Origin of the sequence: Shewanella waksmanii, from assembly GCF_043643685.1 — a bacterium.
Taxonomy (GTDB): Bacteria; Pseudomonadota; Gammaproteobacteria; order Enterobacterales; family Shewanellaceae; genus Shewanella; species Shewanella waksmanii_A.
Genome location: NZ_JBHZSN010000020.1, coordinates 1 through 55,819, shown reverse-complemented (window position 1 = coordinate 55,819; position 55,819 = coordinate 1). Strand labels below are relative to the sequence as shown.

46 protein-coding genes, 1 tRNA gene and 1 riboswitch are annotated in these 55,819 nt (G+C 44.1%); of the genes, 32 read left to right on the top strand and 15 right to left on the bottom strand.

Annotation, left to right across the window (positions count from 1 at the left end; genetic code table 11):
* Nucleotides 1–878: 878 nt before the first annotated feature.
* Nucleotides 879–1,316 carry a DUF4124 domain-containing protein gene (locus ACHUFW_RS20735; RefSeq protein WP_394205792.1) on the top strand — a complete coding sequence of 146 codons (438 nt, stop codon included), beginning with the start codon at nt 879–881 and terminating at the stop codon, nt 1,314–1,316.
* Nucleotides 1,317–1,394: 78 nt separating this feature from the next.
* Here the strand turns inward: ACHUFW_RS20735 and ACHUFW_RS20730 are convergent, their stop codons facing one another.
* The 4 genes from ACHUFW_RS20730 to rluD all read right to left on the bottom strand — a co-directional run bounded on the left by ACHUFW_RS20730 (nt 1,395) and on the right by rluD (nt 6,204).
* A complete protein-coding gene (locus ACHUFW_RS20730) occupies nt 1,395–1,706 on the bottom strand; it encodes a hypothetical protein (RefSeq protein WP_394205791.1) in 312 nt (103 codons plus the stop codon).
* Nucleotides 1,707–1,821: 115 nt separating this feature from the next.
* On the bottom strand, nt 1,822–4,395 hold the full coding sequence (gene clpB, locus ACHUFW_RS20725) for an ATP-dependent chaperone ClpB (RefSeq protein ID WP_394205790.1): 2,574 nt from the start codon (nt 4,393–4,395) through the stop codon (nt 1,822–1,824).
* Nucleotides 4,396–4,516: 121 nt separating this feature from the next.
* A complete protein-coding gene (gene pgeF, locus ACHUFW_RS20720) occupies nt 4,517–5,233 on the bottom strand; it encodes a peptidoglycan editing factor PgeF (RefSeq protein ID WP_394205789.1) in 717 nt (238 codons plus the stop codon).
* Nucleotides 5,233–6,204 (bottom strand): 23S rRNA pseudouridine(1911/1915/1917) synthase RluD, encoded by a 972-nt coding sequence (gene rluD, locus ACHUFW_RS20715; protein ID WP_394205788.1) that lies wholly within the window; start codon nt 6,202–6,204, stop codon nt 5,233–5,235. Before rluD ends, pgeF begins: the two co-directional genes overlap by 1 nt.
* 122 nt (nt 6,205–6,326) lie before the next feature.
* Between rluD and ACHUFW_RS20710 the strand changes: the two genes are divergently transcribed.
* From ACHUFW_RS20710 to ACHUFW_RS20700, 3 genes are all read left to right on the top strand, one after another.
* The gene (locus tag ACHUFW_RS20710; protein ID WP_394205787.1) at nt 6,327–7,088 is read left to right on the top strand and encodes an outer membrane protein assembly factor BamD; all 762 of its coding nucleotides are present in this window, start codon (nt 6,327–6,329) and stop codon (nt 7,086–7,088) included.
* Nucleotides 7,089–7,554: 466 nt separating this feature from the next.
* A tRNA-Phe gene (locus ACHUFW_RS20705) sits at nt 7,555–7,630 on the top strand.
* Nucleotides 7,631–7,853: 223 nt separating this feature from the next.
* A complete protein-coding gene (locus ACHUFW_RS20700; protein WP_394205786.1) occupies nt 7,854–9,479 on the top strand; it encodes a methyl-accepting chemotaxis protein in 1,626 nt (541 codons plus the stop codon).
* A 134-nt stretch (nt 9,480–9,613) separates the two neighbouring features.
* Here ACHUFW_RS20700 and ACHUFW_RS20695 read toward each other — a convergent pair whose 3' ends face one another.
* Nucleotides 9,614–11,476 (bottom strand): methyl-accepting chemotaxis protein, encoded by a 1,863-nt coding sequence (locus ACHUFW_RS20695; protein WP_394205785.1) that lies wholly within the window; start codon nt 11,474–11,476, stop codon nt 9,614–9,616.
* Between the two features lie 278 nt (nt 11,477–11,754).
* On the opposite strand from ACHUFW_RS20695, the gene lhpI reads away from it, so the two are divergent.
* The 4 genes from lhpI to ACHUFW_RS20675 all read left to right on the top strand — a co-directional run bounded on the left by lhpI (nt 11,755) and on the right by ACHUFW_RS20675 (nt 14,820).
* Nucleotides 11,755–12,699: a bifunctional Delta(1)-pyrroline-2-carboxylate/Delta(1)-piperideine-2-carboxylate reductase gene (lhpI, locus tag ACHUFW_RS20690; protein WP_394205784.1), complete on the top strand. Its 945-nt coding sequence runs from the start codon at nt 11,755–11,757 to the stop codon at nt 12,697–12,699.
* A gap of 146 nt (nt 12,700–12,845) precedes the next feature.
* Nucleotides 12,846–13,385: an RNA polymerase sigma factor gene (locus ACHUFW_RS20685; protein ID WP_394205783.1), complete on the top strand. Its 540-nt coding sequence runs from the start codon at nt 12,846–12,848 to the stop codon at nt 13,383–13,385.
* Nucleotides 13,382–13,882: a hypothetical protein gene (locus tag ACHUFW_RS20680; RefSeq protein ID WP_394205782.1), complete on the top strand. Its 501-nt coding sequence runs from the start codon at nt 13,382–13,384 to the stop codon at nt 13,880–13,882. Before ACHUFW_RS20685 ends, ACHUFW_RS20680 begins: the two co-directional genes overlap by 4 nt.
* Nucleotides 13,879–14,820, top strand: coding sequence for a DUF4097 family beta strand repeat-containing protein (locus ACHUFW_RS20675; protein WP_394205781.1), 942 nt, complete (start codon nt 13,879–13,881; stop codon nt 14,818–14,820). The genes ACHUFW_RS20680 and ACHUFW_RS20675 overlap by 4 nt, the downstream gene beginning before the upstream one ends.
* A 29-nt stretch (nt 14,821–14,849) precedes the next feature.
* Here ACHUFW_RS20675 and rsuA read toward each other — a convergent pair whose 3' ends face one another.
* Nucleotides 14,850–15,539 (bottom strand): 16S rRNA pseudouridine(516) synthase RsuA, encoded by a 690-nt coding sequence (gene rsuA / locus ACHUFW_RS20670; RefSeq protein WP_394205780.1) that lies wholly within the window; start codon nt 15,537–15,539, stop codon nt 14,850–14,852.
* A 344-nt stretch (nt 15,540–15,883) separates the two neighbouring features.
* Between rsuA and ACHUFW_RS20665 the strand changes: the two genes are divergently transcribed.
* The 4 genes from ACHUFW_RS20665 (at nt 15,884) to ACHUFW_RS20650 (ending at nt 19,949) form a co-directional block, all read left to right on the top strand.
* Nucleotides 15,884–17,962 carry a M13 family metallopeptidase gene (locus ACHUFW_RS20665; protein WP_394205779.1) on the top strand — a complete coding sequence of 693 codons (2,079 nt, stop codon included), beginning with the start codon at nt 15,884–15,886 and terminating at the stop codon, nt 17,960–17,962.
* Nucleotides 17,963–18,113: 151 nt separating this feature from the next.
* On the top strand, nt 18,114–18,899 hold the full coding sequence (locus ACHUFW_RS20660; RefSeq protein ID WP_394205778.1) for a RelA/SpoT domain-containing protein: 786 nt from the start codon (nt 18,114–18,116) through the stop codon (nt 18,897–18,899).
* Between the two features lie 89 nt (nt 18,900–18,988).
* Nucleotides 18,989–19,390 carry an SMI1/KNR4 family protein gene (locus tag ACHUFW_RS20655; RefSeq protein ID WP_394205777.1) on the top strand — a complete coding sequence of 134 codons (402 nt, stop codon included), beginning with the start codon at nt 18,989–18,991 and terminating at the stop codon, nt 19,388–19,390.
* Nucleotides 19,391–19,448: 58 nt separating this feature from the next.
* Nucleotides 19,449–19,949, top strand: a complete 501-nt coding sequence (locus ACHUFW_RS20650; RefSeq protein ID WP_394205776.1) for a DUF4447 family protein — start codon at nt 19,449–19,451, stop codon at nt 19,947–19,949.
* A 54-nt stretch (nt 19,950–20,003) separates the two neighbouring features.
* Here ACHUFW_RS20650 and ACHUFW_RS20645 read toward each other — a convergent pair whose 3' ends face one another.
* Both ACHUFW_RS20645 and ACHUFW_RS20640 read right to left on the bottom strand, forming a co-directional pair.
* A complete protein-coding gene (locus ACHUFW_RS20645) occupies nt 20,004–20,627 on the bottom strand; it encodes a glutathione S-transferase family protein (protein WP_394205775.1) in 624 nt (207 codons plus the stop codon).
* A gap of 147 nt (nt 20,628–20,774) precedes the next feature.
* A complete protein-coding gene (locus ACHUFW_RS20640) occupies nt 20,775–23,387 on the bottom strand; it encodes a TonB-dependent receptor plug domain-containing protein (protein ID WP_394205774.1) in 2,613 nt (870 codons plus the stop codon).
* Between the two features lie 309 nt (nt 23,388–23,696).
* Between ACHUFW_RS20640 and ACHUFW_RS20635 the strand changes: the two genes are divergently transcribed.
* The 5 genes from ACHUFW_RS20635 to ACHUFW_RS20615 all read left to right on the top strand — a co-directional run bounded on the left by ACHUFW_RS20635 (nt 23,697) and on the right by ACHUFW_RS20615 (nt 29,094).
* Nucleotides 23,697–24,065, top strand: coding sequence for a response regulator (locus tag ACHUFW_RS20635; protein WP_394205773.1), 369 nt, complete (start codon nt 23,697–23,699; stop codon nt 24,063–24,065).
* Between the two features lie 176 nt (nt 24,066–24,241).
* Nucleotides 24,242–25,498: an Nramp family divalent metal transporter gene (locus tag ACHUFW_RS20630; protein WP_394205772.1), complete on the top strand. Its 1,257-nt coding sequence runs from the start codon at nt 24,242–24,244 to the stop codon at nt 25,496–25,498.
* Nucleotides 25,499–25,567: 69 nt separating this feature from the next.
* Nucleotides 25,568–26,635 carry a serine hydrolase domain-containing protein gene (locus ACHUFW_RS20625; RefSeq protein WP_394205771.1) on the top strand — a complete coding sequence of 356 codons (1,068 nt, stop codon included), beginning with the start codon at nt 25,568–25,570 and terminating at the stop codon, nt 26,633–26,635.
* An 81-nt stretch (nt 26,636–26,716) separates the two neighbouring features.
* Nucleotides 26,717–27,181: a YehS family protein gene (locus ACHUFW_RS20620; protein ID WP_394205770.1), complete on the top strand. Its 465-nt coding sequence runs from the start codon at nt 26,717–26,719 to the stop codon at nt 27,179–27,181.
* A gap of 224 nt (nt 27,182–27,405) precedes the next feature.
* Entirely contained in the window at nt 27,406–29,094 is a 1,689-nt protein-coding gene (locus ACHUFW_RS20615; RefSeq protein ID WP_394205769.1) for an NAD-dependent malic enzyme, read from the top strand.
* A gap of 97 nt (nt 29,095–29,191) precedes the next feature.
* On the opposite strand, the gene ACHUFW_RS20610 is transcribed toward ACHUFW_RS20615, so the two are convergent.
* Nucleotides 29,192–29,620, bottom strand: coding sequence for a DUF3069 domain-containing protein (locus ACHUFW_RS20610; RefSeq protein WP_394205768.1), 429 nt, complete (start codon nt 29,618–29,620; stop codon nt 29,192–29,194).
* Nucleotides 29,621–29,640: 20 nt separating this feature from the next.
* Nucleotides 29,641–30,135 (bottom strand): phosphatase PAP2 family protein, encoded by a 495-nt coding sequence (locus ACHUFW_RS20605; RefSeq protein WP_394205793.1) that lies wholly within the window; start codon nt 30,133–30,135, stop codon nt 29,641–29,643.
* Nucleotides 30,136–30,398: 263 nt separating this feature from the next.
* Here ACHUFW_RS20605 and ACHUFW_RS20600 point away from each other — a divergent pair, with 263 nt between their 5' ends.
* Nucleotides 30,399–32,315 carry a tetratricopeptide repeat-containing diguanylate cyclase gene (locus tag ACHUFW_RS20600; RefSeq protein ID WP_394205767.1) on the top strand — a complete coding sequence of 639 codons (1,917 nt, stop codon included), beginning with the start codon at nt 30,399–30,401 and terminating at the stop codon, nt 32,313–32,315.
* A 4-nt stretch (nt 32,316–32,319) separates the two neighbouring features.
* On the opposite strand, the gene ACHUFW_RS20595 is transcribed toward ACHUFW_RS20600, so the two are convergent.
* Nucleotides 32,320–33,105, bottom strand: a complete 786-nt coding sequence (locus ACHUFW_RS20595) for a substrate-binding periplasmic protein (RefSeq protein ID WP_394205766.1) — start codon at nt 33,103–33,105, stop codon at nt 32,320–32,322.
* A 130-nt stretch (nt 33,106–33,235) separates the two neighbouring features.
* Nucleotides 33,236–34,858, bottom strand: coding sequence for a methyl-accepting chemotaxis protein (locus ACHUFW_RS20590; protein ID WP_394205765.1), 1,623 nt, complete (start codon nt 34,856–34,858; stop codon nt 33,236–33,238).
* 356 nt (nt 34,859–35,214) lie between these two features.
* On the opposite strand from ACHUFW_RS20590, the gene queG reads away from it, so the two are divergent.
* The gene (gene queG, locus ACHUFW_RS20585) at nt 35,215–36,387 is read left to right on the top strand and encodes a tRNA epoxyqueuosine(34) reductase QueG (protein ID WP_394205764.1); all 1,173 of its coding nucleotides are present in this window, start codon (nt 35,215–35,217) and stop codon (nt 36,385–36,387) included.
* A gap of 86 nt (nt 36,388–36,473) precedes the next feature.
* Nucleotides 36,474–36,573, top strand: a riboswitch (purine riboswitch).
* Nucleotides 36,574–36,674: 101 nt separating this feature from the next.
* Entirely contained in the window at nt 36,675–37,670 is a 996-nt protein-coding gene (add, locus tag ACHUFW_RS20580) for an adenosine deaminase (protein ID WP_394205763.1), read from the top strand.
* Nucleotides 37,671–37,743: 73 nt separating this feature from the next.
* On the opposite strand, the gene ACHUFW_RS20575 is transcribed toward add, so the two are convergent.
* On the bottom strand, nt 37,744–37,956 hold the full coding sequence (locus ACHUFW_RS20575) for a dodecin (RefSeq protein ID WP_394205762.1): 213 nt from the start codon (nt 37,954–37,956) through the stop codon (nt 37,744–37,746).
* 165 nt (nt 37,957–38,121) lie between these two features.
* Between ACHUFW_RS20575 and ACHUFW_RS20570 the strand changes: the two genes are divergently transcribed.
* From ACHUFW_RS20570 to ACHUFW_RS20560, 3 genes are all read left to right on the top strand, one after another.
* A complete protein-coding gene (locus ACHUFW_RS20570; protein WP_394205761.1) occupies nt 38,122–39,075 on the top strand; it encodes an extracellular catalytic domain type 1 short-chain-length polyhydroxyalkanoate depolymerase in 954 nt (317 codons plus the stop codon).
* Nucleotides 39,076–39,262: 187 nt separating this feature from the next.
* Nucleotides 39,263–41,533, top strand: coding sequence for a TonB-dependent receptor (locus ACHUFW_RS20565; RefSeq protein ID WP_394205760.1), 2,271 nt, complete (start codon nt 39,263–39,265; stop codon nt 41,531–41,533).
* Nucleotides 41,534–41,641: 108 nt separating this feature from the next.
* Nucleotides 41,642–42,313: a response regulator transcription factor gene (locus ACHUFW_RS20560; RefSeq protein WP_394205759.1), complete on the top strand. Its 672-nt coding sequence runs from the start codon at nt 41,642–41,644 to the stop codon at nt 42,311–42,313.
* 79 nt (nt 42,314–42,392) lie between these two features.
* On the opposite strand, the gene bluB is transcribed toward ACHUFW_RS20560, so the two are convergent.
* Both bluB and ACHUFW_RS20550 read right to left on the bottom strand, forming a co-directional pair.
* The gene (bluB, locus tag ACHUFW_RS20555; RefSeq protein ID WP_394205758.1) at nt 42,393–43,043 is read right to left on the bottom strand and encodes a 5,6-dimethylbenzimidazole synthase; all 651 of its coding nucleotides are present in this window, start codon (nt 43,041–43,043) and stop codon (nt 42,393–42,395) included.
* A gap of 176 nt (nt 43,044–43,219) precedes the next feature.
* Nucleotides 43,220–46,678: a hybrid sensor histidine kinase/response regulator gene (locus ACHUFW_RS20550; protein ID WP_394205757.1), complete on the bottom strand. Its 3,459-nt coding sequence runs from the start codon at nt 46,676–46,678 to the stop codon at nt 43,220–43,222.
* A gap of 185 nt (nt 46,679–46,863) precedes the next feature.
* Between ACHUFW_RS20550 and ACHUFW_RS20545 the strand changes: the two genes are divergently transcribed.
* From ACHUFW_RS20545 to ACHUFW_RS20505, 9 genes are all read left to right on the top strand, one after another.
* Nucleotides 46,864–48,117, top strand: coding sequence for an MFS transporter (locus ACHUFW_RS20545; protein ID WP_394205756.1), 1,254 nt, complete (start codon nt 46,864–46,866; stop codon nt 48,115–48,117).
* On the top strand, nt 48,105–49,052 hold the full coding sequence (locus tag ACHUFW_RS20540; RefSeq protein WP_394205755.1) for an alpha/beta hydrolase: 948 nt from the start codon (nt 48,105–48,107) through the stop codon (nt 49,050–49,052). Before ACHUFW_RS20545 ends, ACHUFW_RS20540 begins: the two co-directional genes overlap by 13 nt.
* A gap of 199 nt (nt 49,053–49,251) precedes the next feature.
* Entirely contained in the window at nt 49,252–49,455 is a 204-nt protein-coding gene (locus ACHUFW_RS20535) for a hypothetical protein (protein WP_394205754.1), read from the top strand.
* Between the two features lie 1,195 nt (nt 49,456–50,650).
* The gene (locus ACHUFW_RS20530) at nt 50,651–51,601 is read left to right on the top strand and encodes a hypothetical protein (protein ID WP_394205753.1); all 951 of its coding nucleotides are present in this window, start codon (nt 50,651–50,653) and stop codon (nt 51,599–51,601) included.
* On the top strand, nt 51,591–52,079 hold the full coding sequence (locus ACHUFW_RS20525) for a hypothetical protein (RefSeq protein ID WP_394205752.1): 489 nt from the start codon (nt 51,591–51,593) through the stop codon (nt 52,077–52,079). The genes ACHUFW_RS20530 and ACHUFW_RS20525 overlap by 11 nt, the downstream gene beginning before the upstream one ends.
* A gap of 859 nt (nt 52,080–52,938) precedes the next feature.
* Nucleotides 52,939–53,853 (top strand): restriction endonuclease, encoded by a 915-nt coding sequence (locus ACHUFW_RS20520; RefSeq protein ID WP_394205751.1) that lies wholly within the window; start codon nt 52,939–52,941, stop codon nt 53,851–53,853.
* A 149-nt stretch (nt 53,854–54,002) separates the two neighbouring features.
* A complete protein-coding gene (locus ACHUFW_RS20515; protein WP_394205750.1) occupies nt 54,003–54,404 on the top strand; it encodes a hypothetical protein in 402 nt (133 codons plus the stop codon).
* Nucleotides 54,391–54,900: a hypothetical protein gene (locus ACHUFW_RS20510; RefSeq protein WP_394205749.1), complete on the top strand. Its 510-nt coding sequence runs from the start codon at nt 54,391–54,393 to the stop codon at nt 54,898–54,900. The genes ACHUFW_RS20515 and ACHUFW_RS20510 overlap by 14 nt, the downstream gene beginning before the upstream one ends.
* A 598-nt stretch (nt 54,901–55,498) precedes the next feature.
* Entirely contained in the window at nt 55,499–55,720 is a 222-nt protein-coding gene (locus tag ACHUFW_RS20505; protein WP_394205748.1) for a hypothetical protein, read from the top strand.
* Nucleotides 55,721–55,819: the final 99 nt, after the last annotated feature.

Sequence of the window (55,819 nt, the reverse complement as noted above, 5' to 3'; positions counted from 1 at the left end):
GCGTCAAGTGATTTTTTAAAAAGTTTTTTAAGTGGTTACTTAGTGCACATCAGTGCGTTAAGTCACAGCTAAAAAACCGTATAGCTTGCTGCCCTGACTAGTCTGTACATCGCTATGTAGCGCTGCTTGCCGTGTCAGTGGGAGCGCATTATAGGGAGCTGAAGTTTTTGTGCAAGCGCTTTTTACAAAAAAACACTCAAGCGAACAAAAAACAGTCAACTCGACATCAAAATAAAGACTAACACTGATATCTAATGCACTAACAACGTGTTCTACGCTAATTCAGTCAAAGCCTTTAACCCATGTAGATACCGCAAAAGGCTTTAGTCTTAAGCTCATTCACCAAGTGACGCTGTATAAATTTGCCATTAGATGAACTTGCCGTTAGATGAATTTGTCACTAAGACAATTTTCCAACCGGAAAATAAGTTTGGCACAGGATATATGTTCTTGCAGAATTTATTTTCCCGGTCCTGCCACCAACCGAAATAACTGACACCCTACCAATAACTGACACCGGAATAGTCAAACTAAGTATACGAGCCACTGAGTAAGATAGGCAGTTGCTAATTACTTATACTTATACTTACTTAGCGGTCAGTTTTTGCAATCAGCCCAAAGCCCAGTATATTAAAAGATATACCATTAAGGCGTGTTGAATTTTCAAGATAGTACTTAGGGCAGAAAGCAAAACTAGTCGAAATCGATTTAAGTGCGATGACAAGCATGTCGCTTTAGCTATGCTAGAGATAAGCTTGTCAACTAATAAACGGTTTAACTACGCCCTTTGTCAGTCTCTTTGGCAGCATGAACGAGAAAAATATCCTCGTTGCCACACGTTTTTATATAATTAGCGACACATTATCTAGGTAGGCCCTATGAGATACATTATTAGCGTGCTAATCAGTTTACCCCTGTTAACTAGCCTATCGGCTAACGCAACCACCATTTATAAATGGGTAGATAAAAACGGTGTCACTCATTATAGCCAGCAACAACCACAACAAGGCGAAGCAGAAAAACTCTATAGTGAAGATATAGAGCAAGCACCCATTGGTTTTGAGTCCCCAAAAGTCCCTGAAGAAGTCACACAGCAAGATGAGTTGACTGTCGCTGCAGAAACAATCACTCGCCAAGATCAAGCACAGGCCAAAGCAATCTGTGATAGTGCTAAGCACCAACTCAATCTACTACAAACCAGTGCTAGGTTACGTAAAAAAGATCCTGAAACTGGTGAAATAGAAATGATGACAGATGAACAAAAGCAGGCAGAAATCGCTAATCAACAAAAACGCATTAAACTATTCTGCCAATAACAATGACTGATATAGCAAAAAGCCGAAGTGATTTTCATACTTCGGCTTTTTGTTTAGGCAACATCGTCAATCTGAATGCTATTTAGATTGAACCGTATACATCGAACGAGTGACACCATCACTGCATGATTGGACGCCAGAGTCCCAACCACTATCAAATTGGTCAAGACCATCGAGCACTTCGTCTTTCATGCTATTTACATCACCAGTGTATGTTCCTTCACTTTTCGCAACGGCACTTCGACAACCGATGTTATAACCATAATGGTATAAGCTGGTGTACTCGGTATTACCAACACCGATCACGTCAGACGATGGTGTAGGTGAAGAGCTGCATCCACCTACAGTTAATCCAAACAGTACAACTAGTGCAACTTTTGCTTTCTGCATACGTATATCCTTATTCAACCAACTGGTTTTATTAAACAGCGTTACTATCAAGCTAGCTGAAGTTAAGCAATTGAGCAATCATTAATCACCAAGTTGGTTGTGTTCACCGCAGCAGCTATTGCTCAAACGCTAACTCACCGCCATGACAACTCACCACAATAGGCTTACCCGGCACAAATTGACCACTAAGCAGTTTTTGCGCCAGTGGGTTTTCCACCTCTTGCTGCAGCGCACGTTTCAATGGACGTGCACCATAGACAGGATCGAAACCTACACGGGCAATCTGAGCTAATGCTTCTTTGCTGACCTCGATTTCATAGTCTTTTTCCGCTAGACGCGATTTAAGATTATTCAATTGAATCTCCGCGATATGGGCAATATGCTCAGCCTCCAATGGATGGAACACAACAGTTTCATCGACACGATTTAAAAACTCAGGCCTAAAGCTCTGGGTAACAACCCCCATTACTTGCGCCTTCATTTCGCTGTAGCTCAAACTACCAAACTGCTCTTGAATAACATCAGAGCCCAAATTAGAAGTCATGATGACCACAGTATTTCGAAAATCAACCGTGCGGCCTTGACCATCTGTTAGACGTCCATCATCTAACACCTGTAAAAGGATGTTAAACACATCTGGATGGGCCTTTTCCACCTCATCGAGCAAAATCACAGAATACGGTTTACGTCGCACTGCTTCTGTTAGGTACCCACCCTCTTCATAACCTACATAACCTGGAGGTGCCCCCACTAATCGTGATACCGAATGCTTCTCCATAAACTCAGACATGTCGATACGCACCATTGCAGATTCAGTATCAAACAAGAATTTAGCCAAAGATTTACACAGTTCAGTTTTACCCACACCGGTAGGGCCTAAAAATAGGAAAGAACCGATCGGGCGATTAGGATCTGCTAATCCAGCTCGGCTACGTCGAATCGCATTAGCCACAGCATCGACCGCTTCACTTTGTCCAATCACGCGCTGGTGTAGAGCTTGCTCCATTTTCAATAGCTTCTCTTTTTCACCTTCCAGCATTTTAGCCACCGGAATACCTGTGGCTTTCGACAATACTTCAGCAATTTCAATATCAGTGACTTTATTGCGCAATAAGGTCATATCTTGCATTTCAGCCTGTGATGCCAGATCTAACTGCTTTTCAAGTTCAGGGATTCGTCCGTATTGCAGCTCTGACATACGAGTAAGATCGCTGGCCCGTCTTGCAACCTCAAGATCCATACGAGCTTGCTCTAAATCAGCTTTAATATGCTGTGTACCCGCAAGAGCCGCCTTCTCAGTATGCCAAATTTCATTTAATTCAGCTGCCTTGGCATCCACGTCTTTTAATTCTGTACGCAAAGTATCTAAACGACGCATACTTGCTTCGTCAGTCTCTTTACTCAATGCTTGCTCTTCAAGCTTTAACTGAATAGCACGACGTTCTAACTTATCTAATGGTTCAGGTTTAGAATCGATTTGAATTCGAATGCTCGAAGCCGCTTCATCAATGAGATCAATGGCCTTATCCGGCAACTTTCTGTCTGAAACATATCGATGCGACATACTCGCTGCTGCCACAATCGCAGGATCGGTGATCTCCACATGATGATGAAGTTCATAGCGCTCTTTAAGACCACGTAAAATTGCAATGGTATCTTCAACGTTTGGTTCTTCAACCAACACCTTTTGAAAACGACGTTCTAGAGCAGCGTCTTTTTCAATATATTGACGATATTCATCTAAGGTTGTAGCACCGACACAGTGTAAATCACCGCGAGCTAAAGCAGGTTTTAGCATGTTACCTGCATCCATAGCGCCATCGCCCTTACCGGCTCCGACCATAGTATGCAACTCATCAATGAACAGAATCACCTGGCCTTCTTCTTGTGAAAGCTCATTTAAAACCGCTTTAAGTCGCTCTTCGAATTCACCACGGTATTTTGCGCCAGCGACTAGCGCCCCCATATCTAATGATAATACCCGCTTATTTTTAATCCCTTCGGGTACCTCGCCGTTAATAATTCGCTGTGCAAGCCCCTCAACAATTGCGGTCTTACCTACACCCGGTTCACCAATTAATACTGGGTTGTTCTTACTTCGGCGTTGCAATACCTGCACAGTGCGCCTAATTTCATCGTCGCGACCAATAACCGGATCAAGTTTTCCTTGCTCTGCACGTTCAGTCAGATCAACGGTAAACTTCTTCAGTGCTTGACGCTGATCTTCTGCATTAGGGTCATCAATGTTCTTACCTGAACGTACGCTTTGAATAGTTTGCTCTAACAACTCTTTGGTTGCGCCGGACTTTTTCAAACTCTGAGCAAGTACATCGTTGCCTTCTAATGCAGCTAACACAAATAGCTCACTGGAAATAAACTTGTCTTTGCGCTTTTGCGCTAACTTGTCACATAGGTTTAGTAATCGAATTAATGCTTGTGATAGTTGAACATCCCCACCCGTGCCTTCCACTTTGGGTAGTCGTTCCAACTCTTGGCTTAATAACGAGCGTAAACTACTTACTTGAATACCAGCTTGGGTTAATAATGGATGAATAGAACCGCCATCTTGATTTAACAGCGCCATCATTAGATGAGTCGGTTCAATGAACTGGTGATCGCGCCCCAAAGCTAATGATTGTGCATCGGAGATAGCGATTTGAAATTTGTTGGTCATACGATCGAGTCGCATATACTGCCTCCTAATCTACAAATAAAACAGCACTCTAGTCTGATTAATAATATAGATGGGGTTGAGTTGATTTTTTTCAAGTCAACCGACGGCGTGTTTGATACAAGCGTGAGGTAGATGCTTACTCACGCCAAATCAGCGATGCCATACGACCAGTCGTCGTCTCTCGCCGATAGGAAAAGTAATCCGATGCATTTTGATAGGTGCAGTGCCCAAGCGTATAGACTTGCTCTACACCACTTAAATTAAGTCGCCTAGCTGCTAGGCCTTGAAGATCTGCTAAGTATTTGTCACCAAAAGAGCGAAAATACTGCTGACTTGCAGCGTCAACCGCGGTAAACGCCGCCCTCACTTCAGGGCCAACCTCGAACGACTGTTGGCCGATAGCGGGACCAAGATAGGCTATAATATCTCGGCTGTCCCCCGTAAACTGCGTTAATGCTGACTCAATAACACCATCACATAAACCTCGCCAACCAGCATGAACCGCTGCTAGCTGTTTTCCTCCTCTGTCACACAACAACACAGGTAAACAATCAGCCGTCATAACCACGCAAACCTGATGTTGACTGGTAGTAAAACTGCCATCAGCGGTACGATTATTGTCATTATCAAGATTAACGACACAGGTTCCATGCACCTGCTCAAGCCAAGGCAAACAGGTATCTAGCCCATAAATTTGTTGCAGCCGCTTTCGGTTTTCAGCCACAGCCTCAGGCGAATCACCAACATGATCGCCTAAGTTTAAACTGTCATATGGCGCACCACTCACTCCACCAGCTCTTGTAGTGAATACCAGCTTGACACCATTGGGAATGAACCAGTTTGCAGGAATCATTAGTACGCCGCTGGATGTTCTTGGGTGTCTTGGCGCAATGCTTTAGTTAAGGTTTGCATATCTTCAGGAATAGGCGCCTGCCAACTCATGATTTCACATGTATATGGGTGGGCTAACTCTAATCGAACTGCGTGCAGTGCCTGACGCTTAAAACCTTGAAGCACTTCCATTAACTCTGCAGATGCCGCCTTAGGTGGACGAGGTCGTCCGCCGTATACAGGATCGCCAGCAAGCACGTGACCAATGTGCTCCATGTGCACACGAATTTGGTGAGTACGACCAGTTTCCAGTCGTAATCTTAGCCGTGTATGCGCACGGAACTTCTCTGCAACACGGTAATGTGTCACCGATGGACGGCCGGCATGATGTACTGTCATATGGGTACGTTTAGTGGCATGTCGATCGATAGGCGCATCGACCGTACCACCTGCTGTCATAGTACCTGTGACAATCGCCTCATATTCACGCACGATCTCACGGGCTTGCAGCGCCGCAACTAAATGAGTTTGGGCCTCAACCGTTTTCGCTACCACCATAAGCCCGGTGGTATCTTTATCTAATCGGTGCACAATTCCTGCGCGAGGAACCAAGTCGATGCCTGGACAATGATGTAATAATGCATTCATTAGCGTGCCATCGGTATTTCCAGCGCCAGGATGAACCACTAACCCCGCTTGTTTATTGATCACCAAAATATGGTCATCTTCATAAACGATATCGAGATCTATCGCTTGTGCTTCAGCTTTGGTTTCTTCTTCAAGCTTTGCTTCAATGGCAACTACCTGCCCTTCTAAAACTTTTTCACGTGGCTTGGTTGCCACTACACCATCAATGTAAACAGCACCAGTCTGAATCCACTCTTTGATACGTGTACGCGAATAATCGGGGAACAATTCGGCCAAAGTTTGGTCCAATCTCTGCCCTGTTTGAGTTGCTGCGATCTCGCTTTTTAGATTAATCTCTTGTGTCATAGGAACCGTACCCGCGTTTTGGGGTCCAAAAAAATGTGCTATCTGTTACAATCGGATTGTTTCTATTTTATAGTGAAATGGAAAAATTCTTAACTACAACTTTAAAAGAATCGAATTCAAGTATGCATAACATTGCCAAATTAGCTTCTATCGCCTTGATATCATTAGGCTTAACAGCCTGCAGTAGTAGCCCAGAAGATGACATGGAATTTAGCAAATCTTCTCCAGAAGTGCTCTATTCTCAAGCGCGCAACTCAATGGAGCTCGGAAATTACTCTAAAGCGGTTCGCTCATTGGAAGCTTTAGATTCAAGATATCCATTTGGACCACATAAGACTCAAGTCCAACTTGATTTGATTTATGCTTACTACAAATTAGATGATCCAGCCTCTGGTATCGCTAATATCGACCGCTTTATTCGTCTCAATCCGACCCATAAAGATATCGACTATGTCTATTACATGCGTGGGCTAGTCAACATGCAGTCTGATAGCTACTTGTTCCACGACATGTTAAATATTGATCGTACTGACCGTGACCCTAAAGTCGCCCAAGACGCGTTTAAAGACTTTGACCGATTGATTAAACAATATCCAAACAGCAAGTATGCTGCTGATGCACAAAAGCGTATGCAGTATTTGAAAAACCGCTTAGCCAAATATTCTATTGCAGTCGCTGAATACTATATGAAAATGAATGCATGGAGTGCGGCAGCAGTGCGAGCTCAATCGGTGATGGAAGGCTATCCAGGAACACCTTCGACCGAACGTGCACTAGAAATTATGGCATCAGCTTACGGTGAACTTGGTCAAGATAAACTAAAAGACAACGTACTGACGGTGATGCAAGCTAACTTTCCAAACAATAGCATGCTTAACAACTAGTCTAGCTTAACGCTTAATACCCGATAAAAGCCCCATCATAGGGGCTTTTTTATTTTTGGCACTGAGTAGCTGCCAACACTGAGCTCTTAGCGATCTGGTTTTAGTCGATGCCAAATTAGATACATGGTGAATCATGTTGTGAAATCGGCATGCGTGCTCATGATACGCACCTAAGTGAAACCTGCTGGTCCAAAGAAGCTATTAAACTTAACAGCACTCACTCCCATCGTCCATGCTCAAAATCTACCCTCATCAACAGTGCCTATTGTTTATATAAGCGACAAGTGACATTTTAAGCTGGCATCAGACTGTCTGCTCTTGTTTACTCCCCCTTACTAGCTAAACATGCCAATGTGAACACATTAGCAACAATTGGCACAAAAGATGTGCAAACAAGCTATTTCAGGCAATAAAATTCAGAAAACAGTTGACTCAAAACCACAAAAGCTTTTTAATGCACCCCGTCGCCCGAATAGCTCAGTTGGTAGAGCAGAGGATTGAAAATCCTCGTGTCCCTGGTTCGATTCCGGGTTCGGGCACCATATTTAGATTAGGTGCTGCGGCATCTAAACAAGAAAACCTCGCATTGCGAGGTTTTTTTTTGCCTACGATTTTCTTCCTAGCCAACCTGCAACTTCAGCCTTGGTCATCGTAATTATTTATCTGCTAACCCATGCAATATCAGCAGGTTTTGCTATACCTAATAAATACGACTAACGCCTGACAAACTATACGAAAGACCTAGGACCAAGGAGCTTGTTGGCCATGAACAATATCCAACTCAAACATAAAATGGCTTTTGGCATTTTGTTGCCACTTACCTTACTGGTTTTAATCTGCATTCTCGCATTGAATATGATGAGCCAGATCGAAAAAGGGGTGAACTCTATCTATGAGGATCGTGTGGTTCCCTTAGAGGATTTGAAAATCATCGCTGATGATTATGCGGTATCTGTTATCGATGCCATTAACAAAGCCAATGCCGGTGGGTTCACCGCCCAAGAGGCCACCAAGGCCCTACAAGAAGCCAAGCAAAATATCACCATGGTGTGGGGCAAATACATGCAAACTACCCTGACGCGCGAAGAAGCACGGCTTGTAGATGAAGCCAAGTCACTCTTTATACCAGCCAACGAAAGTATTAACGCGTTAGTCAACAAGCTGTCGAGGTTACAAGGCGATATCTCTGGTCAGCTTTCAACTGAGATCATGCCGTTATACCAAGTCATTGATCCAATCAGCGGCAAGATATCCGATTTGATAGCACTGCAATTGGATATTGCTGAACAAGAGAAGAATAAAGTCAGTGCTATTTATGACACATCAGTGTTGCTATTTATCACCTTAACGATCATCACCGCCGTCGCGGGTATATTGATTGGCCTTTGGGTTAATCGTAGTGTGATGCGCCCAGTTGAATCAATACAAACCCAGCTTGGTAACATCAAGCGCAACTCCGATCTCACCATTGAAATCAAACAATACAACAATGATGAATTAGGGCAAATTACTCAAGATATCAATGGTGTTATCGAGCACCTCAGGCATATCTTGCAAGATATTCTAGAAGCCGCTAATACCGTGACCACATCAGCTCAGGAGCTCAACGGCTTTACTCAAGCCTCAAATGAGCGCATGCATATGCAGCAAAGCGAAACGGAGCAAACTGCTACCGCCATGAATCAAATGGCTGCAACCGTTGCAGAAGTCGCCCAAAGCACCACCGCAGCGGCTGATTCTGCAAAAGATGCCGATAACCATGCTTCTCAAGGTAATAGCATTGTCCAACAATCTATGACCACTATGGTTGAACTATCCGCGCAAATCCAAAGTACCGCACAAGTGATCACCGATCTGGCCGCTGAAAGCCAAAACATCGGCAGTGTGTTAGATGTCATTAAGGGCATCGCTGAACAAACTAACCTACTGGCATTGAATGCCGCCATCGAAGCGGCACGAGCAGGTGAACAAGGCCGCGGTTTCGCCGTTGTTGCCGATGAAGTAAGAACCTTGGCACAAAGAACTCAAGAAGCAACACAAGAGATTGAAACCATGATCGAAGGCTTACAGCGAGGGGTAAAAGAAGCCGTTAATGCCATGGATGTCGGCATCACTCAAGTCGATAATGCCAATCAACAAACCAATACAGCAGGACAAGCATTACAAGACATCGTCACATCAGTGGATAACATCACAGCAATGAATACTCATATCGCGACTGCGGCTGAAGAGCAAAGCAGCGTCGCCGAAAGCATTAATCGCAGCATCATTACCATTAGTGATATCGCTTCAGAATCTAGCCGCTCCGCAGAAGAGATTAGCCACTCAGTCTCATCTCTTACTGATTTGGCTGAGAGAATGCGCCTACAAATTAGTAGCTTTAAACTATAGGTACTTCACTGAGTATTAATTCGATACGTACTCGCAGTATGCAATAGCGAATAAAAAAGCCGCCATCTCGTCGATGGCGGCTTTTTTCTATAATTACCGATTAGATCTTAAACATACTTAGATCTTAAACATATTTAGATCTTAAACATAGATACCGCATTTTGTAGTGATTCAGCTCTAGCACGAACCTCATCAGAAGAGGCGGCATTGGCATCTGCAGCAACCGATGACTCCTGTGCAATATCTCGAATAATCACCACGTTTTTGTTCACTTCAGAGGCCACCATACTTTGCTCTTCAATCGCCGCAGCGATCTGAGTACTCATGTCCATGATATTAGTGACATCTGTGTTGATTTGCTGCAACAAGGTGCCCGCACTTGCCGCTTGCTCAGCACTTTCACCACCCTGTTTCTGGGTCGCTTCCATCAATTGCACAATTGAACGAGTTCGACTTTGCAATGTCTGAATAATACCAGCAATCTCTTCGGTAGACTCTTGAGTTCGCATCGCAAGGCTACGCACTTCATCCGCAACGACCGCGAAACCTCGACCTTGCTCACCCGCGCGGGCCGCCTCAATTGCAGCATTTAGCGCTAATAGGTTGGTTTGTTCAGCAATACCACGAATCACATCCAACACGCTACCAATGGTTTCACTGTCTTTTTCTAGATCGCTTACCACCTGGGCTGAGCCATCAAGCCTTTCAGCGAGTGCTTGAATCTTCTCAATGGTCTGCTCTACCCCCTCTTGACCTTTCTGCGCATTGTCATGGGTATTGCTAGCTCTATCAGCTGCAAGTTCGGTATTTTTAGCAATTTCATCGATAGTAGCCCCCATCTCAGTGATGGCCGTAGCTACCATATCGGTTTCATTTAATTGACGACTCACACCTTCAGAGGCTTGCATCGCATTATGAGATAATTCTTGGCAAGAGTTGGTTACCGTTTCTACCGATGCCAACACCTCTTCAATCAATTCTTGGAAACTGTTCACCATACTGTTGAAGTGAGTGGCTATCATACCCAGTTCATCTTGAGCATCGTAATCGCAGCGTAAAGTGAGATCTTTGCTCTCTTCTATTTTAGTGATGGTATCGGTTAATCGCTGCACTGGATCCATAATGCTGCGTAAAATCACCACAGTAATTGCAATCACCGCAGCAGCAATAATGAAGAAGATAATCAAACTCCACATAGTTGCAGAGCTTTCCGCATCGGCAATCAACTTTAATGCCACTTCTTCTAGGCGCTTGGCATCATCCTCTGCCCGGAAAATACCTTCACGCAAAATTTTCATCTGACCTGATTCTTCATCTAGCCCTAATGCCTGATGTTTGGAGACCAACAACTTAAAGTCATTTTCATAGGCACGCATCAAACTGCTGATATCTTGCACCACGCTGTAAGAGAGATCTGACTGCTCAAGTTTTTCTAGAAAAACAACAACGTTACCTTCAAAACGGGACAAATATTTCACATCTCGACGAAGCATGAAATCTTTTTCATTGCGCCTTAATTGCAGCATAGATACCATCAAATCAGGTTGATCATATTGCTTAACCAGAGTCTCAACGTTATGAACCGCTTTGCGTAAGGTGCCATATAAGCCCGATGTTGGCGTCAGCCCTATCTCTTGTTGCATGGCAACAACGGTCTCAAAGTTACTACTGTATTGCGCTAACCCCTGGCGGAACTTAGTTAAATCATCCACCGGGATATCATAGTCAACCAACACATCATTTAACGTTGAAGAGATGGCCTCAATATTTGCCGCATCACGACGATGACGCTCGGCATATTTCATCTCGAGCCGGCCGAAAAAGTCTTTCTCGTCTTTACGTAGACCCAGAATCTCTCTTTCAAGCTCAATGACTTTCTGCGCGGCAAACGACAAATCAGATAGCACTGTATTTGAATACCGCTGTAAAGCGAACATCGCAATCAAAGACAAAATGGAAACCGCTGCACTCAATAATAACTTGTGGCGTATGAGCATAAAACAATCCTTTAGGGGCAGAACTTCTTATAAAAATAGTAGTAAACCAAAAGAAAGCGAAAAAAATCGCTGCCTGTCACAAAATCGTCACATTCTTTTATAGGTATATAGACCTATATCGACATGATTGGAAGGATATTTAGCTGTTTATTCTTCTTTTTCTAATTAATTAACTGTCAGTTGCTCAAAAAGAAATCAATTGTATTTTTGGGATAAAAATGTTGCAGCTATTTACTCCCACCTCAACAACTGAATACAATATACCAAAAGGAGCGATTATGAAGATTATTGATGCTGTACAAGTTCACCAAACGATGAATTTCAATGCGTTAATCGAGGCATTAAGAGACACGTTTGCTAAACCTGCTGGTATGCCACAACGACAGGTGTTCCCATTAGATAGTGATGAAAACAACCATGACGCCTTTGCTGTGTTACCTTCTTGGAATGACAAAACCATTGCGGTGAAAGCTTTTACTTATTTCCCTGACAACCCGAAAAAGAGCACTGAGTTAGCTAGCTTATATTCAAAAATTATGATTTTTGATCGCCAAACTGGTGTTCCTCAAGCACTTGTGGACGGCACTAGCGTGACTTACTGGCGGACCGCTGCGATATCAGCACTTGGTTCAGATTACTTAGCCCGTAAGGACGCCAGCACATTACTGCTTCTAGGCACAGGAAAATTAGCATCATTCATGGCACTAGCCCATGCAAGTGTACGTCCTATTACTAACATAATCGTTTGGGGAAGAAGTTTAGACAAAGCCGCAACGACGGTGGAGTTGATCCTCCAGCAAAGACCAGATATCAATGTCAGCGTTTGCGAAGAACTCAAACCAGCCGTGCAATCGGCAGATATCATTAGCTGCGCAACAGGTTCACCCACACCGCTTTTTAATGGTGACTGGGTTCAACCCGGTACCCACACCGATTTCGTCGGTAACCATAACCACGACAGACGTGAGTGTGATAGCCAACTTATCACTAAGGCCGATGTGTTTGTCGATTCAAAAATCAATGTGTTTGCTGAAGCAGGTGAATTACTTATTCCAGTCGAGGAAGGTGTTTTTGAACTGTCTCAGGTCAAAGGAGAACTGGCCGAACTGTGCAACGCAAAAGTTAATGGCAGAGAAAACCCACAGCAAATCACCGTCTTCAAAACCGTTGGTACCGCATTAGCCGACTTAGTTGGCGCACAACTGGTGTATCAAAGCATTTAAGCGTTTTTATCGCTACTTAGGTGCAGCATCTGCTGCGCCTTAACTCCACCCCTTTGCCAAATTGCACAATTATTTTACATTGTTGTAAACCTTTTGCTGCCTTCAAGGTGTCTAATCAATATTCACACTGGTATAGGGATATCAATTTGACCGCAAGTCTGGCCACCAAGGCTGCAACGCCCATTGCTGAAGCACAGTTAATTACTGATGCTCAAGCAGGTGATACACAAGCCTTTAAAGCACTCTATGAACTGCATCACAAGCAGATTTATGCACTGTGTTTGCGTTTGTGTGGCGATAGTGCGGTAGCAGAAGAAGCGCTTCAAGATGCATTTGTACGTGCTTGGCAAAAACTGCCGTTGTTTGCGGGCAATAGCCAGTTTTCTACTTGGCTACATAAATTGAGTGTTAACCAAGCACTGACCACTTTAAAAAAACATCGCAGCTTTTGGCATCGCTTTTTACCCATAGATGAGCATATAGAGCCTCAAGTAGAGCAAGCACATTATGAGAACCTTGATAAGCTGCTACTCAAGCTACCAGAGCGAACACGCATTGTTTTCGTGCTATTCGCCCTTGAAGGCTATACCCATCAAGAAATCGCTGAGCTGCTAGATATTGCAACAGGCACAAGCAAAGCCCAATACCATCGAGCTAAAACTTTATTACAGGAGCAGATCTTATGAGTGATAAAGCAACGCAATGGCAACAAATGCTAGATTCACTGCCTAGAGAGCTTGAACCAAGCCCCCAAGTATGGGCAAAAATCGAAGACAGAATTAGCCCAAAGCAAGGCTATTCAACAAAGGTGGCCATTGCTGCGACCCTAGTTATCGGCTTACTTATTGGCTATCTGATTCGCCCCCCACAGCATATAGATACCGACAATGCGCTACTGGCCACTATCGATGCGATTGAGCTGCAACACCAATCACAAGTATCTGCGTTAGAAGACAACCGCCAACTAGTTGGACTTAGAGACAATCAATATGAACCCATCTTCAATGATGGTATCGACCAACTTCGTAATGCGGCCAAAGAGCTATATGACAACCTGCGACGCGACCCAACCGATAAACAGTTGTGGCAAATGTGGCTCTGGACACAAAAACGCGAAATTGAACTGCTTAAACAAATGCAAAAACTGCCGAATAATCAGCTAAAAGATGGAGTGATGATATGAATATAGGACGCAAACTTAGCGCATTAATCTTGCCAATTGTATTGGTTGCACAAAGCGTATATGCCAGCGAAAAAATAGATAAGACCATAGAGGTTACTGCAGACCTAAAACTTTCCATCACAGTCCAACGCGGTGAAGTATCGGTTTCGTCTTGGGATAAACCGATGATCAGCATTAAAGGGACCTTAGATGAACTTAGCGAAGGCTTTAGCATTGAACAAGATGGCAATACTGTCAGACTAGAAGACAAAATGCCTAAGCGTTACAAAGGCAGTAATAAAAAAGGCTCTAAGTTGACCTTTATGGTTCCTAAAAATCTCACGGTGGATATGGATGGTGTCTCATCCGACTTTGACATACAAGCATTGCAGGGCAAAATCCACCTCGACACCGTCAGCGGTGACATTCAAGCTAAAACATTAAGTGACAATATCTATCTGCAAACGGTTTCTGGTGACATCATTAGTCAATCACTGTCTGGAGATGTTCGCCTAGATACTGTTTCAGGCAGCATTACCGATAGCAACAGCAAAGGCAGTATCAATTTCACTTTAGTCAGTGGTGACCTGTCCAGTGAAAGCCAAGCCAAAACTGTGCAAGCAGATCTTGTCTCTGGTAATGCCAAGCTAAAACTACAACAAGTGGATGCATTAGAGTTAAAGAGTGTGAGTGGCGATCTAAATATCACCCTCACGCAATTAACTGATAAAGCGAGCCTTGATAGTGTCAGTGGTGACATCACGATGAATTTACCACGTGATATTAATGCCCACTTTAAGATTGATGGTGGCCCTAGTGGCGACATCAGCAATGGCCTTAGCGATCACAAACCAATGAAAGCAAAATATACCCGCAGCGAATCTTTACAATTCCAACTTGGTAATGGCCAGGCTGACGTGCGGATCTCTACAATTAGCGGCGACATAGATTTAAAATAGTCATATGGCCCTCTCACGAGGGCCTTTTTTTAAACCGACTGAATCTCTTCTTCAGTAAGATAACGCCACTCTCCAGGTTCTAAATCAGCATCCAATTCAATACTGCCCACTGAGTGCCGGTGTAAAGCGACCACCTTGTTGCCCACTGCGGCAAACATACGTTTAACCTGATGATACTTACCTTCGGTAATCGTCAGTTTTGCATGATAGCTATCAATGATTTCTAATTGCGCAGGTTTTGTAAGTCCATCTTCATTGCGCAGCGCAACGCCTTGCTCGAAAGTGGCGATTAACGCATCATCAAGGGGGTCTGCAACGGTGACTAAATAGGTTTTCCCACAGTCCTTTTTAGGCGAGGTTATGCGATGAGACCACTGACCATCTGTGGTAATTAGCACTAGCCCAGTTGTATCAATATCCAAGCGCCCAGCAATATGTAATGCTTCTGGCTTTTCAATATCCAGCAAATCAATCACTGTCGGATGCATATCATCGATGGTTGCACACACAGTATCTGCCGGCTTATTCAGCATCAAAAAACGCTCACCAACGGGATTAAGCTCATCACCGTCGTAGCAAATTTTATGCTTATCTAACACCTTAAACCCAGCATCTTTGACAATGACACCATCACAGGTTACTGCTCCGGACTTAATGGCCTTTTTAGCCAAAGCGCGAGTAAAGTAACTCGACTCACATAAATATTTATCTAAACGCACAAATTAACTCTAACAAAACAGACAGGCGATTATTATGAGCTTTCACCTTGGTAATCGCAATTCAGCTTCTAAAAAGTCGTGGTTGTACAAGCTTAAAACCCGTGGTTTACGCCAAGGAAACCTTTGCTTACAGTTGATTAGGCAAAAAGGTTCAAATTAGCCAGAGGCGACTATTTACACGGCCGCAACCGCTGTAACATACTGACCAACTTAGTATCACCATCAATAATCACAATAATAGTTTTTTCATCAAGGCTCGTTGTCACAGCAGTTTCGTTGCCAACATTGATGACTTTCAATAGTCGACTATTGATTTGCAACACTCAAAACCGAAGGGAATAACAATGAAAAAAGTACTCATAGGCGGACTATGTGCGTCACTTATCACAGGTTTAAGCGCCTGCAACAATAAAGAAGCAGAAGTTAGCGCACCAGAGCCCACGGCAACAGCCCAAGCGGTCACTCAAGCATTAGGCTCGGGCATTGAGTTTGCCAACTTTGATAAGTCGGTTCGTCCACAAGATGACTTCTACTACTATGTGAATGGCACTTGGTTAAAAAATGCCACAATCCCCAGTGACCGAACCAGCACAGGCTCTTTTTATGACCTACGTGAACAAGCCCGTGATGACGTAAAAGCCATTATTGAAGAAGTAGCAGCAACAGCTAATTTAACTCCAGGCAGTGACGAGCAAAAAGTCGCCGACCTTTATCGGTCCTTCATGGATACCGACACACTCAATAAACTGGGCGTTGCGCCAATTCAAGCAGAACTCGATAAGATTGCCGCACTAAAATCAAAAGATGAATTAGCAAGCTACTTTGCCCATAGCCAAACGATTGGCGGCGGCACCCCACTTGGGTTTTACATCAATGTCGATGCTAAAGACTCAAGCCGCTATGCTACACACATTTGGCAGTACGGCTTAAGCCTTCCTGAGAAAGACTACTATTTCAATGACTCAGAGCGCTTTGTTAATATTCGTCAGGCGTTCGTCGCACATATCGAAAAGATGTTTACGCTTGCAGGCTTTGCCAACCCCAAAGCCAGTGCTGAACAAGTATTAGCACTAGAAACAGCGATTGCTGAAAAGCATTGGGATGTGGTTGAAACTCGCGACAGCAGCAAAACATACAACAAATACCAAACAAGCGACCTTGCTAAACTGGCGCCGGACTTTAATTGGAGCGGTTATTTGGCAACCATTGGCGCGGATAAACAGTCAGACATCATTATTAATCAGCCAAGCTTTATTGAAGGTTTTAACCAAGTCCTAAAAGATAACTCGCTTGCGACTTGGCAAACCTACATGCAATGGCAACTATTGACTCATTTTGCGGGCAATATGAGCGAAGAGCTTGATCAGGAAAACTTTGCATTTTTCTCGAAAACACTTAATGGTCAGCAAGAGCAACAGCCCCGTTGGAAGCGCGGCGTTAGCACGGTTAGTGGCACACTAGGTGAAGTCGTGGGTAAGGTCTACGTTAAGCGTCACTTTGCACCTGAAGCGAAAGAACGTATGCAAGTTCTAGTTGAGAACTTACGCAAAGCCTATGGTGAAAGTATTGATAATCTAGATTGGATGAGCGCTGACACCAAAGTTGCCGCCAAAGATAAGTTAGCCAAGTTTGACCCTAAAATTGGTTACCCAGATAAATGGGAAAACTATGACAAGCTAACCATCAAAGCTGACGAACTTGTTGGCAATAGCATACGAGCCAGCCAATTGGCCCATGAAAAAGAGCTTGAAAAACTTGGTGGACCCATCCGTAAATGGGAATGGCATATGACCCCACAAACGGTCAATGCTTATTACAATCCAACCATGAATGAAATTGTATTCCCGGCAGCGATTTTACAACCACCATTCTTTAACATGGAAGCTGATGACGCGGTTAACTATGGCGGTATTGGTGCGGTCATTGGTCATGAAATGGGTCATGGTTTTGATGACCAAGGCGCGAAGTTTGACGGCGAAGGCAACATGCGCGATTGGTGGACGGAGCAAGATCTAAAAGAGTTTGCTGCGCGAGGCAAAGCACTGGTAGAGCAGTATAACAACTATGCGGTATTCGATGATTTACACGTCAACGGCGAGCTGACCTTAGGTGAAAACATTGGCGATCTGTCTGGTGTAACCATTGCTTATAAAGCCTATAAAATGTCACTCAACGGCAAACCCGCCCCAGTCATTGACGGCTTGACTGGTGATGAGCGCTTCTTCATTGGCTTTACCCAGATTTGGCGCGCGAAAATCAAGGAAGAGTCAATGCGTAACCGTGTGGCGACTGACCCGCATTCGCCAGCTCACTTCCGAGCTATCGGCTCGTTATCAAACATGCCTGAATTTTACACGACTTTCGATGTAAAAGAAGGCGATGCTATGTATATCGCACCTGAAAAAAGAGTGAAAATCTGGTAAGTAAACACCTGAATTTTTACTATAAAAAAGAGCGCCTTAGGCGCTCTTTTATTTTGTGGTTGTAAAGATAAACTTTAGTTCATTCACCGTTCAGCATAGATTAAGTTAAGTCCAGTTACAGTGAGGTTCCCAACGAGTTATGAGGATCTTCATGAACAAGTTATTTCGTACCTTTAGCATCTTCCTTCTATTGCTTTCGACGCGCTCAGCTTTTGCGACTCCAGTGGACATTCAAGCGCAAGTTAAAGAAGCTAATGAGCATTATGTTGTCCGTCAATCACTCAATAAAGATCTTGATGGACTGTTATCCATCCCCTCACAGTCTTTTCTCACTCGTCAGTTTAGCGGCGAGATTGATGAACTCTATCTCCATGCCCCTGAAGCACAATCGGAGTTATTATCAATGCTCGAAGGGTTAACCGACAGTATTCCTGGAGAAATCATCAGCCCCGATATTAAAAGTTATGCCCGTGCTCAACAAAAAATCAGCAATAAATTCGATGGTGATGCCAGTCAACTTACCGATATTGTCCGTGCCAGTGTCGTCAGCCACAACATTGCTGATTTGGTCAGTGTCTATGAAGGTTTAAGCCACAAAGCTAAAATCGTTCAGGTAAAAAATCGATTTGCAGCACCAAAAGAGTCGGGGTATCGCGATATCAACTTACTGGTGAAGCTACCTGACAGTAACATGATTGCAGAAGTACAGCTCCATCTAGCCGCCATTGCAGAAATTAAAAGTGGCGATGAGCACTTAGTCTATGAGCAAATTCAGCAAATAGAGCAACGTGCAAAGCAACAAGCTAGGCCAACGAGTGAGTTTGAAAACCAGCAAATAACCCAGCTAAGACAAGACTCACACAAGCTGTACCACAAAGCTTGGTTGCAATATAAGCGTATTGATCGCGCCACTTTACTCACCCCTCAAGCGGCGTAAATACCACGATATCCTTCCCCTCTCGACTAACAAATTAGCGCAAGAACAGATATACTTGCGCTAATTAATCACTTTACAACGAAACCAAGATGCACGACATCATAGAGCGCCTAAGAGAACTCAGCGAAACCGTTCCAGTGCCACTCACTTTGCCGACCTTTGACCAATTGGTGCAAGTAGAGGAAGAGATCTTAATTCCGTTACCTGCAGAGTTAAAAGAGTACTTGCTTTACGCCAGCGACGTCATTTATGGCACCATAGAACCGGTCACCGCCAGCGATCCTTATTCCCATACCTATTTACCCGAAGTCACTGCTTACGCTTGGTCAATAGGCATGCCACGGGAATACATCGCCGTATGTCAACAAGGCAGCCACTTTTACTGCATCGATCAGGAAGGTCAGGTGATGCTCTGGAGTGAAGATGAGTTAGAAAGTGAAACCTGGGAATCCTTTTGGCAATGGGCTGAAGAGGTCTGGCTACAAAGCTAATCTGTCACTTTACGTGTATATCATACACTATTCAATTTAATTAAAAGAGTTCATTATCATGGCTAAAAATATCAGCCTTAACCCAATTGAGATCAAATACCTACGCCTATCACTGGGCTTAAGCACTCAGCAAGTCGCTGACTTAGTCAAGGTGAGCGCCGACGAGGTTGAAGCCTGGGAACAAGGTGAAGCAGAGGTATCTGGACTGGCAGTTAAAAAGCTAACCGAGTTTGATGAAACCATTGAAATGCAAGTGCTCAATACCTGTGACGGTATTGAGGCTTTATTTGAAAAAGAGCCTAAACGCACCTTAAGTTTCGTGGTTTACGACAATCAAGCAACTTACTTACAATACAACCCAGAGTTTATCGGCACCCTGCCCCTTGCAGAGCTATATAACACCTCTGCATGGCGTATTAAGAAAGAATGTAAGTTGGTGCTCGAAGTCGATGTCGTTTTAGTTCCCATGGACGCGCAAGCTTACCGAGAGTATCGCGAGCAACATGACTTAAAAGAAAATCCAGCCAGCCGTGCCAAATGGGCTGCAACCCAAATTTAAAATCAAAAAAAGCATCTTTTATAGATGCTTTTTTGTTTTCAGTAGCCAATACCGTTAACTGGCTGCGGCGAGCTCTTTATCAAGCCCCTTTTGCATTGCTGACCTTGCGGTAACGCGGTCACGATACGCTAAAAGTTTTGCCGGAATGTCTTGCTCAAACCTGGTCGCCCACACTAAGGTATGCGCCAGCAAGATATCAGCCACAGTAAATTGCTCTCCCAGTAAATAACCAGTTTCAGGAACCCAGCTTTCAGCCACTGCCGCCGCTTTATCAAACTCCCATTTCGCAACTGCCAGCATGCTAGGTTGACGTATATCTTGCGGTAAAGCGAACTTGTGTTTACCCATGGTCCATAACGGCTGTTCTAATTCACAAATGATATAGCTCACCCATTTATGATGTAATGCAGATTCGGCAGAACCCGCAACCGGTAAAAAGTCACCTTGGCCGTACTTTTCAGCAAGATACAGCACGATTGCAGCTGACTCTGACAAGCAAATATCGCCATCTTGCATCGCGGGAACTTTGCCACAAGGGTTAACCGCTAAAAAACTCGGATCCTTATTATCTCCATTAGCAAAATTAACATGACGATATTGCCACTCAAGGTTTAATTCCTCTAATAACCAAGAGACTCGTAACGAGCGGCTGCGTGGAATACCAAATAGTGTGATCATTTTCCCTCCAATGCTAAATCAAAGTCACATCAATGATTAACATAATGCTATCTGCCACAATATGATAGTCAGGTAGGAATAACACTTAATCCAAACTGTAAGCAAATATACTCAAGCTCACTATCAGTGAGCTTGAGTCATTAACCATTAAAACTGATAGCTGGCTTGTAGGTATACAAATCGGCCTTGACCACTGTGAACGGTTGGAACATACCCCATAAAATCATGGTAAGAAAACGGCGGTTCCTCATCTAATAAGTTGGTCGCGCCGAGTGTTAACACGGTATTATTCAAACCAAGATAGTTTATCGACGCATCCACCGTCATCATCGCATCTACCTTGTCCATCCCTTCTTGCCAGATAGCCTCTTTCTGCTCAAACTCTCCGATGTAATTAACACCTAAATACGTTTTAAAGTCAGTCAATTGCCAATCCACACCAGCCGTCCAACGTACCTCTGGCTGCTCAAAGTCCCCTGCAGTAATGTTGACTCGCTGACCTCCATCAGCGTCTGGACGCTTATCTTCATACTCCAGCATATAGTTCATCACATAACTGAACTTGAAATTACCCATACCAGTTTCGAGTAAATAGTTTGCATCTAAATCAATACCACTGGTAGTGAGATCACCAATATTTTGAAAAGAATCAAAAATTCTCACTACCTCACCGGGATCATTAGCAATAGTAGAAGGAAGTCGCTCCACCACATTGGGATCGTCACCATAATTACTAAAAACATACTGCGTATCTGAATCAATAATATTTTCAATGTCATACATATAGTAATCCAGAGAAAAGTTCAGGTTGTCTGTGATATTGAAAATCATGCCGATATTATAACTTGATGATTCTTCAGGCCCGAGTTCTGGGTTACCCTCGAATATCGCGGTGTACTCTTGTGATTCGCAAGCTTTATTGATGTTACCGACAGCTTCACAACGGATTGTATCCACTAAATTGGGTGACTCATCAGTACGACCAAGCCCTAATTGTGCCAAAGAAGGCGCTCTAAATGCCGTCCCCCAAGAACCACGAAAGGCGAGGTCATCAGTTGGCGACCATAAAACTGACACCTTAGGGTTAGTGGTGGTACCGAAGTCACTGTAGTCTTCATAACGTACGGCAAGTTGAACCTCTAAAGCATCGACCACAGGGACTGCAACCTCTGCATAAATGGCCATATTATCTCGCTCACCATTTGCTTGTGTCGCTTCAGTACCGAAGACTTCTCCCCGCAAGAATTGATCATCAGGGTTATCACTAATTGACTCTTCACGATATTCAGCCCCGACAGCAATCATTAAATCTCCTGCCGGCATCTCAACTAATGGACCTGAAATTTTAGCATCAAAAGATTGATTGGTTGATTCGCCAACTCGAGTGGTGGTGGTTTCAATAAAATCTAACGCTGCTTGAGTATTTGTTGAAGGTTCAAACGGATCCCAACTGCCATCATCAATGGCTTCCTGAGCTCGTCTCGAATTAGGAAAACCATCGACACCGCGCTCAACAGACTTACTGTTAATGTAACTAAATGCCGCTTCCCAATCCCATTCTCCGAGGTGGCCTCTAATGCCAACCACTGCACGATAATAATCTGATTCAACTTCTTTTTTACGGTTTCCAATATCAACGGTACGACGCCTCATGGTCAAATCTTGATTGTGAAATTGATGATCAGGTAAGTTAGCAAAGGGATGATTAGGGTTATCTGCATCCATAAACAACTCATTAAAGCTCGGACTGCCAGCTCCTTTTACTATGGTTTTAGCACTCTGGCCATTGAACTCGGCAAACCCTTGCAAATTATCGTTGATATCATATTTACCTAAATAATTGACACTAAATCGCTGGTTGGCGGGAATCATGGTCATCATTGGAGCATAATCATATCGACATAAATTATTGGCCAAATCGATATCTTCAGGAGCACAAACATCATTGCCAAAAGTATCAGGTAATCGATTAGTCGGGTCTGACTTTAACGCGATGGTGCCGGGAAATCCCGATGAGCTTCTCATATCTCCAGCAAAGGGATCGTTTGGTCTCAAGGCTGCTTGATTTGCAGATTTTGAATAATCGCGATCACCATAAAGAATTTCTTCTCGATTAAAGTAGTCAAAAATAAAGGTGTGGCTGCTATTGTCGGTATTATTTCCCCAAACAAGACTGACATTTTCCTCTTGCCCACCACCTTGGCTGGTATCACCAATTTTGGCGCTAATTTCTGCACCATCAATATCATCCCGCAAAATAATATTGATAACACCGGCTATCGCATCTGAGCCATAGGTTGCAGACGCACCATCTTTGAGAATATCCACACGTTTAATCGCAGACACCGGAATGTTATTAACGTCAACAAAAGCTGTATCAATCCCTTTAGCAAAAGGGCTTACGGAAACACGGCGACCATTAACAAGAATGAGGGTTGAATCAGCACCCAGTCCCCGCAACGAGACGCTGGAGCCACCATTTGCAGTATCATCACTACTGTTAGCTTGGGTCGAGAATGTCCCTTGACCTGAAATAGGTAACTTTGCAAATAGGCCAATAAGATCAGTTGCCCCAGAGTTTGCAATGTCTTCTTCAGAAAGTGATGTGACGGGGGAAGGCCCTTCCATTTCGGTACGCTTGATATGGGAGCCGGTGACTTCTATTCGCTCAATACCTTCTTCTGCTGCTAGAAGATCATTTGCCAATACGGTGCTGACTGCCAGCGCGCAGAGCGTTGGCACTTTTGTTACTAGGTTCATTGTAATCGTCCTTTGATATTATTATTTTTCAATAACTTGACTACAACAAACCTCAGTCAGTCGCGTAATTTTTACGCACGCAATAAATTATCGCCTAAATTAGAAATGTCAAATACAGCTAAAATCATTAAGTAAACTTATGATGACAATCAAACATGCTTACTGGGTAATATTCTATTGAGGATGATCGTTGCTTTAATCGTTTCTCACTTGCAAAACTCACTGACGCTCTTAATACTTAACTGACATGCCGCGACACTATTTGTCAGCACCACTATTTTTCAGATCTGTTAGGGGTATACCGCAAGCATGAGCATAAAAACCTTGTTAGTGATAGAAGATGATGAATTCATGATTAGGCAGATCAATCAGTTATCTGAATCGGTCGGCTACAGCAATATTATTGTCAAAGATGAATTACCCAGCGATGAAGAATACCTACAGGCGGATCTCATCATCACAGATATAAATGTGCCGAAAATTTCGGGCATTGCCCATATCGATAAAATAATTCAACTTGCCCAGCGTAAACCGGTAGTTGTGATTTCAGGCCTTGATGAACAAACATTGGCTTCGACCATTGCGGTACTCAAGCTGACGAAAGTTAACATCGTATCCAGCTTTACCAAGCCATTTAATCGCAAAGATTTCAAAGAGATAATTTCTAAATATTTATAGACTCTGTCACACAAGCTGCATATGGGTTAGTCATTTATCATCAAAAGCTCAACTTGTTCAATTCCTGCCTGCAAGCACCAATGCAGGCATAACCAAATATTGTCATTGAAAATTGTGCTCAAATGCGTAAGTTAAACAGCTCGCCTAACATTATTTAAAGGAACTGCTTCTTAAGCATGGAAAAATCAGCTCAAATGCAACCTCAGTCAACGAAACTTCCCTCACACTTACTCAGTACTATTGGCCCGGGTGTCTTGATGGCTGCTGCGGCAATTGGCGCCTCTCACCTAGTGGCATCGACCCGAGCAGGCGCTGAGTTTGGTTGGCAGTTAGCTTGGGTCATTCTAGCGGTTAATCTATTGAAGTATCCTTTCTTTGCCGCTGGTGCCCGTTACACCGCAGCAACGGGAAAAAGCTTATTACAAGGTTACCAGCAGCAAGGGCGTGGCTACTTGCTGCTATTTACTGGATTAAACAGTATCGCTGCAGTCGCGAGCACTGCGGGAGTCACTATGCTCACTGCAGCGATGTTGAGCCTTTTCATCCCTCTTGGCATCGACCTCTTGGCACTCATTGTACTGGTGTCGAGTTTATTGTTACTCATCTTTGGCCACTATACGATTTTGGATAAAGTCACCAAAGTGATCATGCTATTGCTAACAATCACCACATTAATTGCCGTTTCACTGGCATTTGGCTTTAGTTCAACATCGGTAGCGGTTTCGCAAAGTCCATGGCAATGGGCACAAGTGGGCTTTTTAGTGGCAATGATGGGCTGGATGCCCGCGCCCATAGAAGTATCAACTTGGAATTCACTTTGGTTACTGGAAAAACAAAAGACCCATCAAATCAGCCCGCAACAAGCCCTGTTTGATTTCAATCTAGGCTATATCACAACAGCCATCTTGGCAGTGGTGTTTTTAGCACTTGGCGCACTTGTTATGCATGGCAGTGGCGAGCAATTTTCCGCATCAGGAGTTAAATTCGCCTCACAGCTTATCGAACTCTACACCGACGTACTCGGTGAAAACACGCGATTATTAATCGGCTCGGTCGCATTGCTGTGTATCTTCAGTACCACAGTGACGGTCATCGATGGTTATAGTCGTACCTTAGAACACGGCTTTCAATTATTAACCCAAGGTAAAAGTAGCAATGCCCGCTTAACCTTAACCATGTTGTTGATCAGCGCCTTAGGGCTAGGCATCATCATTTTCTTCAAAGGCGCACTACTGCCTTTGTTAGAGTTTGTGATGATTCTAGCGTTTTTAACAACCATAGTATTTGCTTGGCTAAACTACCGCTTGATGACAAGTCAGTCGTTAGCCCAACAACATCGCTATGGTAAGAAGATGCGCTTACTGGCAGCAGCTGGTTTCCTGTACTTAATTAGCTTTGGATTAGTATTTTTATACTGGTTAGTCGCCTCATAAGGCTAACAACACACCTGCTAACATTGACAATGCCTGCCATTACTGCAGGCATAACCACACGGATGTTTTATGACATTTATCTATAATCTACGTTGTGCAATAGCCACCATCAGTTTGCTATGTCTGTCACCATGGGCGGCAGCTGACACTCACCTACCAGCAACCATCTCTAGCGATGATGCTAATGCCTTACTCAAGCAGATAGCTCAGCGCTCGGCCTTCCCTTTTAGTGGTGCCTTGATTATTAACCAGCAAGGTAAAACCATCGCCCAAAAAGTGATGGGAAAAGATATCCATATCGACTCAACATTTATTATCGCATCACAGTCAAAACAGATCACAGCGACACTCGTCATGCAGGCTGTAGAGCAAGGGCTTATTCAGTTAAACGTGCCGATTAATCAATACTTAGCGTCGGCTAACGAGCCTGCACCCTATGACAGTGACATTACTATTCATCATCTGCTCTGCCATACATCGGGTGTCACACCAATCGGTAAAGACAATCTATTTGCTGCCGGCAGCCAATTTCGTTACAGCAATCTAGGTTATGAGCTATTGGCGCAAATTCTCACTAACGTCAGCGGCCAAAGCTACCCACAATTGCTCATGAAGCTAACCAAACAACAGGCGATAACGGGGTTATATAGCCAGCTGGGCTCATTAAACGAAATCAAAGCCTTACAACCCCTGTTAGTCATGGGTTTTCATGAAACCCACAATACACTTGAGCCCAGCGAGTTAAACATCGATAGCGCTTTGCTTCCAGGGGGAGGACTACAAGCTTCGGTAACCGGCTTGAGCCAATTCATGCATCAGTTACATAACCAGCAACTGCTCGACAGCAAAAGCTATCAGCAAATGATCACCTCCCATACCGAGCGTCCACATCGTTGGGGGCACATTAGTTACGGATACGGTTTACAAATCAGTCATCAAGATGACCTAACTGAATATAGCCACGGGGGTTATCTTCCAGGGTACAGCAGTTTGTCTTTGTATTACCCCCAATATCAATTAACAGTACTGCTACTTGAAAATGTCAGCTTGTCACTCGATGATGTGCCCAGAGCATTTGCGTTACATGACCAGCTAAGACAACACATCCGGCAGTGGCTCAAAAATGCTGAAAATTAATTCAGTTCATAGGCTGGTTGCAGTTATACTATAGGGACGAGATACCGCAGCCGCGGTATCAACTTATGAGCAGAATTTTTAATGATAAACAACGATATATTACGCCGCCTTCGATTCGTATTTGACTATAAAAATGCCAAGATGATCAGAATCTTTGCCAAAGTGAAACACGAAATGCCACAAGAAACCCTGCTGAACATGCTTAAAAAGGAAGCAGAAGAGGGTTACCAGCCCTGCAATGATAAAACTATGTGCTTATTTTTAGACGGTTTAATCATTGAAAAACGTGGCCTTAGAGAGGGCGCTGAAATCCCTCAGCCCGTCTCAAAACTAAACAATAACCTGATTTTCAAAAAATTACGTGTTGCGTTAGAGATGCGTGAAGAAGATATCATCAACACACTGGCATTAGCTGATTTCCGCATGAGCAAATCAGAGCTTGGTGCACTATTTAGAAAACCAGGCCATAAGCACTTTAAAGAGTGCGGTGACCAAGTATTACGTAACTTTATTGCTGGTTTATCAATTAAACATCGCGGTAAGTAGCAACTTAGCCCGTGACACAATTAAGCACAGCCTGGCTGTGCTTTTTTATTGCAGTCATAAACCACAAGGTGCTACTGCGTTTAAAACAGACACCATGATTCACCGAGAGTAAAAAAATTCGGCTTTTTCCTTATTGAAAGCACAACAAAGATCACACTTTGTGATAATCTTGCCAAACTTTAAAAGACAGCTTACCCAATAACGAAAACACATAAAGGTTACCCATGGACGATAATAAACGCCCGCTATATCTTCCTTTTGCTGGACCCGCGATTCTAGAAGCCCCTTTGATTAACAAAGGCAGTGCTTTTACCGAAGAAGAACGGATCTTTTTTAACCTTGAAGGCCTATTACCTCACGTCATCGAGACGATTGAAGAACAAGCCGACCGCGCATACGATCAATACAAAAACTTCAGCAACGATCTCGACCGCCATATTTATCTGCGTAATATTCAAGACACCAACGAGACCTTATATTACCGCTTAGTTCAAAATCATATCACTGAGATGATGCCGATTATCTACACGCCGACTGTCGGTATGGCATGCGAGCGTTTCTCTAAAGATTACCGCCGTAACCGTGGTTTGTTCATCTCTTACCCAAACAAAGACCGTATTGATGACATCCTTAACAACTCTACCCGTCAAAAGGTGAAGATCATTGTTGTAACCGACGGCGAGCGTATTTTGGGCTTAGGTGATCAGGGCATTGGCGGCATGGGGATCCCCATTGGTAAGCTGTCCTTATATACCAGCTGTGGCGGGATCAGTCCTGCCTATACCTTACCTATTACACTGGATGTAGGCACCGACAACCCTCATCTACTTGAAGATCCTATGTACATGGGCTGGCGTAACCAACGTATTGGTGGCGAAGAATACGCAGAGTTTGTTGAAGCCTTTATGCAAGCAGTACATCGCCGCTGGCCCGATGCACTGATTCAATTTGAAGACTTCGCACAAAAAAATGCCATGCCTTTGCTTGAGCGTTATAAAGATCAGTACTGCTGTTTTAACGACGATATTCAAGGCACTGCAGCCGTTACTGTCGGCTCGCTATTGGCCGCTTGTAAAGCCGCCAATACTCAACTGAGCAAGCAAACTGTCGCTTTCTTAGGTGCAGGCTCAGCTGGATGCGGTATTGCCGAGGCCATCGTGTCACAAATGGTGTCTGAAGGTATCGATGAAGCACAAGCTCGCAGTCAAGTGTATATGGTTGACCGCTGGGGACTGCTGCAAAACAACATGCCTAACTTACTGCCATTCCAGCAGAAGTTAGCCCAAGACGCAGATCAAATTGCTAGTTGGCAAACAGCCAATGACAATGTCTCCTTATTAGACGTGATGCAAAATGGTAAGCCAAGCGTGTTGATTGGCGTGTCTGGTGCACCTGGTCTATTTAGTGAAGAGATAATTAAAGCGATGCACGCTAACTGCCCGCGCCCAATTATCTTTCCGCTATCTAACCCTACCAGCCGAGTTGAAGCAACACCAAAAGATATCTTGCACTGGACACAAGGCCAAGCATTAGTCGCTACTGGTAGCCCATTTGAGCCTGTTGTGATTGATGAGCAAACATTTGAAATTGCACAGTGTAATAACAGCTATATTTTCCCTGGCATTGGTTTGGGCGTATTGGCTGCGGGTGCAAAACGCGTGAGCGACGAAATGTTAATGGCGTCAAGCCGTGCATTAGCAGAGTGCTCACCGTTAGCTAAAAATGGAGAAGGTTCATTATTACCTGAACTTGAGTCTATTCATGAAGTCAGTAAGCACATCGCTCTTGCGGTGGGTAAAGTCGCGATTGAACAAGGACATGCCCTGCCTTGCAGTGACGAGCTACTTGCTCAAGCGATTGAAGCCAATTTCTGGACTGCTGAATATCGACGCTATAAGCGCACTTCATTCTAATCAAAATGAAGTCACCTTTGCCGGTAGGTATTAATAGAAGAAGCGACGCATAGCGTCGCTTTTTTAATGAAAAATCATCGACCGTTCACCAAGGCTACTAGCCTGCAATCACTGTCTTGATACTATTCAATAGTGCGCGATCGGTGCGGGCTTTCTTGAGTTTTTTAACACTCTCTTTTAACGATGCATCAGATAAACGAGTAAAGATGCCGTTATACTCCTTCTCATCAATCGCGTCATCGCTATCTGCAAGCTCGGCAATATCTTGAGCCACACGTGACAATTGCAACCAAGCATTGGCAATGTAAAAACCATGAAAATCAGCTTGAGGTATTAATTTCTGTGCACTGGCAGGCAGCCCTTGCCAAGCAGAGTTAAACTTCTCATCCTTATCTTGCAACAGTTCATTGCACAGGTTAGCGTAGGCTTCCAATAAACTTTCTGGCACCTTATCCATTGGAATCACACTATTACATACATTTAGTGCAACTTGCTGAACTTGATCATTGTAATTTTGCTGGTTCATTATTGAGTACTCTAGAAAAATTAAAACTTACCGCTGACATATAGCCCATATTCACCATTTCCCGCTATCGGCGTAATGGTGATGCCCTGATAAGGGTCGGTGAAATATAAACCTGATAAAACACCTATTGCAGCGCCAACCAACACATCTTCAACATGATGTTTATCACTCGCTACCCGGGTATAACCAACGTAGGCGGCACCCACATATGCGGGAATGGCCCACTCCCAACCGTAGCGCTGCTGCACAAACGTGGCGGCAGCAAAGGTATCCGCGGTGTGACCCGATGGGAATGAGTCATCACCTGAGCCATCAGGACGCTGTTTATCAACACTGTACTTCAGCCCTTCCACCACCAAGCGTGACACCACACCGGTTTTTATCAGCTGCCAACCGCCTTCAAAGTCATCCTCTACATATAAACTCGCGCCAAAACTTGCCGCAGGGATCAACAAATGCAATACATCGCCAGATTTTTCCAAACTAGAGCCAGCGTTCACCTGCATGGAAACCATTACTAATAAGCCTGTTAACCACGCTCTCATCTATATGTCTCTCTTGTGCATTAATTCAAAAGCAGCCTTTATACGCTGTCACTTTAAAAATTGCAAAAATGACACCCAATAACACATCACCATATACAACTGCCTAATTTGTATTATAATGTTTAAAATATGCAAAATAATTCCGATACTTCAAATAAGTATGGTAAAAATGAACTATGCTTTTGATATGCAATACGGATGGATTCTATGCATTTAGGCTGGCAATAACTCACATGAAAAAAACAAACCAGACTTCACATTACTGTTTGTGCTCCCTCTACAGCTTACTGCTGTTTATCGGTTTATTGTCACTGTCCACTGCCAGTCATGCCAAAGTTGAAAACTTAACTGTAGAGCAAACCTTTGAGCTGTTAGAAAGCGGTAAACCCCAAGACCAAGCCGCCATTGATAAGCACCTTGAGTTCTTAAAAAGTAATATTGATGCCAGCACCCCAGAAAACTACCGACGCTTGCAACGGGCACTTTGCTGGGCCCATGATATGACCGATCCAGATTCGCTCAAACAAGGGGTAAAATTTGCCGACACTCAGCTCAGCTCAAACCTGATAATACAGTCACCAGAAGCTGTTATTGATCTTAAGCTTTGTAAGGCATGGTTAAATCAAAATTTGAACAATATTGATGCAGCTTTAACAGGTTACAATGATGTGATTCTAGCAGCCTATAAAGCTGAAACACCGCGCTTGATAGCTGATGCCCGTAGTTTACGAGGGAGAATGTTCTCGTTTCAAGGTAATTTTGGCCAAGCACTTGAAGATCTGATCACTGCACAAGGCCTGTATGACTCACTAAACCTTGAGTATTGGAGTTTATATAACCTATCAGATATTGCCACCAGTTACCGTAGATTTGGCGACCCACAAACGGCCATCAAGCACTACAAAAAGCTGGAGCAAAAATATAAAGCAATGGGTGACCTTGATGGCGCGATAGCCATGACAACAGAGATGGCAATCGCGTTAGAAGAGTTGCAACAGTATCAGCAAGCACTAGACACCTATATGAAAGCTTACGACTATTGGGAAACCAAAGATGACCAATTAGGAAAAAGCTTAGTGGCAGTCAACTTAACAGGCACTTTAATTAAGCTCAACCAAATCCCACAAGCTAAACAGTTTCTGGCCCAAGCAAAGCCACATGTTGAACCTAAATTTGGCGCCTTTTATAGCTATCTCAATCTGTTTGAGGCAGAAATAGCCCTATTAGATAAGCAACCTGAAGCTGCACTCGCATCCATTGAGGAAGCTCAACATAGTTTCGAAACAATCAACAATCAACGCGGATTAGCACAATTATATCAAGTTAAAACGCAAATCTATAAAGCACAGAATGACACTGATAATGCGTTGGCGGCTTTAGAACAATATCTGATTATACATAATGAGCTTGACGCTAAACAACAAACCAACCTCACCACCGAAATGCGCACCCGTTTTAATACCGAACGTATCGAAGACGAAAACCAGCAACTACTGCAATTACAAAAAATTAAAGAGCACGAATTGCAAATCTACGAGCAAAACCGTTTGCTGCAACTTGCCGTGATCATAATGGGCTTCTTGTTGATGCTGGTTGTCAGCGTCTTTGCCTACAAACAAACCAAACGCTCGAAAAAAATGTCCTCTCTTGCCATGACAGATCATTTAACCCAGCTGCCAAACCGACGTCATACTTACAAACAAGGCGAGGCCTACTTTAAACAGCTTCCAAGTTCAGGCCAACAACTGTCACTTATCCTGTTTGATGTAGACAACTTTAAGAAAATCAACGACCAATTTGGTCATGACATAGGCGATAAAGCCTTGATGGGGATGGCCAATATCAGTGTGGCTTTAATGCGTGAAAACGATTTAGTAGGCCGTGTCGGTGGCGAAGAGTTCCTAGTATTACTGCCAAATACCAATGCCCAACAAGCCCTATTGGTCGCTCAAAGACTGATTCAATCCATCGCCAAAACCGCCATCACTGACATCAGTGATGATTTTTATCTAACAGCAAGTGCTGGGGTGGCAACGCAACAAAGTGAAACTGATTTTAGTGCGTTACTACAAAATGCCGACAACGCGCTATACCAAGCTAAATCAAACGGTAAAAACTGTGCCGTACTCTATCGGCACACTGAAGATTAACTTATCAGGGCTGGCGCCAGATAATTTGCGTCTTTGTCGGCGCAGTGAAGTTAACAAACCATTTTTGGTATAGCCTTTCAAATTGCCCAGATTGCTTCACCGCCACCAGTGCTTGATGCCACTGTTTAACAATGGCTTTATCGGTACCCTTTGAAAAAGCAAAATACAGTTCAATCTCTTTTAATTTCAACACTGGCTTTATTTGCGACATATCGGCGCCGATTTCAGTCAGCAGCCCTGCTACCGCGACATCCGCTTGCGACCAAAACCTCACCCGCTTGCGCATGAGTTGCCGAGCGGATTGATGGGGAAAACTGGCCACTAACAGTGAGACTCCTCCTGCTTGACGTAAAATACCTTCGCCAATCGAGTCGCGATACACTCCCACCGTATCAGTGTTGTTTAAATCTGCCAGACTCGTCAAAGAAACCGGATCATCGGCACCGGCATAAAGATAAACGCTAGTGGTTGCAACAGGTCCAACAAAGTCGAAATGGGATAAACGCTCATCGTTCATGGAGGTGGCAAACAACAGCACATTAGCTGTACTCTGGGCTATGGCATAACCCCTTGCCCATGGCAGCACCTCAATCTCAGCTGATGTGAGATCCGGTGACTGACGCTTTAGCAAGTTAACCAAATCTATCATGTAACCTTGAGGCTGCGTGCCAGTTTGATAGCTCATTGGCGCCCATTGCTCGGTGATCAGCCGCAGTGAGCTGTCCTGCGCATTGGCGCTCACAGGAAATAGCGAAACGATTAACAAAAGCCAGCGTATCAACAATTGCACCAAACCTCATACTGCCAAAGTAAGCTTAGCAGTCATAACCACAGAGACTCATTTACGATTTGCACAGATACTAACATCTGCCCGCAAGCTGAGAAAGCCACACGCCTCGGATCAATAATTATTCCAACCGCTACTCAATAGAAAACTTCTTGATTTCCACTTCCAATTTACGGGTTAACGACTGCACTTGATCACTGGCTTGATGGGCATTTTGCGACACAGTCGCAGTATTAGCCGCCGTTTCAGAAATATTGACAATCCGTTTAGCCGAGTCTTCCCCTGCAGCTTGCTGCTCAGTCGCCGCTTCGGCAATTTGGTGACTCATCGACGAGATAGCCGATAAAGATTGAGCAATGTTTTTTAATTCTTGAGCCACATGTTGCGACTTGACTACCGTTTGCTCACTGGTCTGAATACTCTCACTCACCGAGGTCTTGGCATCACGAGTGGCATTTTGCAGTTTGGCGATCATTTGGTGGATCTCACCGGTGCTGCTTTGGGTGCGCTGTGCAAGTTGTCTTACTTCATCAGCAACCACAGCAAAACCGCGGCCCTGCTCACCCGCTCTAGCTGCCTCAATGGCCGCGTTTAACGCCAGTAAATTGGTCTGCTCAGCAATACCTTGAATCACCGTCAGTACGTTAGCAATATTGTTGACCTCGTCATCCAAAATCTGGATATTAGCCCCCGCACTTTCAATCTGCCTTTCCAGCAGCTCAATGGTTTTGGAAGACTCTTCTGTAAGCAGGTAAGCACTTTGGCCTTGCTCCTCTGCCTCTTGTACCGACTCAGCAGCCTGCTTAGCATGGTCCGCCACTGTGGTCGAAGACGCAGTAAGCTCGGTAATAGCAGAAGCCACAATTTGAGTTTCTTCATTCATGGTTCTGGTTAAGCTTTCCAGCTCGGTTGCACGCCTCTCGGCATCTTTGGTTTGTGAGTTAAGGGTATCAGCAACGCCCTTAATACCAACAACCACACCTTGCAGGCCTTGCTGCATATAGTTCATCGCCCCAAGCACACTCTTATCATCTTGGGTTTGAAACTCTGGATTTAGCTTTAAATCACCACGAGAAACTTGGGTTACAATGCGATGAACGTCATCAATTTCCGCCCCTAAGGCATTGCGCATTTTAAGCCCAAAGTGAGCAAGCGCCGCCGATAATCCCACGGCAATAATCACCGATAACGTTAGCAGCCAACTTGCCACAGACCAATAGCGGGCATCGGCTTCTGCATAGCTTATCCCCGTACCAACGTACCACCCCCATCGCGGCGTTTTTTGCACTACCGAGGTAAGGTCAACCACTCGCCCCTCGCGCTCAGAGTCCCAATGGTAGGTAATGATTTGCGAAGTCTTATTGCCAACTAAACGCTCAACCATTTGGCCAATACTATTACCACTGGCGTCTTTAAAATCATTAAAACTGGTGCCGTGCAACTGCGGGTCATGTGGAGTTGCAACAAAATTAAGTTGTTTATCGACAACATAGACATACTCAGAGTCGTGATATTTATTTTCCCGCAACATGTTACTGGCATATTGCTGGGCTTTCTCATCGGTTAACTCACCGGTCGCAGCCAACAATTCAAACTCTTCAACAATATTAACCGTGCTTTTCATTAACTGGTTAATACGAGCAATATTGTCATTCTCACTTGCTTGTGAAAGCGCTTGTAAGCCCAGAAAAACGATGGTTAGAAAAGATAAAAATAGAACACCAACAAATGTGATTATTTTGAGCCTTAGCGTCATATACCTTTGCCTACAAGATTAAAAAGTCATCTCAATATAATAGAGCGTACAATTCTTAAATCTACATTTTCACAACAATATCAATGCGCAAAATTGTATCAACGGCATTTTATTAAAAACGCATTATTAATAACTGCTAATTGGCATTTTTTAGATAATTAGTTTGCATTAACAATTTTTACAATATAAAGCACTGTGGAAATGTTAATAAAATTATTCAAGCCAAGGCGGTTTTTGACCTTAAAAAACGAAAACTGTGTTTGACACGCACTCAATACGGCGGCGAAAACGCAGTTCAAGACGAATCTATCCATTTCTGATATGATCCAGCCGTTATTCATTTTCAATAAACTTTCATGGTAAAACCGCTAAACTCGCTGGATTCAATCAGTGCAATTGAACTACAAAAGCTCAGCAACCACATAAAACAATGGGGTCTTGAGCTTGGATTTGCACAAATAGGGATTAGCGATATCGATTTGCAGCCTGAAGAAGCTAAATTGCAGCAGTGGCTCGACAATGATTATCACGGCGAAATGCATTACATGGCAAACCATGGCATGATGCGAGCCCGTCCTAATGAATTACACCCAGGCACCCAACGTGTGATCTGCGCGCGCATGGATTACCTACCTCCCAATGCCATGTTTGGCACCCACCTAAGGGATCCTAACTTAGCTTATATTTCTCGTTATGCTGGCGGCCGTGACTACCATAAAATGATGCGTAATCGGCTAAAGAAGTTAGGCCAAAAAATTGATCAACAGCTAGAAGCATGGGGGTATAACCCGAGTAACTTTCGCCCGTTTGTGGACTCTGCCCCCATTTTGGAGCGCCCACTGGCCGAAAAGGCCGGACTCGGCTGGACAGGTAAACACTCGTTAATCCTCAATCAACAGGCTGGTAGCTGGTTTTTCCTTGGCGAGCTATTAATCGACCTAGCTTTACCAGTGGACATTCCTGTGGCCGAGCAATGTAATACTTGCGTTGCCTGTATCAAATCCTGCCCAACCGATGCGATTGTTGCGCCTTATACTGTGGATGCAAGGCGGTGTATTTCCTATTTGACCATTGAGCTACAAGGTGCAATTCCCGTTGAGTTTAGACCATTAATGGGCAATCGCATTTATGGCTGCGATGATTGCCAACTTGTTTGCCCGGTCAATAACCAAGCGCCGCTAACTCAAGAAAGCGATTTTCATACTCGCGCCTCCTTATCTAAGGCCAATTTAGTCGAGCTATTTAACTGGGACGAAGCGCAATTTCTGCGCCTAACAGAGGGTAGCCCGATTCGACGGATCGGTCATAAACGTTGGCTAAGAAATATTGCAGTGGCTTTGGGTAATGCGCCACAATCCGACGCCATCATTGCAGCCTTACAACAACGCAGAGCTTCAGATGAAGTCGATGAGATGGTCATCGAACATATCGACTGGGCACTCATGCGCCAACAACAAACAATAACAACAAGTCGCAAAACCGCTCGGGTGATCAAAGCCGTAGAGAAAGGCTTACCACGAGATGCTTAATACCAATCAGTATAATCCAAGCTGCCACAGCCTCTTAGCATTAGGATTAACTAAATAGTCATATTGCGTGCAAGTTTTGGGGATGGTATAGTCGCCCAAAATCACTTCGTATAATCCCAATAATATGGTTTGGGAGTTTCTACCAAGAGCCTTAAATTCTTGATTATGAAGTCTGTAACTTTATACCCAGCCAAATCTAGTCTATGTATTAATGGAGTGATAGCGCACGCGCTTATCATAAAATGAACCGCGACTATCATGGCACTCAATAATAAAGGTAGAGACTCATGAACTATTTAAGCTTACCCAAGATCGATCTACATTGTCACCTTGATGGCAGCGTGCGCCCACAAACTATTATCGACCTTGCTAACGCTCAAAATGTGTCATTACCCAGCCAAGACATCAACGAAATCAATACCTTGATGATTGCGCCGGAAACCTGTACTAACCTTGAAGAATACCTAATGCGTTTTGACCTGCCGTTATCGGTGATGCAAACCGCAGATGCGATCGAGCGTATCTCATTTGAGCTGTTTGAAGATGCTGCACTTGAGAACGTCAAGTATTTTGAAGTTCGCTTTGGACCACAATTGCACCAACAGCAAGGCCTAAGTTTCGAAGAAATTATTGCCGCAGCAGTCAAAGGTATGCAACGGGCGGAGCAGCAATATGATATTAAAGGCAATTATATCCTATCGATATTACGCACCTTCGCAAAAGACAATATTTATGACGTCATCGATGCAGGCGCTGCATTTCTCAATAAGGGCGTAGCAGCATTTGATCTGGCTGGTGCTGAACTACCTGGCTTTTGTGAGCAATTCATCCCTTATGCTGAATACGCTAAGCAAAAAGGCTACAACATTACCATTCATGCGGGCGAGCAAGGTGTAGGACAAAACGTTTATGATGCCATCACCCAGCTTCATGCTCAGCGAGTTGGTCACGGTATTCATATTACTGGTCACAAAGCCGCCTATGAACAAGTTAAGCAACACCATGTTGGCTTAGAAACTTGCCCTAGCAGTAATATCCAAACCAAAGCCGTTGACACTTTGGCAAACCACCCATTTAAGGCGTTTTACAACGACAACTTGCCCACAACCATCAATACCGATAACCGCACAGTGTCAAACACCACCATGACCGATGAAGTGCGTAAAGTGATGCAAACGTTTAATTTAACCTTAGAGGATTACCACAATATTTACCGAACCAGTGTTGAGCAAGCCTTTGCTTCGCCCAAGGTAAAGCGGCAGCTACTTAGCTATTTGGATTAACCCCAGCTTCAAAGCAGCAATGAAGTCATCAAGTTAGACGATAAAAGCCAACAAACACTGTTGGCTTTTCTGTTTAAGCATGTTCTTCTAAAGTGAAACCCACTTTAATCGTAACCTGCCAATGGGCAATAACCCCAGCTTCAATATGACCTCGGGTTTCTACCACTTCAAACCAGCGCAAATGCTTTAATGACTGCCCGGCAGTGCTAATGGCATTTTTAATCGCATCATCAGAACTTAGCGGCGACGAACCAACAAGCTCAATCTTCTTATAAGTATGACTCATTTTGTGCTCCATATGCGCAGTATTAAGAGTCTTGAGTATAGTAATAAATCCAAACTTCGCCGTTTTTAGCCCACAAATCACCGCTATAGATCTAAAGTGCCATTGCTTGAAACCGATTTTTTCAGCAAGTTCGAAACACATACAGTTAAAAAGCGAACCTGCATTATGGCAATACTGTTTACACTTCAACACGCTAAAGGCGACCTAAGCTTAAAACGACCACTGTTTATCAGCCTATGTTTACTACTGACACTGGTCGTCAGCCCCAATGGCATTAGCCAGCCATTGCAAAATTTTGGTGACAACCCAGGTCAACTCAGTGGGCATTTAATTAAAGCTGAGCGCAGCGGCGCACCACTAGTGTTGATCCTGCATGGTTGTGAACAAGATGCGCTACAGTTCGCCAAACACAGCGGCTTTGCGTGGTTGGCGGCGAACAAACAGTTCAACTTATTGCTGCCTCAACAAGCAAAAACCAACAATATCAAACGTTGCTTTAATTGGTTCTCCCCTCAAGACACTGATAAAGATAGTGGCGAAATGTTATCGCTAAAAAACATGCTGCTGCACGCTCAGCAACAAACCCAAAGCACCACTACCTATATCATCGGCCTGTCAGCGGGCGGCGCGATGGCTAGCGCAATGATGATTCACTACCCAGAGATGTTTAAATCGGCGGCAATTATTGGCGGATTAGCCTATCCCTGCGCCGATACCCTAACCAAAGCCATTTCATGTATGCGCAGCGGCCCAGCAGTATCACCAAAGCAATTAGCGCAGCAAGTCAATGCTAAAGGCTCAGTTCAATGGCCTAGCTTATCGGTTTGGACCGGCGATAACGATGAAATAGTCAATCCTGTTAACGCGCAAGCAATCACTGAGCAATGGATAGCGCTACAACAACTCAGCGAACCGGCAAAACTCACTCAATCAGCAGGCTATCGCACCCAAACTTGGTACCAACAAGACCAGCCCGCTTTGCAATTAGTCCGCATAGAAAACTTGGGGCATGGCTTTCCCGTAAAGGGTGATAAACCAGGTGGCGGAACCCAAGACACTTATCTGCTGCCAAGTCCGATTAGCGCTGCAATCGCTATCACTAATTTCTGGCAAATTTAGCCCTAAAACAGACGTTACCAACCAAATAAAAAAGATTCAAAAGAGCAACATAAACATTTAAAAACAACAATTTAATAACATATACTACTATAGTACCGATTAATTTAGTTAACCATTGCTATAGAGTCATTAATAACCAAGACCAAGTAGTACCTAACCAAATAAAAGTACTAAACAGGGAACCTCTATGGACAAGAAAATAGTTAAATTAAGCAGCCTAGCATTGGCTATCACCGCGGCACTAAGCAGCCAAGCACTGCATGCTGAAGAAGAGATTGTCGTTAATGAAGCCACGCTTGAGCGCATCGAAGTTACAGCACGTAAAACTGCCGAGAGCTTACAAAATGTCCCTGTGGCCGTCACCTCAGTCAGTGCCGAACAACTGGCTGAAAACGGCATCACCGAAGTCATAGAGGTGCAACAATTCTCCCCTAACACCACCTTGCAGCGCAGCCGCGGTACCAACTCGACGCTTACGGCATTTATTCGTGGTGTTGGCCAAGAAGATCCACTTTGGGGCTATGAGCCAGGTGTCGGTATTTATATCGATGATGTCTATGTTGCTCGCCCACAAGGCGCTGTGTTAGATATCCTCGATGTACAGCGAGTTGAAGTATTGCGCGGACCACAAGGAACACTTTATGGCAAAAACACCATAGGTGGCGCGATAAAATATGTCACTCGTAAGATGACTGGTGATGCTGAATTTAGCCTACAAGGTACTTATGGTAGTTATCAGCAAACAGATTTTAAAATCGCAGGCCAATACCCTTTAGTTGACGACAAACTCTATTTTGGGTTTGCACTCGCAAGCCTGCAACGCGATGGTTACGGTGAATTCTTAAAATCGGCGCTACCGGGCCAAGATAAGGAAAACTACAACAAAGATGTGCTCGCTGGTCGATTAACCCTTGAGTACACGCCTACAGACGCATTATTCATGCGTCTCAACTACGATAAGACCGAAGATGAATCCAATGCCAAAGGTGGCTATCGATTACTGCCAAGTCTGTTAACTGATGCCCCAGTACCTGACAGTGTTTACGACTCCTACACCAGTATGCCGACGTGGAACAAGGTTGAGACTGAAGGCCTGAGCTTTACATTAGAGTACTTTATTAACGATGACTGGACCTTCAAGTCTGTTACCGCATCAAGGGAAAGCTACTCGCCGACCAACATTGATTTTGATAATACCGATCTGCGAATCTTCGATGTGCCTGCCATTTACGATGACGAACAGTTTTCGCAAGAATTTCAAGTTAACTACGACTCAGATAACCTGACTTTAGTCTCTGGGCTTTACTACTTTAAAGGTGACTCCTGCGGCCTGTTTGACGCCATTTTAGAAGAAGCTTTCATCGATTTCGGCGGCTTAACTCGTGAAGTCAGTGGTTGCAACAACAGTGAAAGTTATGCCGCATACGTGCAAGGCTCATATAACTTCACCGACAAGTTTTCTTTAACCTTAGGGGCACGTTATACCCAAGAAGAGAAACAGGCCACGGTCAACAATGGTGTTATCTTCGATAGTATTTACCCACAAACTGGCTGGTACCCAGGATTTGAGCGAGACGAAGACTTAATCGAAGCCAGTATTCCCACCGTATTAGATGACAGTGAAGATTGGAGCCGCTTTACCCCAAGGATCGGCGTTGAATATCAATACGACCAAGACATGATGTTCTTTGCCAGCTACTCACAGGGCTTTAAATCAGGCACCTTTAACCCAAGAGCCCAAGGACCAGAACCAGCAGTTGACCCAGAAGTTGTAGACTCGTACGAGATTGGTGTCAAAAGCGAATGGAATAACAATTTACGGGTTAACTTAACCGCATTCTATCTGGACCACAAAGACCGCCAATTTGTTACTGTATTGCCGGGTGAAGATGCCTCTGACCTAAACCAGCGTTTAGGTAACATCGGTACCTCAACCGCTAAAGGCCTCGAACTTGAGTTGCAATATGCTGCCACTGAATCCCTTAACCTATTCGGGACACTAGGCTTGATTGATTCTTCTTTTGAAGAAGTCATCTCCTATGATGAAGACGGTAACCAAATTGATATTAGCGATAGTTATACCGTGGCCAACACCCCAGATACCACCGCCAATGTCGGTTTTAACTATAACCTCGACACCGAAATAGGCGCGTTTGTTTTTAACGGCAATTACTATTATCGCAGCGAATATGACCTAACCGTTACCGACAGCTTATTGACCCAAGAAGGCTATGGCCTGCTTAACTTTGGCTTAAATTGGTATGGCAATGAAGGCAACTGGACTGCGGGTCTGCACTGGAAAAACGTCACTGATGAACAATACCTAGTCGGTACATACGCCTTTGTCACCCCAACCGATGACGGCGGTTACCTTCCTGGACTTGGTGGGGATAACACCTTAATTGGCTACTATGGCGATCCTCAGACCATTTCACTCACAGTGGGATACACCTTCTAAGGTGATGTAAATGACTGAATACTTGCAGCAAACATGCCGTTGCTTGTATTCAGTCATTTAGCCAGTAGTATAAGAGTTAATCATAAAGTTGCGCTAAAGGAGTTGCCAATGTCACATGCTAAAGTCGCTATCGCCGATGATCATCCACTGTTTCGTGCAGCGCTTAAACAGGCCGTTGAACAGAGCTTTGCGCAAACAGACATTTTAGAAGCTGAAACCTTTGAGCAACTCATTAAACTGGTCAAGGACAACCCAAGTTTAGAAGTGGTATTTCTCGACTTACATATGCCAGGTAACGATGGCTTTACCGGCTTAACTTTGCTGCAAAATCACTTTCCCGATTTGGTGGTGATTATGGTTTCATCTGATGATCAGGTGGAGATAATGCGCAAAGCCATCGACTTTGGTGCCAGCGCATTTATCCCTAAATCAGCCAACCTCACCGTAATAAGCTACGCGATTGAGCAAGTGCTAGAGGGTGAAATTTGGTTACCCGAGCATACCGAGATCAATATCGATCAACAAAGCGCAGCAGAACATCAAAGACTGGCAAGACAGTTGGCACAATTGACCCCCCAGCAATACACAGTGCTTGCCTGCATCGCCGATGGCCAACTAAATAAGCAAATTGCTTACGACTTGGATATTAAAGAAACCACAGTTAAAAAGCATGTTTCAGCCATCTTATTGAAGTTAGAAGTCTATAACCGCACTCAAGCAGGGTTAGTCTACCAACAGTTGATGATCACCTCGCCAGAAAATGAAGTGATTAGCGCCTAACAAAGAGCAGATTTAGCACTGTGTTATCACCAAGCTACATGAAAGGGAACAGCGCAGAATCTAAAACTGTCAGCCCTTGCTAGCTTTTAGGACGCCACTTCTCTTTGTGGATTAACTGATTAATATCTTCCCTTGGCAGCCAACCTAAAGACTCTAATTCAGGCTTTGTCTCAAATTGCGACACATAGCCTAAACACAAATAAGCGACGATATCCAAATGTTCAGGGATATCGAGTGCCTCTCTGAGCACGTCATCATGAATAATACTCACCCAACCTAAACCAATGTTTTCCGCTCTGGCTGCAAGCCACATATTTTGAATAGCACACACTGTGCTATAGAGATCCATTTCAGGCTTAATGGTGCGACCGATAACAACCGGCCCATTGCGATTTCGGTCGCAAGTCACGCAGATCCCAAGCGGTGCTTCTAAAATGCCTTCTAACTTGAAACTCTCATAATCACTGCGCTTATCTTGGGCAAACTGCTGTGCCGATTCTAAGCGGGCTTGTTCATAACCTTGCTTAATCACCCGTTTCGTTTGCTCTTGAGTCACTAAGATAAAGTCCCAAGGCTGCATGAAACCAACACTGGGGGCGTGATGCCCTGCTTGTAATATTCGCGCTAGCACATCATTAGGTATTTCATCAGCAAGGAAATCTTTGCGTACATCTCTGCGCGAATAAATAACCTTATAAAGCGCTTGTTTTTCAGCATCACTAATTTTCATAATCGGCCCAATAATCATTTACTGAGATTGTGCAACTAAAAAGGCAAGCTTACTAGCGCTGTAGCCGCAATTAGTCGGTTTTTGAAGCCTATATTTACTTAACGGAGCCGCCAAAACCAAACTGCTACCATCTGCCTAAAACTAACGCTTAAGTGTGAGTAGCTCATATCTAGCGCTTAAGCCAACTTTTTAATCAGACGTTTAAGGGCTATTGCTTTAAGGGGTTTACGCACAAATGCGAAACCAGCTTGGCTGGTATGCTCTCGCACTTGCTCGGAAGGGTCGGCAGAGCATACAACACAATGCTGTTTAGCTAGGCCAAATTCAGGGTGAGTTTGTAACAAGCCAGATAACAAATCGACACCATTTTTATCATCATCTAAATGGTAGTCAGCAATCACTAACTTGAGATCTACTGCGCCTTCTAGCAAGGCAGTAGCGGTGACCTCGTCACTGGCCGACAACACATGACAGCCCCACTGTGATAACTGTGAGCTGATTGCAGTGCGCATCAGCTCATCATTGTCGATAACCAATACGTTGATATCAAACTCTGCTGTTGCTGCTGGGGTGTCCTCACGGGGGAATGACAGCACATTCTTCGGTCGCTGCTGACCTGCAATACGGTCAACCAAAATCGAAAAGCATGTGCCCTTACCCAATACCGATTTAACCTTAATTCTATGCCCAAGTAGCTTGGCTATCCTATCGGATATAGCAAGGCCCAGGCCTAAACCAGGCACATCCCGAGTTTGCTCTAAGCGAGCAAACTCGGCAAAAATGCTATGTTGCTTATCGGCTGGAATACCTGGGCCATTATCCCAGACCTCAATTGCAACTTGGTTTGCCCTGCGGCGCACGCCTAGCACTACTCTCGCCTGTTCACCATCGGTGCGCTGCTTGGCTGGGGCATAATGACAAGCGTTAGACAAAAAGTTTTGGATCACCCGCCGCAGCATTTGCTGATCGCTATTGACCATACAACCACTGTATTGGTAGTGGAAATCTATCTGCTCTTGCTTAGCTATCACGCTAAACTCATTCGTTAACGTTGCCAGCAACTCATCAATGGCAAAATCATGCTTATCTACTTTGTTAGAGCTGCCATCGAGCCGTGATATCTCAACCAAGTCTGACAATAGGTTTTCCACCACATTAAGGGAATCTTCAATATGGGTCGCTAAATCAACCAACTCAGGGGATTTTACCCGCTGCTTCAACATGTCAGTAAATAGGGTTAATGCATTAAAAGGTTGCATTAAATCGTGACTGGCTGCTGCGAGAAAGCGGGTTTTAGAACTATTTGCCGCTTCTGCCTGGGCTTTGGCTTTAGCCAGCTCGTGAGTTCGGCTTGCAACCCGCCGCTCTAAGGTTTCATTGGCTTGTTGCAGCGCCTGCTCCGCTTCCACATGGCGAGTAATATCAGTAAAGGTACTGACAAAACCACCGCCGGGCATGGCTTGGCCACGGATCTCGAGCACGATGCCACTGGGTAAGGTACGCTGAAAATGATGACCATTGCCAGAGCGCATATAATCAATGCGTTTGGCAACCAGCATCTCAACCTCATCGCCAGTGATCACCCCGCGCTCAACATTAAACCGAATCAGCTCATCAATGGCGATGCCTGCCCGCACCAAATGTTTGGGATAATCAAGCAGCTCAATATAACGCTGATTCCAAGCAACAAGGCGCATATCGGCATCCACGACACTGATCCCTTGCTCGATGTTCTCAACCCCTGACTGCAACAGCTCGCGGTTGAACTCGAACATTTGACTGGCTTCATCAACAATACTGACCACATCTTCAAGGGGCACATCTTGGGAAAATGAAGCTGCTTTCATCACCATTCGCGTAGAAGCCGAACCCAATACCCCAGATAACTTTAGTCGCGTGTGGTCGATAAGCTCTTGATGTCGCTTAGCTTGGCCGCCTGCAGATTGCGGGTTACGGGCAATTTGCAATAACTTCTCTGCTTCTTGCTTATCAATAAATCGATGTAACAAGCTATACAAGTCATTGACTGACAAGTGCCGCTCAAACTGGCTTTGCTGACGATTTAAAAACAGTTCGGCCTGAATTGACTCACCAACACTGCGCATCGACAGTATTGAGATCACTACATAGCACAACAGGTTTGCTGACAGGCTATAAAACACCCCATGGGTAATCGGGTCAAGCCAATCCAAGCCAAACAGCGCGGTGGGTGTCAGCCAACTTATGGCAAAAGGCCCTAAATTGACCCAATCAGCATCAGCAAAAATCGCTGGCAACAATAAGGTATATGACCACAGTAAGCTACCGACAATCAGCCCGATCAATGCCCCTTTAGAGGTGGCTTGTCGCCAAAAAAGTGCCCCCACTGCTGCTGGAGCAAACTGCGACAACAACACAAATGACAGCAAACCAATACCCGCAAGATGATGCTGATGATCAACATAGCGCTCAAAGGCAAAGGCAAATAATAAAATGGCGGCTATCGAGGCACGACGAAGATTCAGCAACACGCCAGCAAGTTGCGGTGTTTGTTTTGCCTGAAATCGAGGTAGCTTGAGTAACATTGGGGTAAGCAGTTCGGTGGATATCATGGTACTTAGCACAATGGCCGCCATAATCACCATACTGGTTGCCGCAGCCAAGCCACCAATAAACACCACAACGCCTAACCAAGCTTGCTGATAAAACAGCGGCAAGGTCAGTACATAAGTATCTGCGTCAACACTGCCACCAGGAAAGCTCAACTGGCCAGCAATAGCAATGGGTAATACAAACACATTAATCAGAATCAGGTACAGTGGAAACAACCACCGGGCTGCCCTAAGCTCTTTCTCATGATGGTTTTCAATCATCATCATGTGGAACTCTTGTGGCAAAATAAAGATAGTGATGGCACCTAAAATCACTTGAGTTAGTACAAAGTAGCCACTGCTGGTCACTTGAGTTTGCGGTAAATTTTGCCGCTGAGCTAACAGATCGCCAAAGCCATCAAAAATAAAGTAAGTGGCAAAAATACCCACCGCAGTGAGAGCAAACAGTTTCACCACAGAGCTAAAGGCGATGGCTAACACTAGCCCTTGATTTTGTTTGTTGGCCACCACCTGCCTTGCACCAAACAAGATGCTAAAAACAATCAATACTAAGGTCACCACAAAGGCGGTACTGATCCCCGATTGAAAGGTGCCAGTGAGTAAATCAAAGCTGGTACTTATCGCCCGTAACTGCAACGCAATATAAGGAATAGTGCCAAGCATGGATACCACAGCCACCGTCGCTGCTATGGCTTGAGAGCGGTCGTACCGACAGGCAATGAAGTCGGCAATGGAAGTGAGGTTTTCAGCTTTAATGATCCGCAACATGCGCAATAACATCGGCCATGCCAGCACCAAACAAGCTATGGAGCCAATGTAGATGGGAGCCAGCCAAGCCCCAGTGGTTGCCGCTTGGCCCACGGTGCCATAAAACGCCCATGAAGAGCAGCTCACCCCAAGGGATAAGCTATAAACCCACGGGCGACTTAGCCACTTTTTGCTCGCTTGTCCCTGCCCCCACTGCGCTACCACAAACAGTAGGCCCAAATAGGCAATTGATAAGCCAGTAATCAACCAAGTATCTAACGATAACCACGCTAACAAGGACTATCTCCAACGGCAAAGCTCTGAAACTGATAGGTGTTCAAGTTACAGAAAATCAACTATTTAATAAAGCCAGCATAACATGGCTGTCGCGTTGAAGTAGTGCACTAAGGTAGTACTTATTTATGCCGTTGCTTTGGATAACCTAATGACTCTCTCTTTCAACGGATTTGAAGCACTTCACCATGAAAATAACCAATAAATATGTGGTCGAGACTCTTGTGTTCTTCAGCTATGTTCTATTTGCAATGGCGTGGGTTGGCGGTACTGCTAGCATGAGCCAAATCATGGCTAGCATGCAGATTGACAGCTTAGCATCAGCCAGTTTTATTAGTGGTGCGGTGACACTCGCCAAGATTGTCGGGACTTTCGGCGCGGCTTGGATAGCCATTAAATATGGCGTTAAATACGCATTCTTTATCGCCTCCATTTTGATTGTGATGGGGCTACTGACTCCTTATGCCCCCAACTATGAGTTACTGCTTATTAGTCGCTTTCTTATGGGGTTAGGTGGCGCCTTTATGATTGTGTATTTCAATCCCATCGTGATGCAGTTTTTTAGCTTAGCGCAAAGGCCCGTGATTAACGGTATCAACGCGGTAGCGTTTAACGTTGGCACCGCCATCGTATTGTGGCTAATGGCCGACATCAACCAATTAACCGGTAGTTGGCAAACCTCGCTACTGCTATTTTCAGTGGCAAGCTTAATACTGGCGTTACTGTGGCTCATGGTGCAATTTGAGTCGCAAGAAGACCCAAACAGCACAAGCCAAAGCCCTAATGGTGATACTGATACTGGTGAAAGTAACAGCCAGAGCAGCAACACCAAGGCACAGCCGCAAAACAGCAAAATTAGCCAGCCCTATATACAAGGCTTTAAGGACAGATTTAATTGGATTTATGGCTTCACCTACTCAGGTTTACTGACCTTCTATATCTGCCTATTTACCTTTTATCCTGAAGCGGGCATCAGCCAAAGTAAGTGGGTCATCGGCTTTGGGATTATCGGCACCATAGCGGGCATTATTTACAGCAAAAACCAACCTCTACGATTGCCAGTGATCAGATTGTCCGGCGTCATGATCACCCTCAATATTATTGGCTTATCTTTTATTGAACAGCCATGGTTGCAAACTTTATCAGCGATTACGCTAGGCTTTTTTATCTTTTTCCCTATCACCGCCTTGGTGTCGATTCCCCATGAACTACCTAACATGACAGGCGAGCGGATCACCGTCACCTTCAGCTTGTTCTACTCAATCAGTTACCTATTCTCAACCTTAATTCTCTGGGTATTTGGCAAGCTTGTGGATATCAACCAAGGTGACTACACGCTGTCATTTATCATGATAGCGATACTCAGTAGTACCTTTTTTATTGGTGGTTTCTTGTTGCCAGAAACCGGTAAACAAAAGGAGTTGTCAGCATGCGAGGCATAGTCTCCCCTAAACTGCATGAATTTCTCGCTACGGTGAATCAAACGATTGCCGAAGCTAAAGCGCAAAATATCCAATACACACCAGAACAGGTAAGAGCTAACCTAGACAAACTTGCGGCGTTTCTCAATAACAAGCCGGCACTCCCCTTGGTAGAGGACCGAGACTTTACCCTCCCCAACGGCAGCAAACTACCAGCGCGGATCTACAGCCCTAACCCAGATATCCCCTTGCCAGTGGTAATGCACTTTCACGGTGGCGGCCATATGTGTGGCAGTGTCGAGCTTTACGATCCCATTAGCCGCCAATTGGCCGCAACGGCACAATGTGTGGTTATCTGTGTTGAATACCGTTTAGCCCCAGAGCATCCCTACCCCGCAGGCGTTGAAGACTGCCAATATGCGCTTATCAACTACCAAGGTGTGTTGTCAGGTATTCGCCACGATGGCAGCATCTCGATTATGGGCGATAGCGCAGGCGGCGCCATCTGTACGACCTTAGCCATGAAGCGCGTGAACAATCCAGATATTCGTATCGACAAACAGATATTGATCTACCCCAGTGTCGACTACACCATGGCTAGCCCTTCTTATGACGACAATGGTGAAGGTTTTTTACTGGAAAAATCGCGGGTTCAATGGTACTTCGAGCAATATTTTGGCCAGCCACTCACGCTCGACTCCCCCATAAAACAAGCCTCAGCCTTATTCGGGCCCTTTAACCGCGACATGCCCGCAACCTTAGTTTTTACCGCCGGTTGCGATCCACTGCGTGATGAAGGAATTGCCTATGTCGATGCGATGCAACGAGCCGAAGCCAAGGTTGAACATGTCCACTTTGACGACATGATCCATGCCTATATGCTGCTGCAAGACCTCGTCAGCGAGGAGTGCCAAGCAACCTACCAGCGTATTGGTCGGTTTTTGAATGCAGATTAAATTGTCGGTATTCTTGTATAGCGGTTTTAGCTAGGGGCTTCGCAACCAGAATTGAATACCTCGTTCAAATCCTAGAAACACAGCATGTTTAACTCTATAATATGCCAGCGATGAGTAGTTCATCTCAAAAAAGCTCAGTCACACAATAAACAATAAAAATTTACTGCTTCAAAGCCTTTTACCACCTGGAGTTTAAATAATGAAAAGTGAAATTATACTTTTTTTCGAACGAAATCCTATTCGCAGCTACGAAACCGAAGATATTTACATCAATCGCATAACTGAAATCGCAATCAGTGAAAAACTCGATCTTATGGGCTTTTTCAGTACGTTAAATGACAAGTTTCCACAACGTTGGAAGCTTATTGCAGAATTGAGTGATAAACAATTAGACAATAAATAACACTAACTCTAGCTCATCCCCTCTCCGCGGGTTTGCTCGTTGATCAATTGATATTGAGAACTGCACGTCAGAGGGGAAAGCTAAGCCACAGATAAAGTGGTAGGCCCTTAACTTATTAGATAAAAGCCTTTAGTCAGAAATCTATAACCAGCCATTATTTATCTTTGCACTTATCCTCCTGATGATAAGTCAAAAAATCTCGCCTCCAGCGGGGGAATGTACAGATGCTACTGTGACACGCGGTAAATATATCCCTATACGCGCTGCACCACGTCCTGTGGTCGAAGGTCACTGTCGCATCTGCACTGGGTTAAATCTCTCTTCGATTTAACCTTTGTGTGTGAAACTCAAAAAGCTCCTATCACTAGGCTACGAAGCAATAGTTACCTAGTGTGAACACGGCTGTGACCTTCCGTGACAGGACGTCACGGCAGCGCATACAGGGATTGTACTTGCTGCGTGTCACAGCAGTGTTTACACAAGCCCTAGCGGCCAGCGGTTATTGGATATTATCTTGTCGATAATATGTAAGGAGTTTTGCCGCCATCGGGCTGGTAGAAATCATCATGCTGATGATAAGTCGAATAGTTTCGCCTCCAGCGGGGAATGTGCAGATGCGATTGTGACACGCGGTGAATATATCCCTATACGCTCTGCGACCACGTCCTGTGGTCGAAGGTCACAATCGCATCTGCACTGGGTTAACTGTCTCTTCGATTTAGCCTTTTGGGTATCGAAAATGATTGGGAGGAAGAAATAGAATAAGTAGTAAGAACTGTAAGGCGGGTAAAGGGTTAAACTTGACCGCTTTTAATGACCCGCCATAAATACATCCATGTAGGCTTCACGGTGACATCTGATGTGAAGGGATTCACAAATGCCGCGGTGGCATGGATGCCAAGGAGCAGCCAATTTTAGTTGACCACTATATTCTTATCACTTTATTGCTCACTAGAAGTATATGGACTGCTAGATGTTGACGTAAGTAGGCAAGTCGTTCCCCAAGGCGTCATCACCATTATTGATGGTTCTGCGAGTAAACAATGGCTGACTATAAGTTTTTGGAGGGCTACCTGTATAGCGGAGTAGTTTGTTCGGTCAGCTATCCTTATAGACTATATACAGCTTAGAAATACCTTGTACACTATTGAATTGCGCTGGAATCTCTATATTTGGTGCGGATTATGATTAGGGAATGATTTTACTTAGCTTAAAAAGGATTTTACAAGTGAGCACTTTGAATAGAGGTAGTTGGCAGCAGAAACAGCTAAACACTAAACTTGAACACACATTAGATAAGGAAAAGTTGTTTAAATCGATAGATGCGGATATTCAGTTATCTGGTGCAGGTATTATCTATATTGATGAGAACATGACGGTTGTTAAATTAAGGGAATTTCAGCCAGTTTGTCGTGTTGAGCCTGTGCACATCATTCTTAGAGAGCCTCCAAAGTTTACCTCGCAAAATCAATTTATCGGCGGACTAAAGCATAGTGCTAGTAATGTACGTGAAAGTCGCCTAGTTTCAGAGCTAGTTGGAACAACTTTAGCCTGTGGGGGAGCGGTGCTTTCTTGGGTTGTATTTTCTGCATCGACGGCAGCAACACCAATTACGTTAGGTAGTAGTTCCGTCGTTTCTGTTTTATCACTAGGTGCAGCTACAGCGACTACTGCTCAATGTGTAAATGGAATTGTGAGAAACGGCTCAGAAGCTTTTGCACCAGGTGTCAACGATTGGTTAGATTCACAAGATTGGTACTTAACGACGGTTTCAGCGCTGGACTATATTTCTTTAGCAGGTGCTACAGCATCTGGAGCAATAGCTTTAAGAACTCTCAAGCTAGCGCAGGCTAATGGGGTTGGCTTAAAACAGTTACTAGCTAACAAGTCGAGACAGCAGCGAAAACGTATCACTCAAGAGATTATTAGGATGAAAGTGCCTAATATTTCCGGAAAAATGCTCAAAAAAATGATAAAAAATGGAAACGTGCCTAAACGTTTCAGCAATATTGAGATCACCAATGAATTGCGAACACGGTTAAGAGATTCAGTAGCAGCAGCGATGGCTTTCACTGGTAGCGCCTTTAATGGTGAAGTTAAAGGTTTGGCTATTGGAGTCTATGAAGGTATACGTCGTGAATATTGAAAATCTCAAAATCAGTGAGTCTGTCCCCAAGTTAAAGTACGTTTTTGCTGTGGTTAGCGGCATTATGGCTGCAATTTTTTGCTATAGCACTTTAGCAATTCTGCTGAGTTTTGTTTTGTTTCCTTACGAGCATATTGAAGAAGTTGGACCAAGATACATTGTAATCATGTTAGGAATATTTCCCATTATTGGTATTGGAGTGGGGTTATCTTTTGGACGGCTTTGGGCAAGAACAGTTATACGTGGATTAGCCATTTTGGCGCTGTTAGTATGCTTAGCGAGTGTTGTCTTGGTTGGGCAATCATCAGCTAATAGTTTTAGTCATTCTCAATGGTTGTTTATTTCTGTTTGCGGTTTTTTCGCGCTAATGGCTTTGATACTTAGCTTTTCAAAGCTATTTTCAACTAGCCTGCATGTAATGCGCAGGCACAGGAGGCGACGCATAAAGGCAGAGTTTTATTTAAAAACGCTGCGGTAAAGATTGGTCGCTGTTGATAGGTAACAAAGCGAATATAAAAGCATTACAAAACATTAGACAGCCATTGTTAATGGCGGAAGCGTTTAGCCATTACTGTGAACATCTAAATAAGCGAAGGCGACATTTCTCAAGTAGCCGTCAGTTATTCCCCATGATTGGTGGGGAGTTATCGCCTCTAACGGGGAGTTTGCAATCATCATGCTGATGATAAGTCGAAAAACTGCGCCTCCAGCGGGGTTTGTGCAGATACTTTTTCGGCACGCTGTGAACCCTTCCATGGGCGCTCTGCGACAGCATCCATGCTGTCAAAGGCCTCAACCGTATCTGCACCGAGTTAACTGTCTCTTCGATTTAGCCTTTCTGGATGAAACTCTAAAAGCTCTTATCACTAGGCTATGAAGCAATAGCCACCTGATGTGAACACGGCTGTCACCGAGAGTCAACGCATGTTCACACTGGGATATTTATCTCTTCGATTTAACCTTTTGGGTATCGAAAATGATTGGAAAGAGATAAGAGAAGACGTGATAAAAGCTTGGAAAAGAATGGGGTCAAAAAGTTTAATCTGACCCAAGTTTTACAATTCACGATTTGTTATTGCGGCGTGTAAATAAGTTATGTAAATTCAGTAATATGAAAGTGTGCAGCCACTCTCGTTTATAAGAGTTACTGAGATAACATGCAAGCAAAGCGTGCATGCGCGTTTCTACCGAAAGTGTATTGAATACAATTTTGCAGGTTCTTTGTTATTGAGTTGTTTTGAATAGATTTTTAGCTGAAATTTGAGTGCACGCTTTCTCAACCGGGCTTGGCAAAACGCGCAAGCCGTATATACAAATGTTAGCCCTTAGGAGGAATTGTGAAAAAAGGTACTTCATTTGAACTTCTTGCAAAAAATATATTTGAGAAGTTATCTCGAGACTCAAAGTACGAAACCGTTGAACACAATGTAAAGTTGATGGGGCAAGATGGGCCTAGGCAAATAGACGTACTAATAACGGCAAATGTTGCTGGTTTGACTCTTAAAACAATAATTGAGTGCAAGGATTATCGTTCAAAAATTTCGGTCGGGAAAATAGACGCACTTCATTCGGTAATGCTTGATGTCAATGCAAACAAAGCCGTTATGGTTTCAACTAATGGATTCTCTAAAACTGCAATAAAGAAAGCTGAACGCTTAGGTATATCGTTATTTACAGCTCATCAAGCACTAAAAGAAGATTGGTCGATAGAATTAGAAATACCAGTGAATGTCAAAGAGGTTCTTCCGATTAAGGTTAACCCTAAATTTATTGCGAAGTTTAGTAAGGGTGATACCTTTCATAAGGAGTCTGTTTATATAATTAATGATGTTAATATAATGGATGAATTTCAGAGGCAATGGAAAGAAGGCGTATTTGGTGGCGTGGATCACGTTGATCAAGGAGTATACTCTTTTGAAATACCTGGGCTAGAGGAACCTTTTTATTTTAGGAGTGTGACTGGCCAAAAGATGTTTTTGGAAGAGCTTAATATCGAATATAAAGTTCAGGTCGGTTATTACTGTGGTTATCTTGATCAACAAGAAAATACTAAAGTGCTACATGATATTATAGAAAGGAAAACTCAAGTGTTTTTTGAGTCAACTTCCCTTTTTAACTACAGGGAAAACTTTCAATATAGCTCAAAACAGCTCTTTCCTGAAGGAAGTTCTTTCTCAGTGGAGTGTATGGCAAAACCAGCCTTCCATTTTACAGCTGGAACGCTGAACATTGGCAGGATTGAAAAGGGCTAACAATAAATTTAAGAGTGATTCACAACGCTTGGCGCCCTCACTTCAAGTCAGTTTAGTGTTGATGGCACAATGCTTTAGGTAAGGTGGTTGCGTTGTTCGCACCTTAATTTGGCGTTAAGTTTCTTTAGCTGTGTATCAAGGATAGATAGATGACAAAAATAGCTTTACCAATTATATGCGCATTGATATCTGGTGTGGTTGCGGTATTCGTGTCCAACCACCAGTTAATGGAATTCCAAGTGAAACAATCGAAGATTAATACGTTGAATAAGATTTTCGGTCATAGATATGTGCTTTATGAAGATTCATGCGTTACCGCAGAGGCCGATAGAATCCTATTTTCTGCACTCGGTGAGGCTGCAATACTCTTCGGGAACTCCAAGGAGGTCGTTGGAGCACTAGAGAATCTCAGGGTCTCCATTAACGCTGATGATTTTAGTGAGTCTGATTTAAACAAACTCCATCGAGCGATGATGAGTGATCTTGGAATACAAACTTCTGACTACGTGTTAATGAAGGCGCCAGTAAGGCGCTCTTGTGGCGAAACTTAACAAGTCCAATCAGAAATGCGAACTGCGTGCGCGGGATCTCGCTACGCTCGGCCCCTGTTGGGGCGTTGGGTGTCTTTGGAAATGGAGTGTTCTTTTGACGAATGAATTAAAAAATACATTTTGGTCAAATTTAAAAACTACTCTGAAGTTTATAGGTATTGTCGTTTTCGGATTAAGCACAATGATTATGCTAAGCGCTTACCAAGAAGAAAATTACGATGATTTATACTTCCCAATTTACTTTTTGGCATTTTTGCCTGTCATATTAGTTGGTGTATTTACGTATACTAAATTAAAAAGTTCGGACGTTAATAAATACCTATGTAGTATTCTTTTTGCCATGGCGATTACAGCAAGTACGTTTGTTCTATATATAATTGGTCACTACATAGATGCCACAGAATTGGATTTGAGGTTCATTAAAGTTATGTCTTTGATAGCCTTTGTAACTATGTCATTAATTTATCTACAGCTACCGTGGAAAAACGACGCATAACAAGAGACTATGGTTTTAGTTCCGGGGGGTATTTTGTGTTGCTTCTTCCCCCGCTGGCAGGCGAAATCCTTTCCAGCACTCATCAAGAAGATGACAACCAATCACGGTGTCATAAACTCTAGATCTCCCACAAAACATAGCCAAATCGAAGAGGTAAATATCCCAGTGTGAACATGCGTTGACTCTTGGCGACAGGCTGTTCCTTGGCATCCCTGCCACCACGGCATTTGTGAATCCGTTCACATCAGGGCGCCGTGAAGCCTACATGGATGTATTTAAACAACATCCCTGTTTAATGGCCAGTTCGGCATCCATGCCTCTCGTTCATAAGCACAGTCGTTAGCACGACTATTCACCGTGTCATAAATGCAATCATACATCCCCCCGCTGGAGGCGAAACCCTTTCCAGAACCCATCAGGAAAATGACAACCAATCACACAGGGAGAAATTTTGGTTCTTTCGCAAAATAAGCTCAATTCGAAGAGACAATTAACCCGGTGTGAACATGCGTTGACTCTCGGTGACAGGCCGCTCCTTGGCATCCCTGCCATCACGACATTTGTGAATCCTTTCACATCAGGTCACCGTGAAGCCTACATGGATGTATTTACGGCGGGTCATAAGCGCGTTCGCACATACCCCGCTGGAGGCGCAGTTTTTCGGCTTATCATCAGCATGATAATGGCAAGCCCCCCGCTGGAAGCGACCCCCTTTCCAGCCCCCATCAGCAAGATGACAACCACATTCCCCGCTGCAGGCGATACTCCCCGTAGAAAGCGATACTCTTCGCCAAGAGACAACTCCCCCAGCGAAGACTAAAACTAACAGCTTACGCTGCTAGCAGTTTGGCCATTCTCTCTTTGGCTTCACACTCTTCATCATGCTCAGCAATGGATACGAAGAAATGCTCTGTTGTGG

Coding starts and splice junctions, on each gene's coding strand:
- lhpI (WP_394205784.1), top strand. CDS start 11,755: ATGAAGATTATTGATGCTGTACAAGTTCACCAAACGATGAATTTCAAT.
- bluB (WP_394205758.1), bottom strand. CDS start 43,043: ATGAAAATTAGTGATGCTGAAAAACAAGCGCTTTATAAGGTTATTTAT.
- ACHUFW_RS20515 (WP_394205750.1), top strand. CDS start 54,003: ATGACAAAAATAGCTTTACCAATTATATGCGCATTGATATCTGGTGTG.
- ACHUFW_RS20575 (WP_394205762.1), bottom strand. CDS start 37,956: ATGAGTCATACTTATAAGAAGATTGAGCTTGTTGGTTCGTCGCCGCTA.
- ACHUFW_RS20545 (WP_394205756.1), top strand. CDS start 46,864: ATGAAAATAACCAATAAATATGTGGTCGAGACTCTTGTGTTCTTCAGC.
- ACHUFW_RS20640 (WP_394205774.1), bottom strand. CDS start 23,387: ATGAACCTAGTAACAAAAGTGCCAACGCTCTGCGCGCTGGCAGTCAGC.
- ACHUFW_RS20530 (WP_394205753.1), top strand. CDS start 50,651: ATGATTTTACTTAGCTTAAAAAGGATTTTACAAGTGAGCACTTTGAAT.
- ACHUFW_RS20650 (WP_394205776.1), top strand. CDS start 19,449: ATGGCTAAAAATATCAGCCTTAACCCAATTGAGATCAAATACCTACGC.
- ACHUFW_RS20635 (WP_394205773.1), top strand. CDS start 23,697: ATGAGCATAAAAACCTTGTTAGTGATAGAAGATGATGAATTCATGATT.
- ACHUFW_RS20620 (WP_394205770.1), top strand. CDS start 26,717: ATGATAAACAACGATATATTACGCCGCCTTCGATTCGTATTTGACTAT.
- ACHUFW_RS20540 (WP_394205755.1), top strand. CDS start 48,105: ATGCGAGGCATAGTCTCCCCTAAACTGCATGAATTTCTCGCTACGGTG.
- queG (WP_394205764.1), top strand. CDS start 35,215: ATGGTAAAACCGCTAAACTCGCTGGATTCAATCAGTGCAATTGAACTA.
- ACHUFW_RS20655 (WP_394205777.1), top strand. CDS start 18,989: ATGCACGACATCATAGAGCGCCTAAGAGAACTCAGCGAAACCGTTCCA.
- ACHUFW_RS20665 (WP_394205779.1), top strand. CDS start 15,884: ATGAAAAAAGTACTCATAGGCGGACTATGTGCGTCACTTATCACAGGT.
- ACHUFW_RS20565 (WP_394205760.1), top strand. CDS start 39,263: ATGGACAAGAAAATAGTTAAATTAAGCAGCCTAGCATTGGCTATCACC.
- ACHUFW_RS20700 (WP_394205786.1), top strand. CDS start 7,854: ATGAACAATATCCAACTCAAACATAAAATGGCTTTTGGCATTTTGTTG.
- ACHUFW_RS20535 (WP_394205754.1), top strand. CDS start 49,252: ATGAAAAGTGAAATTATACTTTTTTTCGAACGAAATCCTATTCGCAGC.
- ACHUFW_RS20610 (WP_394205768.1), bottom strand. CDS start 29,620: ATGAACCAGCAAAATTACAATGATCAAGTTCAGCAAGTTGCACTAAAT.
- ACHUFW_RS20625 (WP_394205771.1), top strand. CDS start 25,568: ATGACATTTATCTATAATCTACGTTGTGCAATAGCCACCATCAGTTTG.
- ACHUFW_RS20730 (WP_394205791.1), bottom strand. CDS start 1,706: ATGCAGAAAGCAAAAGTTGCACTAGTTGTACTGTTTGGATTAACTGTA.
- pgeF (WP_394205789.1), bottom strand. CDS start 5,233: ATGATTCCTGCAAACTGGTTCATTCCCAATGGTGTCAAGCTGGTATTC.
- ACHUFW_RS20710 (WP_394205787.1), top strand. CDS start 6,327: ATGCATAACATTGCCAAATTAGCTTCTATCGCCTTGATATCATTAGGC.
- ACHUFW_RS20695 (WP_394205785.1), bottom strand. CDS start 11,476: ATGCTCATACGCCACAAGTTATTATTGAGTGCAGCGGTTTCCATTTTG.
- ACHUFW_RS20615 (WP_394205769.1), top strand. CDS start 27,406: ATGGACGATAATAAACGCCCGCTATATCTTCCTTTTGCTGGACCCGCG.
- ACHUFW_RS20590 (WP_394205765.1), bottom strand. CDS start 34,858: ATGACGCTAAGGCTCAAAATAATCACATTTGTTGGTGTTCTATTTTTA.
- ACHUFW_RS20660 (WP_394205778.1), top strand. CDS start 18,114: ATGAACAAGTTATTTCGTACCTTTAGCATCTTCCTTCTATTGCTTTCG.
- ACHUFW_RS20600 (WP_394205767.1), top strand. CDS start 30,399: ATGAAAAAAACAAACCAGACTTCACATTACTGTTTGTGCTCCCTCTAC.
- add (WP_394205763.1), top strand. CDS start 36,675: ATGAACTATTTAAGCTTACCCAAGATCGATCTACATTGTCACCTTGAT.
- ACHUFW_RS20735 (WP_394205792.1), top strand. CDS start 879: ATGAGATACATTATTAGCGTGCTAATCAGTTTACCCCTGTTAACTAGC.
- ACHUFW_RS20680 (WP_394205782.1), top strand. CDS start 13,382: ATGAGTGATAAAGCAACGCAATGGCAACAAATGCTAGATTCACTGCCT.
- ACHUFW_RS20605 (WP_394205793.1), bottom strand. CDS start 30,135: ATGGTTTCCATGCAGGTGAACGCTGGCTCTAGTTTGGAAAAATCTGGC.
- ACHUFW_RS20675 (WP_394205781.1), top strand. CDS start 13,879: ATGAATATAGGACGCAAACTTAGCGCATTAATCTTGCCAATTGTATTG.
- rluD (WP_394205788.1), bottom strand. CDS start 6,204: ATGACACAAGAGATTAATCTAAAAAGCGAGATCGCAGCAACTCAAACA.
- ACHUFW_RS20630 (WP_394205772.1), top strand. CDS start 24,242: ATGGAAAAATCAGCTCAAATGCAACCTCAGTCAACGAAACTTCCCTCA.
- ACHUFW_RS20645 (WP_394205775.1), bottom strand. CDS start 20,627: ATGATCACACTATTTGGTATTCCACGCAGCCGCTCGTTACGAGTCTCT.
- ACHUFW_RS20505 (WP_394205748.1), top strand. CDS start 55,499: ATGGATGTATTTACGGCGGGTCATAAGCGCGTTCGCACATACCCCGCT.
- clpB (WP_394205790.1), bottom strand. CDS start 4,395: ATGCGACTCGATCGTATGACCAACAAATTTCAAATCGCTATCTCCGAT.
- ACHUFW_RS20570 (WP_394205761.1), top strand. CDS start 38,122: ATGGCAATACTGTTTACACTTCAACACGCTAAAGGCGACCTAAGCTTA.
- ACHUFW_RS20560 (WP_394205759.1), top strand. CDS start 41,642: ATGTCACATGCTAAAGTCGCTATCGCCGATGATCATCCACTGTTTCGT.